This is a genomic window from Bradyrhizobium zhengyangense (genome assembly GCF_022012435.1).
Classification (GTDB): domain Bacteria; phylum Pseudomonadota; class Alphaproteobacteria; order Rhizobiales; family Xanthobacteraceae; genus Bradyrhizobium; species Bradyrhizobium zhengyangense.
In genome coordinates this window covers 56,554-111,906 of record NZ_JAKLUA010000017.1, presented here as the reverse complement: position 1 = coordinate 111,906, position 55,353 = coordinate 56,554, and the positions used below count along the sequence as shown (strand labels likewise).

At 64.1% G+C, this 55,353-nt stretch carries 56 protein-coding genes and 2 pseudogenes (1 of these 58 only partly in view); 26 read left to right on the top strand and 32 right to left on the bottom strand.

Annotated elements, in window-relative coordinates; translation table 11 throughout:
* Positions 1-19 precede the first annotated feature (19 nt).
* Positions 20-562 (bottom strand): hypothetical protein, encoded by a 543-nt coding sequence (locus tag L6637_RS34150; protein WP_237873388.1) that lies wholly within the window; start codon positions 560-562, stop codon positions 20-22.
* Between the two features lie 210 nt (positions 563-772).
* Between L6637_RS34150 and L6637_RS34145 the strand changes: the two genes are divergently transcribed.
* The 3 genes from L6637_RS34145 (at position 773) to L6637_RS34135 (ending at position 4,457) form a co-directional block, all read left to right on the top strand.
* Positions 773-2,098, top strand: a complete 1,326-nt coding sequence (locus L6637_RS34145; protein ID WP_237873386.1) for an LLM class flavin-dependent oxidoreductase — start codon at positions 773-775, stop codon at positions 2,096-2,098.
* A 124-nt stretch (positions 2,099-2,222) separates the two neighbouring features.
* Positions 2,223-2,390 (top strand): 50S ribosomal protein L33, encoded by a 168-nt coding sequence (gene rpmG / locus L6637_RS34140; RefSeq protein WP_057756569.1) that lies wholly within the window; start codon positions 2,223-2,225, stop codon positions 2,388-2,390.
* 222 nt (positions 2,391-2,612) lie between these two features.
* Positions 2,613-4,457 carry a tetratricopeptide repeat protein gene (locus L6637_RS34135; RefSeq protein WP_237873385.1) on the top strand — a complete coding sequence of 615 codons (1,845 nt, stop codon included), beginning with the start codon at positions 2,613-2,615 and terminating at the stop codon, positions 4,455-4,457.
* Between the two features lie 161 nt (positions 4,458-4,618).
* Here L6637_RS34135 and L6637_RS34130 read toward each other — a convergent pair whose 3' ends face one another.
* The gene (locus tag L6637_RS34130; RefSeq protein WP_237873384.1) at positions 4,619-5,857 is read right to left on the bottom strand and encodes an MFS transporter; all 1,239 of its coding nucleotides are present in this window, start codon (positions 5,855-5,857) and stop codon (positions 4,619-4,621) included.
* Positions 5,858-5,987: 130 nt separating this feature from the next.
* Here L6637_RS34130 and L6637_RS34125 point away from each other — a divergent pair, with 130 nt between their 5' ends.
* Positions 5,988-6,593, top strand: coding sequence for a TetR/AcrR family transcriptional regulator (locus L6637_RS34125; RefSeq protein ID WP_237873382.1), 606 nt, complete (start codon positions 5,988-5,990; stop codon positions 6,591-6,593).
* Between the two features lie 159 nt (positions 6,594-6,752).
* Here the strand turns inward: L6637_RS34125 and L6637_RS34120 are convergent, their stop codons facing one another.
* Both L6637_RS34120 and L6637_RS34115 read right to left on the bottom strand, forming a co-directional pair.
* On the bottom strand, positions 6,753-8,126 hold the full coding sequence (locus tag L6637_RS34120) for a PleD family two-component system response regulator (RefSeq protein ID WP_237861628.1): 1,374 nt from the start codon (positions 8,124-8,126) through the stop codon (positions 6,753-6,755).
* Positions 8,127-8,140: 14 nt separating this feature from the next.
* Entirely contained in the window at positions 8,141-8,506 is a 366-nt protein-coding gene (locus L6637_RS34115; RefSeq protein ID WP_007603272.1) for a response regulator, read from the bottom strand.
* A 250-nt stretch (positions 8,507-8,756) separates the two neighbouring features.
* Here L6637_RS34115 and L6637_RS34110 point away from each other — a divergent pair, with 250 nt between their 5' ends.
* The 3 genes from L6637_RS34110 to L6637_RS34100 all read left to right on the top strand — a co-directional run bounded on the left by L6637_RS34110 (position 8,757) and on the right by L6637_RS34100 (position 10,977).
* Positions 8,757-9,068 carry a DUF3572 domain-containing protein gene (locus L6637_RS34110; RefSeq protein WP_128951365.1) on the top strand — a complete coding sequence of 104 codons (312 nt, stop codon included), beginning with the start codon at positions 8,757-8,759 and terminating at the stop codon, positions 9,066-9,068.
* The gene (locus L6637_RS34105) at positions 9,065-10,354 is read left to right on the top strand and encodes a DNA polymerase IV (protein WP_237873380.1); all 1,290 of its coding nucleotides are present in this window, start codon (positions 9,065-9,067) and stop codon (positions 10,352-10,354) included. The genes L6637_RS34110 and L6637_RS34105 overlap by 4 nt, the downstream gene beginning before the upstream one ends.
* Positions 10,355-10,551: 197 nt before the next feature.
* A complete protein-coding gene (locus L6637_RS34100; protein WP_237873377.1) occupies positions 10,552-10,977 on the top strand; it encodes an ACT domain-containing protein in 426 nt (141 codons plus the stop codon).
* A 139-nt stretch (positions 10,978-11,116) separates the two neighbouring features.
* On the opposite strand, the gene L6637_RS34095 is transcribed toward L6637_RS34100, so the two are convergent.
* Positions 11,117-11,518: a RidA family protein gene (locus L6637_RS34095; RefSeq protein ID WP_128951360.1), complete on the bottom strand. Its 402-nt coding sequence runs from the start codon at positions 11,516-11,518 to the stop codon at positions 11,117-11,119.
* An 88-nt stretch (positions 11,519-11,606) separates the two neighbouring features.
* A complete protein-coding gene (locus L6637_RS34090; protein ID WP_237873374.1) occupies positions 11,607-12,452 on the bottom strand; it encodes a cell envelope integrity EipB family protein in 846 nt (281 codons plus the stop codon).
* 254 nt (positions 12,453-12,706) lie between these two features.
* Here L6637_RS34090 and L6637_RS34085 point away from each other — a divergent pair, with 254 nt between their 5' ends.
* From L6637_RS34085 to L6637_RS34070, 4 genes are read left to right on the top strand one after another with little or no spacing between them, the layout of a single operon-like run.
* A complete protein-coding gene (locus L6637_RS34085) occupies positions 12,707-13,174 on the top strand; it encodes a RidA family protein (protein WP_237861623.1) in 468 nt (155 codons plus the stop codon).
* A 10-nt stretch (positions 13,175-13,184) separates the two neighbouring features.
* Positions 13,185-13,931, top strand: a complete 747-nt coding sequence (locus L6637_RS34080) for a glycerophosphodiester phosphodiesterase (protein WP_237873372.1) — start codon at positions 13,185-13,187, stop codon at positions 13,929-13,931.
* 54 nt (positions 13,932-13,985) lie between these two features.
* Entirely contained in the window at positions 13,986-15,242 is a 1,257-nt protein-coding gene (locus L6637_RS34075) for a GNAT family N-acetyltransferase (protein WP_237873370.1), read from the top strand.
* A gap of 52 nt (positions 15,243-15,294) precedes the next feature.
* A complete protein-coding gene (locus L6637_RS34070) occupies positions 15,295-15,720 on the top strand; it encodes an HIT family protein (RefSeq protein ID WP_237861620.1) in 426 nt (141 codons plus the stop codon).
* A 3-nt stretch (positions 15,721-15,723) separates the two neighbouring features.
* On the opposite strand, the gene tsaA is transcribed toward L6637_RS34070, so the two are convergent.
* From tsaA to L6637_RS34050, 4 genes are all read right to left on the bottom strand, one after another.
* Positions 15,724-16,215, bottom strand: a complete 492-nt coding sequence (gene tsaA / locus L6637_RS34065; protein ID WP_237861618.1) for a tRNA (N6-threonylcarbamoyladenosine(37)-N6)-methyltransferase TrmO — start codon at positions 16,213-16,215, stop codon at positions 15,724-15,726.
* 32 nt (positions 16,216-16,247) lie between these two features.
* Entirely contained in the window at positions 16,248-16,598 is a 351-nt protein-coding gene (locus tag L6637_RS34060; RefSeq protein WP_237861617.1) for an AzlD domain-containing protein, read from the bottom strand.
* Positions 16,595-17,335 carry an AzlC family ABC transporter permease gene (locus L6637_RS34055; protein ID WP_237873369.1) on the bottom strand — a complete coding sequence of 247 codons (741 nt, stop codon included), beginning with the start codon at positions 17,333-17,335 and terminating at the stop codon, positions 16,595-16,597. The genes L6637_RS34060 and L6637_RS34055 overlap by 4 nt, the downstream gene beginning before the upstream one ends.
* Positions 17,336-17,435: 100 nt before the next feature.
* On the bottom strand, positions 17,436-18,398 hold the full coding sequence (locus L6637_RS34050) for a lytic transglycosylase domain-containing protein (protein ID WP_237873368.1): 963 nt from the start codon (positions 18,396-18,398) through the stop codon (positions 17,436-17,438).
* An 82-nt stretch (positions 18,399-18,480) separates the two neighbouring features.
* Here L6637_RS34050 and L6637_RS34045 point away from each other — a divergent pair, with 82 nt between their 5' ends.
* Positions 18,481-19,119 (top strand): HAD family hydrolase, encoded by a 639-nt coding sequence (locus L6637_RS34045; protein WP_237873366.1) that lies wholly within the window; start codon positions 18,481-18,483, stop codon positions 19,117-19,119.
* On the opposite strand, the gene L6637_RS34040 is transcribed toward L6637_RS34045, so the two are convergent.
* Both L6637_RS34040 and L6637_RS34035 read right to left on the bottom strand, forming a co-directional pair.
* Positions 19,116-20,156, bottom strand: a complete 1,041-nt coding sequence (locus tag L6637_RS34040) for a phenylacetaldoxime dehydratase family protein (protein ID WP_237861614.1) — start codon at positions 20,154-20,156, stop codon at positions 19,116-19,118. The two genes, L6637_RS34045 and L6637_RS34040, sit on opposite strands and share 4 nt — an antisense overlap.
* A 30-nt stretch (positions 20,157-20,186) precedes the next feature.
* Positions 20,187-21,203, bottom strand: a complete 1,017-nt coding sequence (locus L6637_RS34035; RefSeq protein ID WP_237873365.1) for a carbon-nitrogen hydrolase family protein — start codon at positions 21,201-21,203, stop codon at positions 20,187-20,189.
* A gap of 206 nt (positions 21,204-21,409) precedes the next feature.
* Here L6637_RS34035 and L6637_RS34030 point away from each other — a divergent pair, with 206 nt between their 5' ends.
* The 6 genes from L6637_RS34030 (at position 21,410) to L6637_RS34005 (ending at position 27,469) form a co-directional block, all read left to right on the top strand.
* Complete coding sequence (locus tag L6637_RS34030; protein WP_237861612.1) at positions 21,410-22,366, top strand: AraC-like ligand-binding domain-containing protein; 957 nt, start codon at positions 21,410-21,412, stop codon at positions 22,364-22,366.
* A gap of 99 nt (positions 22,367-22,465) precedes the next feature.
* Entirely contained in the window at positions 22,466-23,860 is a 1,395-nt protein-coding gene (locus L6637_RS34025) for a methyl-accepting chemotaxis protein (protein WP_237873363.1), read from the top strand.
* 168 nt (positions 23,861-24,028) lie between these two features.
* A complete protein-coding gene (locus tag L6637_RS34020; RefSeq protein WP_237873359.1) occupies positions 24,029-25,054 on the top strand; it encodes an aldo/keto reductase in 1,026 nt (341 codons plus the stop codon).
* 91 nt (positions 25,055-25,145) lie between these two features.
* On the top strand, positions 25,146-25,307 hold the full coding sequence (locus tag L6637_RS34015) for a hypothetical protein (RefSeq protein WP_237861608.1): 162 nt from the start codon (positions 25,146-25,148) through the stop codon (positions 25,305-25,307).
* A 148-nt stretch (positions 25,308-25,455) separates the two neighbouring features.
* The gene (locus tag L6637_RS34010; RefSeq protein ID WP_237873357.1) at positions 25,456-26,877 is read left to right on the top strand and encodes an MFS transporter; all 1,422 of its coding nucleotides are present in this window, start codon (positions 25,456-25,458) and stop codon (positions 26,875-26,877) included.
* A gap of 130 nt (positions 26,878-27,007) precedes the next feature.
* Positions 27,008-27,469: a peptidase associated/transthyretin-like domain-containing protein gene (locus L6637_RS34005; protein ID WP_237873355.1), complete on the top strand. Its 462-nt coding sequence runs from the start codon at positions 27,008-27,010 to the stop codon at positions 27,467-27,469.
* A 69-nt stretch (positions 27,470-27,538) separates the two neighbouring features.
* Here the strand turns inward: L6637_RS34005 and clpA are convergent, their stop codons facing one another.
* Positions 27,539-29,947, bottom strand: a complete 2,409-nt coding sequence (clpA, locus tag L6637_RS34000; protein ID WP_237873354.1) for an ATP-dependent Clp protease ATP-binding subunit ClpA — start codon at positions 29,945-29,947, stop codon at positions 27,539-27,541.
* Between the two features lie 292 nt (positions 29,948-30,239).
* Positions 30,240-30,572: an ATP-dependent Clp protease adapter ClpS gene (gene clpS, locus L6637_RS33995; RefSeq protein ID WP_027530069.1), complete on the bottom strand. Its 333-nt coding sequence runs from the start codon at positions 30,570-30,572 to the stop codon at positions 30,240-30,242.
* Positions 30,573-31,119: 547 nt separating this feature from the next.
* Here clpS and L6637_RS33990 point away from each other — a divergent pair.
* The gene (locus L6637_RS33990) at positions 31,120-32,397 is read left to right on the top strand and encodes a pilus assembly protein TadG-related protein (RefSeq protein ID WP_237873353.1); all 1,278 of its coding nucleotides are present in this window, start codon (positions 31,120-31,122) and stop codon (positions 32,395-32,397) included.
* A 71-nt stretch (positions 32,398-32,468) separates the two neighbouring features.
* On the opposite strand, the gene L6637_RS33985 is transcribed toward L6637_RS33990, so the two are convergent.
* A complete protein-coding gene (locus tag L6637_RS33985) occupies positions 32,469-32,807 on the bottom strand; it encodes a phasin family protein (protein ID WP_237861604.1) in 339 nt (112 codons plus the stop codon).
* Between the two features lie 387 nt (positions 32,808-33,194).
* Here L6637_RS33985 and L6637_RS33980 point away from each other — a divergent pair, with 387 nt between their 5' ends.
* Positions 33,195-34,991, top strand: coding sequence for a serine hydrolase (locus L6637_RS33980; RefSeq protein ID WP_237873352.1), 1,797 nt, complete (start codon positions 33,195-33,197; stop codon positions 34,989-34,991).
* 226 nt (positions 34,992-35,217) lie between these two features.
* Here the strand turns inward: L6637_RS33980 and L6637_RS33975 are convergent, their stop codons facing one another.
* Positions 35,218-35,943: a DnaJ domain-containing protein gene (locus tag L6637_RS33975; RefSeq protein WP_237873351.1), complete on the bottom strand. Its 726-nt coding sequence runs from the start codon at positions 35,941-35,943 to the stop codon at positions 35,218-35,220.
* 180 nt (positions 35,944-36,123) lie between these two features.
* Here L6637_RS33975 and tehA point away from each other — a divergent pair, with 180 nt between their 5' ends.
* On the top strand, positions 36,124-37,116 hold the full coding sequence (tehA, locus tag L6637_RS33970) for a dicarboxylate transporter/tellurite-resistance protein TehA (protein ID WP_237873349.1): 993 nt from the start codon (positions 36,124-36,126) through the stop codon (positions 37,114-37,116).
* 4 nt (positions 37,117-37,120) lie between these two features.
* Here the strand turns inward: tehA and L6637_RS33965 are convergent, their stop codons facing one another.
* The 3 genes from L6637_RS33965 to L6637_RS33955 all read right to left on the bottom strand — a co-directional run bounded on the left by L6637_RS33965 (position 37,121) and on the right by L6637_RS33955 (position 40,127).
* Positions 37,121-37,876, bottom strand: a complete 756-nt coding sequence (locus L6637_RS33965; protein WP_237873347.1) for a VWA domain-containing protein — start codon at positions 37,874-37,876, stop codon at positions 37,121-37,123.
* Positions 37,877-38,001: 125 nt separating this feature from the next.
* Positions 38,002-38,862, bottom strand: coding sequence for an alpha/beta fold hydrolase (locus L6637_RS33960; protein WP_237861599.1), 861 nt, complete (start codon positions 38,860-38,862; stop codon positions 38,002-38,004).
* A gap of 341 nt (positions 38,863-39,203) precedes the next feature.
* Positions 39,204-40,127 carry a division plane positioning ATPase MipZ gene (locus L6637_RS33955; protein WP_237861598.1) on the bottom strand — a complete coding sequence of 308 codons (924 nt, stop codon included), beginning with the start codon at positions 40,125-40,127 and terminating at the stop codon, positions 39,204-39,206.
* A 273-nt stretch (positions 40,128-40,400) separates the two neighbouring features.
* On the opposite strand from L6637_RS33955, the gene panC reads away from it, so the two are divergent.
* Positions 40,401-41,252: a pantoate--beta-alanine ligase gene (gene panC / locus L6637_RS33950; RefSeq protein ID WP_237873346.1), complete on the top strand. Its 852-nt coding sequence runs from the start codon at positions 40,401-40,403 to the stop codon at positions 41,250-41,252.
* Positions 41,253-41,335: 83 nt separating this feature from the next.
* Here panC and L6637_RS33945 read toward each other — a convergent pair whose 3' ends face one another.
* The 5 genes and pseudogenes from L6637_RS33945 to L6637_RS33925 form a co-directional block, all read right to left on the bottom strand.
* Positions 41,336-41,776, bottom strand: a complete 441-nt coding sequence (locus L6637_RS33945; RefSeq protein ID WP_237861595.1) for a DUF1489 family protein — start codon at positions 41,774-41,776, stop codon at positions 41,336-41,338.
* Between the two features lie 42 nt (positions 41,777-41,818).
* Positions 41,819-42,817 (bottom strand): hypothetical protein, encoded by a 999-nt coding sequence (locus L6637_RS33940; RefSeq protein WP_237873345.1) that lies wholly within the window; start codon positions 42,815-42,817, stop codon positions 41,819-41,821.
* Between the two features lie 157 nt (positions 42,818-42,974).
* Entirely contained in the window at positions 42,975-43,166 is a 192-nt protein-coding gene (locus tag L6637_RS33935; RefSeq protein ID WP_027548146.1) for a hypothetical protein, read from the bottom strand.
* Positions 43,167-43,369: 203 nt separating this feature from the next.
* Positions 43,370-43,737: pseudogene (locus tag L6637_RS33930) on the bottom strand (YidB family protein).
* A gap of 82 nt (positions 43,738-43,819) precedes the next feature.
* Positions 43,820-44,482 carry a glutathione S-transferase family protein gene (locus L6637_RS33925; protein WP_237861592.1) on the bottom strand — a complete coding sequence of 221 codons (663 nt, stop codon included), beginning with the start codon at positions 44,480-44,482 and terminating at the stop codon, positions 43,820-43,822.
* 121 nt (positions 44,483-44,603) lie between these two features.
* On the opposite strand from L6637_RS33925, the gene L6637_RS33920 reads away from it, so the two are divergent.
* Entirely contained in the window at positions 44,604-45,323 is a 720-nt protein-coding gene (locus tag L6637_RS33920) for a DUF599 domain-containing protein (RefSeq protein ID WP_237861591.1), read from the top strand.
* Here the strand turns inward: L6637_RS33920 and L6637_RS33915 are convergent.
* The 4 genes from L6637_RS33915 to mgtE form a co-directional block, all read right to left on the bottom strand.
* The gene (locus L6637_RS33915; protein WP_237873344.1) at positions 45,298-46,221 is read right to left on the bottom strand and encodes a hypothetical protein; all 924 of its coding nucleotides are present in this window, start codon (positions 46,219-46,221) and stop codon (positions 45,298-45,300) included. The two genes, L6637_RS33920 and L6637_RS33915, sit on opposite strands and share 26 nt — an antisense overlap.
* Positions 46,222-46,270: 49 nt before the next feature.
* Positions 46,271-47,089 carry an aldo/keto reductase gene (locus L6637_RS33910; protein WP_237873342.1) on the bottom strand — a complete coding sequence of 273 codons (819 nt, stop codon included), beginning with the start codon at positions 47,087-47,089 and terminating at the stop codon, positions 46,271-46,273.
* A 122-nt stretch (positions 47,090-47,211) separates the two neighbouring features.
* The gene (locus tag L6637_RS33905; protein WP_237861588.1) at positions 47,212-47,538 is read right to left on the bottom strand and encodes a helix-turn-helix domain-containing protein; all 327 of its coding nucleotides are present in this window, start codon (positions 47,536-47,538) and stop codon (positions 47,212-47,214) included.
* An 88-nt stretch (positions 47,539-47,626) separates the two neighbouring features.
* Complete coding sequence (gene mgtE / locus L6637_RS33900) at positions 47,627-49,048, bottom strand: magnesium transporter (protein ID WP_237861586.1); 1,422 nt, start codon at positions 49,046-49,048, stop codon at positions 47,627-47,629.
* A 77-nt stretch (positions 49,049-49,125) separates the two neighbouring features.
* Here mgtE and L6637_RS33895 point away from each other — a divergent pair, with 77 nt between their 5' ends.
* Both L6637_RS33895 and L6637_RS33890 read left to right on the top strand, forming a co-directional pair.
* Positions 49,126-49,932, top strand: coding sequence for a polysaccharide deacetylase family protein (locus L6637_RS33895; RefSeq protein ID WP_237873339.1), 807 nt, complete (start codon positions 49,126-49,128; stop codon positions 49,930-49,932).
* A 183-nt stretch (positions 49,933-50,115) separates the two neighbouring features.
* A complete protein-coding gene (locus L6637_RS33890) occupies positions 50,116-51,357 on the top strand; it encodes a polysaccharide deacetylase family protein (protein ID WP_237873337.1) in 1,242 nt (413 codons plus the stop codon).
* Positions 51,358-51,368: 11 nt separating this feature from the next.
* On the opposite strand, the gene L6637_RS33885 is transcribed toward L6637_RS33890, so the two are convergent.
* Positions 51,369-51,743: a hypothetical protein gene (locus tag L6637_RS33885; protein ID WP_237861582.1), complete on the bottom strand. Its 375-nt coding sequence runs from the start codon at positions 51,741-51,743 to the stop codon at positions 51,369-51,371.
* Positions 51,744-51,970: 227 nt separating this feature from the next.
* On the opposite strand from L6637_RS33885, the gene L6637_RS33880 reads away from it, so the two are divergent.
* Entirely contained in the window at positions 51,971-52,228 is a 258-nt protein-coding gene (locus tag L6637_RS33880) for a hypothetical protein (protein WP_237861581.1), read from the top strand.
* 185 nt (positions 52,229-52,413) lie between these two features.
* Here L6637_RS33880 and L6637_RS33875 read toward each other — a convergent pair.
* The 3 genes and pseudogenes from L6637_RS33875 to L6637_RS33865 all read right to left on the bottom strand — a co-directional run.
* Positions 52,414-54,420, bottom strand: a pseudogene (locus L6637_RS33875) (alpha-glucosidase); the annotation flags it as partial.
* Positions 54,421-54,439: 19 nt separating this feature from the next.
* Positions 54,440-55,294: a carbohydrate ABC transporter permease gene (locus L6637_RS33870; protein ID WP_237861580.1), complete on the bottom strand. Its 855-nt coding sequence runs from the start codon at positions 55,292-55,294 to the stop codon at positions 54,440-54,442.
* A protein-coding gene (locus L6637_RS33865; protein ID WP_237861579.1) for a carbohydrate ABC transporter permease crosses the window boundary here: on the bottom strand, positions 55,291-55,353 show its 3' end. It continues 885 nt past the right edge of the window; only the last 63 of its 948 coding nucleotides appear in the window; its start codon lies off the right edge, out of view; its stop codon occupies positions 55,291-55,293. Before L6637_RS33865 ends, L6637_RS33870 begins: the two co-directional genes overlap by 4 nt.

The following is a 55,353-nucleotide window of genomic DNA, read 5'->3' as shown; positions in this document are numbered from 1 at the left end:
ACGCGTCAAAACAAGACTTTCAATCCGCGTCCGGCTCCGTGCCGACATAATCGCGCGCCGGCAAATTCAGGGCACGCCCGAGCTCCTGAGCAAGCTGGTTGGCGTCCTCGCGTTTGGTGAAGCTCATCAGCGAAATCGCTTCGGTGCCCTTGTTGCCGCAGAGATTGACGTCGTAGGTGGTCAGTTGAGGATCATAGTCGTCGGTGATGCTGATGAAGTGATAATCGGCGAGATCACGGGACTTTCGAAAATTCAGCGGGCCGAACTGCCTGGTGACGACGATCTGGCGCAGCGCCTCGTTGAGCACGACGAAGGTGCGGAAGGTCAGCAGGATCAGGCCGGGAATGCCGACGAGCAGCCCGAGACCCGAAAACACCAGCACCGGCACGAGATCGTCGGCCAACCGGCCGAAGCCGGAGAAATCCTGGCGCAGCCCGAGCGCGACATTCCAGAGCAGATAGCCGCTGGCCGCCAGCAGCGGCAGCGAGAGCAGCCGGCCGAACCACGGCATCGGCCGGTCGATCCGGACGATGCTGCCGTCTACGGTCATTGCGCTGGCCATGTCATGCTTTCCTGCGGTTCATGGCTTGGTCGGATCGACCGGCCGATTGGTTCGAGAGCCGCCCCGCTCTCGTCCCCTCATGGCCCTCAATGACGCGATTGTGCTGAGCGTGTCGCGAAAAACAAAAAATTCTTCTTAGCCATCCCAATGGCGGAGTTCCCCGGCGTGCCTATGTGTTTGCGAACGACATCAAGAACGGACCAGGGCGCGATGGCACAACGGCAACTCAAGCTTGGCGCGTTCATGCGCCCGATCAGCATCCACACCGGCGCCTGGCGCTATCCCGGGGCCTGGCCCGACGCTAACTTCAACTTCGGTCACATCAAGCAGCTGATCCAGAAGCTCGAGGCCGGCAAGTTCGACGCCTTCTTCATGGCCGATCATTTGGCCGTGCTGAACATGCCGGTCAATGCGCTCAAGCGCAGCCACACCGTCACCTCGTTCGAGCCGTTCACGCTGCTCTCGGCGCTCTCCGCCGTCACCGAGCGCATCGGCCTGATCGCGACCGGCTCGACCACCTTCGACGAGCCCTATCACGTCGCCCGCCGCTTCGCCTCGCTCGACCATCTCAGCGGCGGCCGCGCCGGCTGGAACATCGTCACCACCTCCAACCCGGATGCGGCGCTGAATTTCGGCCTCGACGACCACATGGAGCACGCCGAGCGCTACAAGCGCGCCCGCGAGTTCTACGACGTCGTCACGGGCCTCTGGGATTCCTTCGCCGACGACGCCTTCGTGCGCGACGTCGAGAGCGGGCTGTTCTTCGATCCCGCAAAGATGCACGTGCTCGACCACCAGGGCAAATATCTGAAGGTGCGCGGCCCGCTCAACATCGCCCGTCCCGTGCAGGGCTGGCCGCTGATCGTGCAGGCCGGCGCCTCCGAAGACGGCAAGCAGCTCGCGGCCGAGACCGCGGAGGCGGTGTTCACCGGCGGCGGCAGCCTCGCCGACGGACAGAAGCTCTATGCCGACATCAAGGGCCGCATGGAGAAGATCGGCCGCGACCCCGAACACCTGAAGATTCTCCCCGGCGCCTTCGTGGTGGTCGGAGACAGCGTCGACGAGGCGAAGGAGAAGCGCGCGCTGCTCGACAGCCGCGTGCACTACGACAGCGCCATCGCGTCGCTCTCCGTCATCCTCGGCACCGATGCCTCCGGCTTCGATCCTGATGGACAGCTGCCCGACATCCCCGAGACCAACGCCAGCAAGAGCGGCCGCCAGCGCATGGTCGACCTCGCCCGGCGCGACAAGCTCACCGTGCGCCAGCTCGCCCAGCGCGTCGGCGGTTACGGCGGGCTGTCCTTCGTGGGCACGGCGAAAACCATCGCCGACCAGATGGAGGAATGGCTGGTCGGACGCGGCTCCGACGGCTTCAACATCATGTTCCCGTTCCTGCCCGCCGGCCTCGACGATTTCGTCGACAAGGTCGTCCCGGAGCTGCAGAAGCGCGGGATTTTCCGCAAAGAGTATGAAGGCGCCACTTTGAGGGAGAATCTGGGCCTTCCGCGGCCGAAAAACCGCTTCTTCGAGGCCTAATGGGCCCGATTTGAGTGGTTTTCCAGCCCTAAAACCTTGACATCAGGCGGTTTCTGGCTAGGTTGCCGGCCAACGCGGGCCGTTTGGCCGGCTCCAGATTCCCCAATTTTCTGAGGTTCAGAACATGGCCAAAGCGGTCACCATCAAGGTCAAGCTCGTGTCCTCGGCCGACACCGGCTTCTACTACGTCGCCAAGAAGAATTCGCGCACCATGACCGACAAGCTGGTCAAGAAGAAGTACGATCCCGTCGCGCGCAAGCACGTCGAGTTCAAGGAAGCCAAGATCAAGTAAGATCGGCGATAGCGATGAGTTTTGCGGGGCCCTTTCGGGCCCCGTTTTCGTTCGGGGCCCAATCTCTCCACACGTCATTGCGAGCATGGAGTGGCAGCACGCGCCCCTCTCCTGTCCCGGACGCGCAGCACGCCGCCAGCCTCGCGAAATCCCGGTATGGTTAGAAGGAGTAGCCTCGCGGCCTTCCATTGCGGGGTGGATACTCCTCCACTCTAACCGTCCATGAATCGCAGAGAGCGCCGAGCCACCGCGGCCAAACATTCCGGAAAGGTCACGCCGGCCGCACTCTGCGAGGCCGGCTTTGCGCATCTCCAATCGGGATGCATTGCCGAAGCCGAGCTGTCCTGCCAGCAGGCGCTGACGCTCGACGAGCAGCATCCGGATGCTCTTCACCTGCTCGGGGCGCTCTGCTTTCACGCGCAACAGCCTGATGCCGCCGTGGAATGGATTGGCCGCGCCGTCCAACAGGCGCCGAAGGCAGAATATCTCCTCAGCCTTGCCACGGTGCTGGAACGACAGGGCCGGCTCGAGGACGCTCGCCAGCATTTCAGCAAGGCCTCGAGTCTCAAACCCGATGATGCCAGCCTCTGGAATCACATCGGCAATCTGCTCTGGCAACTCGGGCACAAGGACGAAGCCGCAAAGCATTTGCAGCAGGCCTTGAAGCTCAATCCGAATTACTGGGAAGCCGCGCACAATGGCGGCATGCTGCTTCTTGAACTCGGCCGGCATGCGGAAGCCGTCGAATGCTTTGATGTCACCGAGAAACTGAATCGAACTTCCGCAGCCCTGCATCAGATGCGCGCCGTTTGTCTCTCCGCGCTCAACCGCTTCGACGAAGCGGAGGCCGACTACGAAAAGTCCATCGCGCTCGATCCGAACCTCGCGGAGACGCACAACAATCTCGGCCTCTTGCATTGGCGCTTTGGCCGGCTGGAACAGGCCTTTGCCTGCTTCGATCGGGCGCTGGCGCTTCGCCCGGATTCCCATGCCGTGCTCAACAACAAGGCCGTGGTGTTGCTGCACCTGCAAATGCTGGACGAGGCTTTCGCGACCCTGCACAGATCGCTCGCGGCCGCCCCCGACGATGCGCAGACGCTGTTCTATCTGGCGACGCTTCAGCTCCTCACCGGCGATTTCGAGCGCGGCTGGCCCGCTCGCGAGGCGCGCTGGAGATTGCCGTCAGTCGGCCTGGTCGATCGCGGCTTTTCAAAACCGCTCTGGCGCGGCGAGCGGCCGCTCGAAGGCAAGACCATCCTGCTGCACTCCGACGAGGGGCTAGGCGATGCGATCCAGTTCGCCCGCTATGTGCCGATGGTGGCGGCATCAGGCGCGCGCGTCATCCTGGAGGTCGAGCCTCCGATCCAGCAGCTTCTGGGCGGCATCGAAGGAGTCGCAGAATGTGTCGGCCGATCGTCGACGCCAGCCTTCGACCTGCACTGCCCCTTGGGAACGCTGCCGCTGGCATTCGGGACGCGGTTCGATACGATCCCGCTCGCGCAAGGCTATATCCCTGCCCCGCCGGCAGCGCGCGTAAAGGCATGGCAAGACCGGCTTGGCCCCCACGATCGCTTTCGCGTCGGCCTGGTCTGGGCGGGCAACCCTGATCACAAGAACGATCACAACAGATCGATGGCGCTGCGCACGCTCGCGCCGCTACTTGATTGCGACGTCCAGTTCGTCTCCCTGCAAAAAGGCGTACGCGATCAGGACCGTGCCTTCCTCGCCGAACGCCGTGACATCGTCGACCTCACGGAGCAGCTCACCGATTTCAGCGAAACAGCGGCGCTGATCTCCTGTCTCGATCTCGTGATCTCCGTCGACACCAGCGTCGCCCACCTCGCCGGCGCGCTTCGAGCCCCCGTCTGGACGCTGGTGCCCTTCAATCCTGATTGGCGCTGGCTGCTCGAGCGCGATGACAGCCCGTGGTATCAGTCGATGCGGCTGTTCAGGCAAACCCAGCGAGGCGACTGGACTGGCGTCGTGGAGAACGTTCGCGACGAATTGGAGGGCCGGGTTTCAGCGTGGCGGTCAAAGCAGGATCAGGCTTTGCTCCTGCCGGTGTGATCAAGTCACCACCGCTCGTGTCCCGGACTCGCTGCAGCCTAGGCGATGCGCGACATCGTCCGGCAACGCTGCTACGCGGGGCCGAATTTTCTGATCCGTCATCCTGAGGTGCGAGCCACGCGGCGCAGTTGCGCGGAGGTGACGATGAAATACCAAGTGACTCAGGCCGTCCGCATCACCGGCGCCGGCGGCTGCGACGGCCTGATCAGCGCGAACGCGACCTGGATGACGCCGCCGGCAAGGCCGAGCGCGACGCCGATGCGCCAGGCCATGCTGTAGGAGCCGAGCGCGTCGTAGATCAGCCCTCCTCCGTAGGCGCCGAGGAAGCTGCCGATCTGATGGCTCATGAAGGCGAGGCCCTGGATCATGGCCTGCCAGCGCAGGCCGAACATCTCGGCGACGGCTCCCGCAACCAGCGGGCCGACGCCCATCCACAGAAAGCCCATGATGGCGCCGAACAGCAGCGTCGAGAACGGCGTCGCCGGCAGCATGAAGTACCAGGCGAGCGCCAGCGAGCGCAGGACGTAGATCGCCCCTAACAGCGCGAGCTTGTTCCAGCGCTGGCCGGCCCAACCGAAGAACAGCGAGCCCAGCACGTTGAAGCCGCCGATCATGCCGAGCGTCTGCGCGCTGAGCATCGGATCTAGGCCGCAGATCGCCAGATACGACGGCAGATGCGTGGTGAGGAACACGAGCTGCATGCCGCAGACGAGATAGGCGCAAGTCATCACCACGAAGGCGGCATTGCCGAACGCGGCCTTCGCCACGGATGCTGCCGTGGCATCGCCGAGGTCGTCAGCGGATGGCTTCGGCAGCGGAATGGCATCGACGCGACCGGCATACCACGCAGCGGGGATCATCAGCACCGACATGACGACGAAGCCGGCAAGGCCGATACGCCAGCCAAAACCTTCATTGAGCACCTGCCCGATCGGGGCCGACAGCAGCGCGCCGAGCGAGCCGGCGCCGGAGACGATGCCGAGCACGGTCGAGCGCACTGTTGCAGGGACCGCGCGCGCCGCCACCGACATCGCGATCGCCGCAGCCGTGCAGGCCAGCGAGGTGCCGATCAGCACGCCGGCACCGATCATGATGCTGACGAGACCGTTGGCGGTCGCCATCAGGATGAGGCCGACAATGTACATCAGCGCGCCCACGATCATGATCGGGCGGAAGCCGAAGCGCACCGTCATCGCGCCGGCGAGCGGCTGGAGGAAGCCCCAGGCGAGGTTTTGAACCGCAAGCGCCAGCGTGAAGTCCGATACCGAGAGGTGGATGTCGTGCGTCAGCGGCTGCATGAAGATGCCGAGCGATTGCCGCAGCCCCATGCTCAGCGTCAGCATGATCGAGGCGCCGATCAGGATCGGCAATGTCGGACGCAGGACCTGCAACAGGGGCATTTTTGTTCTCCCTCATGGGCGCTTCAGGCGCGCCGGCATCCGCATTTCGCGTTGATTTTGATTACACAGACCTGTGTAATTAGTCTATAAGAGGCCGGCGCTGTCAAGCCAACAGGACGCATCACGACGCATGGCTCCCCCGCCCGCCCCACAGACGATGAAAGAGCGGATCCTTCAGACCGCCGACAAGCTGTTCTATCTGCAGGGCATTCGCGCCATCGGCGTCGACACCATCGCAGCCGAGATCGGCATCTCCAAGCGCACGCTCTACAACCACTTCCCGTCCAAGGATGCGCTGATCGCGGCCTATCTGGAGCGCCGCTTCGTCAGCGCCCGCCCCTCCGACAGGCCGCCGGTCGAGCAGATTCTCGGCACCTTCGATTCGCTGGAGCGGCGTTTCTCAGCCAAGGATTTTCGCGGCTGCCCGTTCGTGAATGCGGTCGCCGAGCTCGGCCCCACGGACCGCGCCGTGAAGAAGATCGCCATCGCCTTCAAGGAAAGCCGCCGCGTCTGGTTTCGCGAACGGCTGAACGAGCTAGGGGTTGCGGAAGCAGATGCGCTCGCAACGCAACTCGTGCTGCTGGTCGACGGCTCGATCGCGCAGGATTTGGTGCGCGACGATCCAGCGATGGCGCGGGCAGCCAAGGAAGCGGCGAAGGTGTTGTTGCGGAATGCGGGGGTGGATGTGGGGGGTGATGCGAAGCCGGCCGTGAAGGGCAAGCGCGCGCCGCAATAACCGCTGTCGCAGCATGCCCAGATGTCATCACCCGCGAAAGCGGGTGATCCAGTATTCCAGAGGCAGTTGTGATTGAACGAGAGGCTGCGGCGTACTGGATTCCCCGCCTGCGCGGGGAATGACAGCGGAGGGTGTGGCGCTAGCGACTGCACACGACTATCACGCCGCCTGCGACACCACCCGATTGCGCCCATCGTGCTTGGCACGATACAGCGCCATATCAGCACGCTTGAGGACGTCGGCGACCGCCTCGCCCTTCTGCTCCAGCGTGGTCAGGCCGATCGAGATCGTGACCTCGACCCGCTTGGTGCCCTTGTGGATGGCGAAGGGCTCGCCGGCAATCGAGCGGCGCAGGCGCTCGGCGACCATGCCGGCGACGTGGAGATCGGTCTCCGGCATCACGATGACGAACTCCTCGCCGCCGTAGCGGCAGGCCAGATCGATGCCGCGGATCGACTTGCGCACGCGCACCGCGAACTCGCGCAGCACGTCGTCGCCGCCGTCGTGGCCGAAATTGTCGTTGATCGACTTGAAAAAGTCGATGTCCAAAATCATCAGCGCCAGCGGCTTGCCGCGCGTGGATGCCTGCTCGGCGAGCGTTGCCAGATGGCTTTCCATGTAGCGGCGATTGTGCAGGCCGGTGAGCGCGTCGGTGATCGCCATCTCGATCGAGTTCTGCACGTTGTCGCGCAAATGATCGGTGTAGCGGCGGCGGCGAATTTGGGTGCGGGCGCGCGCCAGGAGCTCGGTCTTGTCGATCGGGCGCAGCAGATAGTCGTTGACGCCGATCTCCAGGCCACGCAGCAGCCGCGTGGAGTTCTCGGCTTCCGCAATCGCCAGGATCGGCACGTGACGCGTGCGCTCCAGCGAGCGCGCCTGGCTGCACAGCCTGAGGCCATCGAAATTGTTGAGGTCGAGCGAGACGATCAGGAGATCGTAGTTGCCCTCGGCCGCGTGGAACAACGCTTCGGTCGGATTGGGCTCGACGTCGACGGTGTGCTCGGCGGCGAGGATCGTCGCCAGCCGCTCGTAGGACGACGCGCGATCGTCGACCAAGAGGATGCGACCGCCCTTGCCGGTGTCGGCCACGGCACTGCGCTCGGGCGCCTGCATGCCGATCTCGAGCGAGGTGATGGCGCGCATGCGCAGCTCGTCCGTCATCATCTTCAGTCGCGTCAGCGAGCGCACGCGCGCGATCAATACGACGTCGGAGACGGGTTTTGTCAGGAAATCGTCGGCACCGGCCTCGAGACCGCGATTGCGGTCGGCGGGGCTGTCGAGCGCGGTGACCATCACGACGGGAATGTGGTGCGTGGCCGGATCGGTCTTGAGGCGGCGGCAGACCTCAAAGCCGTCCATGTCGGGCATCATCACGTCGAGCAGGATGATGTCGCATTCGGCGCGGCGGGCCAGGGCCAGCGCTTCGGTGCCGTTCGAGGCGGTCATCACGTCGAAATATTCGGCCGAGAGACGGGCTTCGAGGAGTTTGACGTTGGCGGGAACGTCATCGACGACAAGGATACGCGCGGACACTTTGAACTCACTTCCTATCCGATAAAACGCCGGACCGTCTCAATGAATTTGCCGACCGAGATCGGCTTGGACAAATAGGCTTCGCAGCCGCCCTCGCGGATGCGCTCTTCGTCGCCCTTCATCGCGAAGGCCGTGACCGCGACGACGGGAATGGAACGCAGCTCCGGATCGTCCTTGATCCAGCGCGTCACCTCGAGGCCGGAGACCTGAGGCAATTGGATATCCATCAGCACGAGGTCGGGCCGCATCTTGCGGACGAGGTCGAGCGCCTCGTAGCCGTTGCTGGTGCCGGTGGTCTGGTAGCCGTGCGCCTCCAACAGGTCGCGGAAGAGCTTCATGTTGAGCTCGTTGTCTTCCACGATCAGGACGGTCTTAGCCATCCCGCCCTCCTGTTTGGTCCAAAGACCGATGCATGTGACGCCTCAGGCGCCGCTTTCCGGCGCTTCGAAAACTGGATTCAAACTAGCCTCAGATTCGCTTGAGTTTCGTTAAACCCGAGGGGCCACTTTCTGCGATGTGGTTTCCAGTTGCTTGTTTGGGCCAGCAGGATTCGAGGCCGAGACTCAGTCCCTAGACTCGGGCATATTCCAAAGTAGACACCGAAAGTTAACGGAAAGGCAAACCGGGCCCTTGAAAAAGCCTGTTCACAACCCCCGCGAAGTCGCTGAAATCGTTGCGATTCAGGCTCTGTCCTTTGTCGCCGGCGAGCCTGAAAGGCTGGGCCTGTTCCTGGCCGAGACAGGGGTCGGTCCGGAGACGCTCCGGAATGCCGCCTCGGACCCGAATTTCCTGCTCAGCGTGCTCGATTTCGTGCTGCGCGATGACGACACCGTGAAGGCCTTTGCCAAGGCCTCGGAGCTGCATCCGACCAACGTTGCCGCCGCGCGGCAGGTGCTGGGCGATGCGCTCGGCGACCGGACCTGGGAGCGCGACGTGCCGTGACCGCCCCCGATGCGGCCGGACCCCGCTGCTTCTGCCGGGATTGTCTGGCCGATCTGGATATGGGCGGACGGCGCTGTTCCGCCTGTGGCTCCCCTCGCCTCGTCCGTCACCGCGCGCTTGCGGGGCTCACCATCGCCCATGTCGACTGCGACGCCTTCTATGCGACGGTCGAGAAGCGCGACAATCCTGACATCGCCGACAAGCCGGTCATCATCGGCGGGGGCAAACGCGGCGTGGTCTCGGCCGCCTGCTACATCGCGCGGACCTATGGCGTCCGCTCGGCGATGCCGATGTTCAAGGCGTTGGAGGCCTGCCCGCATGCGACCGTGATTCCGCCTGACATGGCGAAGTATGTCCGCGTCGGCCGCGAGGTGCGCCAGGCCATGCAGGCGCTGACCCCGTTGGTCGAGCCGCTGTCGATCGACGAGGCCTTTCTCGATCTCTCCGGCACCGAGCGTGTGCACGGCATGATCCCCGCAAAGGTGCTGGCGCGCTTTGCCCGCGAGGTCGAGCGCGACGTCGGCATCACCGTTTCGGTCGGCCTGTCCTGCAACAAGTTCCTGGCCAAGATCGCCTCCGACCTCGACAAGCCGCGCGGCTTCGCCGCGCTCGACCAGGAGGAAGCGCGGACCATGCTGGCGGAAAAGCCGGTCGGCTTCATTTTTGGCGTTGGCCCGGCAACGCAAGAACGTCTCATGCAGCGCGGCTTCCGCATCATCGCCGATCTCCAGAAGGCCGACGAGATCGAGTTGATGCGACAATTTCCGAGCGAGGGCCGCCGGCTGTGGCGGCTGGCGCGCGGCATCGACGATCGCCGCGTCGAGGCCGACCGCGGCGCCAAGACGATTTCCAGCGAAACCACGTTCGAGACCGACATCCGCGATTTCGCGACGCTGGAGAAGATCCTGTGGCGGCTGTGCGAGAAGACGTCGTCGCGCCTCAAGAGCAGCGAGCTTGCCGGCTCGACCGTCACGCTGAAGCTGAAGACGGCTGACTTCCGCCAGCGCACGCGCTCGCAGTCGATTGCAGCCCCGACGCAGCTTGCCGCAAAGATCTTCTCGATCTGCCGGGAGATGCTGGCGAAGGAGATCGACGGCACCGCCTTCCGCCTGATGGGCGCCGGCGTCAGCGCCCTACGCGACGGCTCCCCCGCCGACGACACCGACATGCTCGACCGCCGCGCCGCCCATGCCGAGCGGGCGGTCGACAGTCTGCGCAAGAAGTTCGGAAATGCCGCAGTCATTCGCGGCCTTGCTTATGACGGGCCGGAGAAGGTGCAGGAGTGATCTCGCGGCGACGGAGGTGTCGATCCCGTCATCCTGAGGTGCGAAACACGTGGCGCAACGCGCCGGGTGGAGAGCCTCGAAGGATAGACGGCCGAGACACAGCCGGGCCGTTCACCCTTCGAGGCCTCCGCTGCGCTCCGGCACCTCAGGATGATGGGGATAGATTCTTACCTCCGACTGCGATGACAGGAATAATCGTGACAGCTGAACGCGATCTCACCGCGCTACTGCAAAACATGAAGCCGGAGCTGCGGCTGGGCATCTTCGTGTTCTGCACGATTCCGCCAACCGCGAGCATTCCAGGGACAGTCACACCGCTGCTGACGTTTCGCGAGCAGGAAGGAACGACGCTGGTCATCCCACTTGAAGAAGCCGAAGCTGCAGGACTAAACCATGCATTTGCTTCGCGCCTCATCACGTTGACAGTCCATTCCGCACTTGACGCCGTGGGGTTCCTTGCGGCAATCACGGCGCCCCTGGCCGAAGCCGGCATCAGCGTCAACGCCGTGTCAGCGTTTCATCACGACCACCTCTTCGTGCCCGCAGACCGGGCTGACGAAGCGATGGCGTTGCTGGTGGGGCTACCACCCTTGCCCCTTTCGAAAAAGGCCAGCATGGCATAATGCCACTGTTTTGCCCGACGCGTCAAACAAAATTCGTAAAATACGAATTAGCGGCATCCGTTCCAAACGCGCTTCTACTGTGCATGGGGTTGTTTTCCACTTCTTGCCGGCACGGCTCGGCAAGGAGGGAACACCGCACTCAATCCGCGACCGCGATCGCCTCGATCTCGATCAGCCACTCCGGCGCGGCCAGCGCAGAGACGCCGACGAGCGTCGAGGCTGGCGGCTCCATGCCTTCGAAGAAGGCCGAGCGGGCCTTGCCGATGATCGGGCGCAGCTCCGGCTTGTAGCCGACGACGAAGGTCGTGATCTTGACGATGTTGGCGTAAGTGGCGCCGGCCGCCTTCAAGGCGTGACCGAGATTCTGCATCACCTGCGTGGTCTGCGCGGCGATATCGCCCTCGCCGACGATCCGCCCCTCCTCATCGGTCGACACCTGACCGGAGATGTAGATCGTTCGCGCCCCGGAGGCGGTGACGACGTGGGAATAAGCGGGATTGTGATGCAGGCCGCTGGGGCGGAGATGATCGAGCTTGGGCATGGGCTGGCTCCCGACGTTTATGATTGGAAGCGAGCGTAACCGGAGATGGCGTTGAGGGCTAGTGTCGCCGCTCAATTGCAGGGCTTCTTCAATTACAGGGCTTGCTGTCCTTGACGTCGAACTTGCCCATCGCGCCGGAGATCACAAAATCGTTGTAATCGAGCACGAGCTGGCGGGAGACGCCGTTCTCGTAAAGCTCGAACGACATCGCGTAGACGGGCGTCTGCTCGCCTTCCTTCTGCTGGGCTTCGCGATCGAAATAGCTGACCGTCACCGGCCAGCGCGTCAGCGATTTCATGTGCTCGTCCGCTGTCGACGGATCTGGCGAGGCGGTGCGGTCGGCGGGGATCGGCTGACCGATCACGGTCAAGGTGTTGTAGACCTTCTGGCCATCGTCGGAGCCGTCATAGACGGAGAGCTCGAGCAGCGATTTGCCGTCCTTGGCGGCGGCGATGATGCGCTGGATCTGTTCGGTCGGGAACACGATCTTGCCGTCGAGGGTGAAGTTCTTCGGCGTCGGCAATTTCAGCTTGACGTTGATGTGGTCGCCGTCGCGCTCCGCTGAGCCGTCGACGAGGCCGGCCTCGGCCTCGTTCATCCGTGTCTCTATCTTGAAGCGATAGCTTTTTCCGCCGGCATCCTCCCAGGAATTGGAGCGGAGGTCGCTGAGCGTGATCTTGCCCTCGCCGCTGTCGAGCTCGGAGACCTGGCGGAATTCGGACGTATATCCCTCGCAAGCGCTGCCTGCGAAATTGTAGAGAATGCGGCCGCGCGCGCTGTTGATCGAATTCGAGCGCGATTTGACCAGGCTCAGATCATAGAGCGCCTGGTGCGCGAGGAACGGACCGTTCGCGGCATGCGCGCTGCTGCCGGCGCCGAGTGCGGCCGCCGCGAGCGCCATCACACCGAGTGAAGTCCGGAAAAGGTGCACCATATCTGTTCCCTGGGGACGCGCAGATTCGACACTTTAATGACCGTTCCATTGCGTCGCAACTGCGGCGGTTTCACGTAAAGTTGCGCCTCTCGGTCGAACCTTCTGACCTGCCTCAAGAAAATGCAGTCCGCCCCGGCCCTCGCGCAGACAAATCCGCTTGCTTGCATGTGGCGGCACGATGGGCGAAACAGGGCGCACCCGGCGGCTACCCAAACGCACCGGACGGACGAGTTTTCAGACATCGAGGTCGAGACATGGCAGGCACGGTCGAGCAGAAACTGGCGGAACAGGGCATCAAGCTGCACCAGGCCCCATCTCCCGTCGCCAATTACGTCCCGTTCGTACGGACCGGCAATTTGCTGTTCGTCTCCGGTCAGGTCTGCTTCGACCCCGCCGGCAAGCTGATCGCCAAGGGCAAGCTGGGCGCCGGCGTCTCGATCGAGGACGGTGCCGCAGCCGCGCGCGGCTGTGCCGTCAATCTGCTCGCGCAGGTCAAGGCTGCGCTCGGCGATCTCGACAAGGTCGTGCGCGTGGTGCGCCTCGGCGGCTTCATCAACTCGGCGCCGGACTTCGTGGACGGACCGAAGGTGCTGAACGGCGCCTCCGATTTGATGGTCGCCGCCTTCGGTGACAAGGGCCGCCACGCCCGCACCACGGTCGGCGTCGCCTCGCTGCCCGCGGATGCGGCGGTCGAGGTCGAAGGCGTGTTCGAGGTCGCCTGAGGTCAGCATCGTGCGTGCTCCGGATTGGCTGACAGCGCGGCCGGTCGCCCATCGCGGTCTGCATGACATCTCTCGCGGCATCGTCGAGAACATGCCGGGCGCGGTGCAGGCCGCGATCGCAGGCAATTTTGCGATCGAGGTCGACATTCAGCTCTCCGCTGACGGCGAGGCCATGGTGCATCACGACCATGCGCTCGGCCGCCTCACCGACGCCACTGGCCCGGTCGTCGCCAAGACCGCGGCCGAGCTCAAGGCCATCACGTTCAAGGACACCCCCGAGCGGATGATGTCGCTCAGTGACCTCTGCGCCATGGTCGCCGGCCGCGTTCCGCTGGTGATCGAGGTGAAGAGCCATTTTGACGGCGACCGCAAGCTGGTGAAGAGGATGGCCGAGGTGCTGGCGTCCTATCAGGGCCATGCGGTCGGCATGTCCTTCGACCCCGACCAGGTGCTGGCGCTGCGCGAGCTGCTGCCCTCCCGCCCGCGCGGTATCGTCGCGCAGCGGAGCTATGAGGACGAATACTGGACCTATCTCACTCAGGAACAGCGCGACAGCATGCTGTACCTGCGCCATGGCTTTCAGACCCAGCCGCATTTCGTCGCCTTCAAGGTCGATCACCTGCCGGCGCCCGCCCCCTGGGTCGCCCGCAACGTCTTCGGCTGCGCCCTGCTCGGCTGGACCACCCGTACACCGGAGCAGCGGACTCGGGTTGCGCAATATGCCGATCAGATGATTTTCGAGGGCTTCCTGCCGTAGGCTTGATGTTCGCGACCCTTGAAGTCGCTGCTGCAATGCACGATCTTGGGCGCAATGGCATCATCCGAAATCACCTTGGAGGCGGTCCCGTCCATTGGCGAAGTCTCGCCGGAGGATTGGGACGCCTGCGCCAATCCTGGCAGGGCTCTTAATGAGAATTCCTGCAATGAGCACGGCTTGGGAATCTCATCCGGGCTTCCAGGCAACTCGCTCGGCCTGTTAAAGTCCGCCTATAACCCGTTCGTCTCGCACGCCTTTCTTTCTGCCGTTGAGAAATCAGGTTCGGCCACGATCCGCACCGGCTGGGGACCGAGGCACCTTGTGGCCAAGATCGACGGCCGCGTCGCCGGAATCGTGCCCTGCTATCTGAAATCACACAGCCAGGGCGAATACGTTTTCGACCGCGGCTGGGCGGACGCCTATGAGCGCGCCGGCGGCCGCTATTACCCCAAGCTTCAGGTCTCCGTTCCCTTCACGCCGGCCACCGGGCCGCGGCTCCTGGTGCGTGACGGCGTCGATCGCGAGCGCATCACCGAGGCGCTGGCGAGCGGCCTGGTGGCGCTGTGCGGCGTCAGCAAGGCGTCCTCGGTGCACGTCACCTTCGCGCGCGAGGCCGAGTGGAAGCTGCTTGCCCAGCACGGCTTCCTCCAGCGCACCGACCAGCAGTTCCACTGGCACAACGAGGGCTTTACGACCTTTGACGATTTCCTGGCGACACTGAACTCACGCCACCGAAAATCGATCAAGCGCGAGCGGCGCGATGCGCTTGCCGCGGGGATCACCATCCACTGGCTCACCGGCAAGGACATCACCGAGGATGCCTGGGACGCCTTCTTCGATTTCTACATGGAGACCGGCTCGCGCAAATGGGGCCGGCCCTACCTCACGCGCGAATTCTTCTCGCTGGTCGGCGAGACCATGAGCCAGGACGTGCTGCTGGTGATGGCTCGCCGCAACAACCGATGGATCGCAGGTGCGATCAACTTCATCGGCTCGGACACGCTGTTCGGCCGCAACTGGGGCGCGGTCGAGCATCACCCCTTCCTGCATTTCGAGGTCTGCTACTACCAGGCGATCGATTTTGCGATCAAGCGTGGTCTCACGCATGTCGAGGCCGGTGCGCAAGGCGAGCACAAGATCGCGCGCGGCTACCTGCCGCGAACGACCCATTCCGCCCACTTCATCGCCGATCCGGGCCTGCGCCGCGCTATCGACGATTATCTCAAGCGCGAGCGCGCCTATGTCGCGGAGGCTGGGCGGGAGCTGGCCGAACTCGGCCCGTTCCGGAAAGGCATCGACGAGGCGCCTTGACGGTTTGCCGTCGCTGGTGACAGTAGGCGCAGAGTTCTTGGGAGCCGCTGCCATGACCGCCTATGACCCGAACAACATCTTCGCAAAAATCCTGCGCGGCGAATTTTCCTGCCACAAGGTCTACGAAGACGAGCATGTCTTCGCCTTCCTCGACATCATGCCGCGCGTGCCTGGCCACACGCTGGTGATCCCGAAGGCTCCTGCCCGCAACATCCTCGACATCAAGGCGGACGACTACGCCCATGTCGCCCGTGGCGCTCACAAGATTGCTGCGGCCGCGATGAAGGCATTCAACGCCGACGGCATCACTGTGCAGCAGTTCAACGAGCCCGCCGGCGGACAGGTAGTGTTTCACCTGCACATGCACGTCATGCCGCGCCATGACGGCGTCGCCATGCTGCCGCCCGCGAGCCGCAAGGAAGACGTCAAGGTGCTGGAAGAGAACGCGGCCAAGCTGATCGCGGCGCTGAAGAGCTGATCGTCACTCCGTCTGGAAATCTCCCGGCTGCGGCGCGGCCAGCGGCGTGAACTCGCAACGATCCGGCTTGATGTCGATCAGCGGCGTATTGTCGATGCAGTCGAGCCCGCGCACCAAAATTGCATTTCCTTCGATGCCGACGAGCTTGACGATCGAGGTGCCGATCGGATTGGGCCGCACCGGCGAGCGCAGCGAAAAGGTGCCGCGGGTCTTCTCGTTGTTCTTCGGGCTTTGCAGCACGATGTCACGGCGCGACTGGTCGAGCCAGTAGAGCACTTCGAGATTGCTGTAGAAATCGACGCCCTTGATCGCCGGCACGAACGGCTCGAAGATCTCGAGGCGACAGATCGGGCCGTCCTGGCGCCCCTGCCGCGGCGTCTCCAGCCGCGAGGTCCAGGGCGTGCGGATGCGGCCGATGAAGACGAGGCCGGCATCTTCCGTGGACGGCAGCTCGATGGCGACCTCGCCCTCGCGGAGCTCGTTTTCGCGAACCATATTTCCTGTTCCTTGGCTGTTCGGAGGCGGTTTTAGCCTAACCACCACTTGCCGGCCAGCATGAAGACTTCACCGGCGACGACGCCCGCGAAGATCGAACGGCGGGTCAGCAGAAACACGACGAGGCCGGCGGCCACCGCACCATAGCGCAGAGCATCCGGCACGCTGGCGAGCGCACCGGGCGGCTCGACCACGATCTGGGCGATGACGCCGGCGAGGATCGCGGTCGCGACCGCCCTCACCCAAACCAGCAGTTCCGAACCCTCATCGATACCGCCGCCGAACCACAGGCCGAGCATGCGCCAGATCTGGTTGGGCACGACCCCGGCGACGAACAGCACAACCAGCGCCTGCCAATCGCCGATCAGTTGCGCGGCGCTCATGCGCGCACCTCCCGCCACCAGTGCACGCCATAGGCGATCGTGCCGGCCGCCACGCCGCTGACGAGGATGTCGAGACCGGAGTTCATCCTCGCGGCCAGCGGATAGAGCAAAATTCCAAGCGTCAGCGCGACCACGTCTGCGACCTCGCGGCTATTGCGTGCGGTCGAGAACAGGAACGACAGCGGCGTCAGCAGCAGGATCGCAGCGCCCAATGTCTGCGTGAGATTGGCGGCGAGGAAATAGCCGAGCGTGTTCGCGGTCAGGCACACCGAGACCAAGCCGAAGCCGAGCCCGTTGACGAAGGCGATGCGTCGTTCGCGCGGCACAAGCGGCAGGAAGCGATGGCATTCCACCCACAGCGTCACCGCCGTCAGATGTGCCGCGAAAAACAGCTCGCGCCGCTTGGTCGTCGGCGTGCGCATCAACGGCAGCACCGAGACTACCATCGGAAACAGCCTGATCGCACTGACGGTGACCGCGATCGCCGACTGGATGATGGTGGCGCCCGAGCCGAGCGTCGTGATCAGGATGATCTGCGCGGGCCCCGCCCAGACGAACAGCGTCGAGCAGAGCGCCCAGAGCAAGCTGAATTGGGTGTCATGAGCCAGCGCGCCGATGCCAAGATAGGTCGCGAACAGGACGAGCGTGAGGATCGTCTGCGTGATCGAGCGCACACCCCAGGCGAAGGCGCGCCACGGGCTTTGCCATTGCGGGGAATCGAGCGAAGGAAGCGCCACGGGAGACTGGCCGACCGGAGAGGAATCGTGCCTGCATAACGGGCAATGCAAGCACCCGCGTCAAGGAAGCCTGCGGCGGGGCTGGCATGCACGGTGCTCCCTACCCGCTGACGCCGCGGTTCTTCAGCACGAAACACGCCCCGCCCGCTTTGCGGATACGGTTACAGAGATCGTCCGCCTCACTTCGCGTGTCAGCGCCGATGCGCACCTGATAGAAGGCGTGCGAGCCGCGACTGCGGACCACCGAGGAGAGCAGGCTGGGATCATGGTCGCCGATGACGGCAGTGAGGCGCGTTACGGCGCGGGAATACATCGCCAGCGCCTTGTTGCGGTCGAAGCCGGCCGCGAGCTGAACGCCCCAGATCTTCGCGGCAGCGAGCTCGACATGCTGCTCGAGCTCGGCGACGAACGGGTTCGGCGCACGCTTGAGCAGCGCCATCAGGTCGCGGCAGCTCGTCGGCGGCGAGCTCGGCGGTTCCTTGCCCGTGCTGCCGGCCTTGGCCCATGCGTCGACCGTCGCGCCAGTGATGGCGTAGACGTAGTTGCGCGTCTGCTCGGGCATGCCGCCGGTGCCGGCGAGCCACTCCTGCACCCGTCGCGGCCCGGCATTGTAGGCGGCGGCAGCGAGGCCAAGATTGCCGAACTGGTTGCGCAGCTCGTTCAAAAACTCGGCCGACTTCGGCAGCGCCTGCACCGGATTGAAGGGATTGAGCAGTCCGCGCTCGCTCGCCGTTCCCGGCATGAACTGCGCAATCCCCTGCGCCTGCTCGCCGCTGCGCGTCACAGGCCCCACTGCATCGGCCTGGAATCGGCTCTCCTGCCAGATCACGCGGGCGAAGAATTCGAGCGGCAGGTTGGCATCGCGCGCGGCCGCCTCCACGATCAGACAGATCGACTCCCGCGTGTCGCTCTCGCGCGCTGGCTCGTTCCCCGCCTGTTTTGCCGGCGCCTCGGGGCCAAGCTGCGTCGGAGGGACCGGGGCATCCTCGGCAAGCACCGGCGTGCAAACGAACGCCGCCGCGAGCAGCCAACAGATCAGCTTCTGAGCCCCGGCGAACGCCATGTCGCTCCCAATATAGGCCCTTGAATTCGGACCCCAAGGCAACTAGCAACGGCAGGAATTAGCAACGCCGAGCCCGGCCAGGATGCAGACAATCTATTTTGATCTCGACGGCACGCTGACCGATCCAAAGCCCGGGATCACCGGTTCGATCCAGTATGCCTTGAAAAAACTTGGCATGGCGGTCCCGAGCCAGGACGAATTGACCTGGTGCATCGGGCCGCCGCTGCATGCGAGCCTGAAGGCGCTGACCGGAACCGAGGCGCTGGCCGACCAGGCGCTCCTGCTCTACCGCGAACGGTTCTCCGAGGTCGGGCTGTTCGAGAACACACCCTATCCCGGCATCCACGACACGCTGGCGGCGGTGGCCGCGACCGGCACGCGCATGTTTGTGGCAACAAGCAAGCCTGCGGTCTACGCCACCCGCATCATCGATCATTTCGGCCTGAAGTCGTATTTCGAGCGCGTGTTCGGCTCCGAGCTCGATGGCACCCGCGTCGACAAACGGGATCTGCTTCGCTACGCGCTCGACGAGGCAAGAGTCGATGCGGGCAGCGCCGTCATGATCGGCGACCGCAGTCATGACGTCGTCGGCGCCCGAACCAACGGCATGACGGCGATCGGCGTGCTCTATGGCTATGGCAGCGAGGCCGAGCTCCGGGATGCCGGCGCGCATCACATCTGCGCCGCGCATCCGGAGCTGCTCGGCCACTGCGTCGGCTAAGCGGTCACCGTCTCGACCGCCGCAAGCATTCCCGTCTTCGGATGGCAGTTCAGATATTCGAAGAACTGCTCATCGGCAGCCGCCACAGTGACCTCGTGATAGAGCCGCAGCTTCGCTGACGGCCCCAGCGTCGAGAGATATTTCATCGCCGCGCCGAATATCTTCACGTGAGTCGGATGCGATTCCGCCCAGCGTTCCAGTGCAGCGAGACTCTTCCACCAGCTCTGGCCGTAGGATTTTTCAGTCGCCTTGCCGTCAACCGAGAGCACCTGCATGTAGCGGTTGGCATAGCAACCGATCCCGAGCCCATCGTCGCGCAGGAAATCCATGCCCTCACGCAGCACCGGCTCGACGTCGTCGAGATAGAGCTTTCGCTCCGACGCCTCCGTATCGCTCCAGTCCTGCCCGGAGCGGATCAGGCAAAGATTGTCGTGCGCCTTCACGCGCAAGCGTGCACCGTCACGGATCAGCTCAGGATTACCGCCCGGCGACATCGGGTCGGTCTGCGACAGCGGAATGCGGTCGCGCATGCCGCCCCAATAGGCGTGCTCCTGGACCTCGCCGCTCATGCTGTCGGCGATCGCTGCGACCCCTTCGGGCCTGCCGAGCGAGGAGAACAGCGTTTCATGCCGCGCCACGGTGGGGCGCAGCACCTCAATGAAGGTGCCGATGCCGTCGCGCGGCTTTCCGGTCCACGCCTGATGCGCTGGCGCAAACCAGGTGTCGAAGCGTGCGATGTCATCCCAATAGGCCACCGTGACGATGTTGGTATGTCCGGCCTGATCGACATAGTGCGCGCGGTCCCAATGCGTGGGACCGCCCTCGCCGGCAAACAGCCCGGCGATTTCAGCGAGCGCGCCCATCGCAGCCGCCGACGCCGCCCCGCGATGCTGCACGCCGAAATAAGCCATCACCACGCGGCTCACACCGGGCTTGTAGCGCGCCACGAAGGATGGATATGGCGGCTGATAATCATCGGGCACGCGCTTGTGGCGCGTGCGCTGGGTTTCAAGATGCGCGGGAATTGCAGATTCCATGCTGGTACCTCCTCCCTTCGATCCCGGTGATCAGCTCGCCGCCGCGGCAATGTCCGCGGGGTCGATGGTGTCGACCGGCAGCGCGAACTGCTCGACGCGCTTGTAGGGCTTCTTGTTGAGCAGCAGCCGCGTGACGTCCGGCCGCGAATAATGCCCGGCAGGATCGGCGGCGTTCTTGGCAACGCCGATGGCGCCGAGATCGATCTCGGCGATCAGCAGTCCCTCCTGGTCCGGTGCGAGCTTGTCGCCGATCTGGCTGCCATCGGGGCCGTAGATCGCGGCAAAACCGCCGCCGACATGCAACAGCGCATTCTTGTCCGGCCGGTCGCAGAGTTCGTCGATCATGGCCTGCGACACCGTTGCGCAAGGCGCCAGCACGAAGCACGAGCCCTCCACGGCATAGACGCGCGAGGCAGCGTTGTTGACCTCGGCGCCGAGCGCCGGCGCGAAGGGATCGTAGAGCGAGAAGCTCGGCCAGGCCGCGACATGCACCTGCTCGTTCTGGGCGTACATCGCGTATTTCGACAGTGGCTGGAGATGCTCCCAGCAGCACAGCGCACCGAGGCGGCCGATATCAGCGCGCGCATGGACCGCGAGATCGCTGCCGTCGCCCTCGCCATAGACGGTGCGCTCGGCATGGGTCGGCCGCAATTTGCGGCGTTTTGCGATGGTCTCGCCGTTGGGGCCGATCAGCCATTGCGCGAGGTAAAGGCTGCCGCCGTCGCGCTCGGACAGGCCGATCACCGCGGTCAGCTTCGCCTTGCGCACGGCGTCACGCAGACGCTCGGCCTGCGGACTGTCATAGGATAGCGAATTATCGAAATAGCGCTGCACGAAGCCGCGGCCGATCGCCCAGGCTGGCGAGTCCATCCAGATATGCCAGGGGTAGCCGGGGATGAACGCCTCCGGAAACGCGATCAGCTTGGCGCCCTTCTCGGCCGCCTCCCTGATCAGCGCGACCGATTTGTCGATTGAGGCGTCGAGGTCGAGCCAGGCCGGCGCCGCCTGCACCACCGCGACCTTGTATTTCGGATGTTCGATGCCCATTGCCGCCTCCCTTGCCGGTTGATCCCAAACCACGTCCGATGCAGTCTATTGGGCCAAGCCGGGCGACCGCGCGCTCGACCACGGCGGAACAAAAACTCGACTGGCAAAGACACTGGTAGGGATCGCGCCCCGGTACGGAACTTGCCTGCAATCAGGCGGATCTGCGCCACCATGCGGTTTGCTGGACGTGAAAGGGAGGCCTGACGATGACAATCCAGTTCACGACAGACGGCAGCCCCGGTTACCGGCGGCTCGCCCTCTGGCAGGACATCGTCTGCGACGTGTTCGTCGGGCTCGACTGCAAGTCCGACCTCGGCAGCGCTTTTCACGGCTCGGTCACCCAGGCCCCGCTTGGCAAAGCCGTCTGCTCCGAGGTCTGCTCCGAGCGCCAACACGTCTTCCGCACGCCCTCGCGCATCGCGCGCTCGGATCAGGACTATGTCCTCGTTGCACTTGGCAATCGCGGCGATGGTGGTGTGACACAGGACGGCCGCGAAACCGTGATCCATCCCGGCGAGTTCGCACTCTACGATACCACGCGTCCCTATGAGCTGAAGTTCAGGGACACGTTCTCCCAGAGCATCTTCAAGGTGCCACGCGAGATGTTGCAGCGGCGGCTCGGCGGCACCGAGACGCTCACCGCGATCACGTTCGCGGCCGACGCGCCGCTCGAGCGGCTCGCCTATGATTTCATCTTCCGCCTTTGCCAGAGCGCGGATCGGCTTGCGCCGAGCAGCGCAACTGCGCTGTCCGAGCAGGCGGTCGACTTGCTGGCGATGGCGCTGAGCGAACGGCTCGGCGCCACATCGCTGCCATCTTCGACGCATCGCTCCGCATTGCTCTACAGGCTCAAGGCGCATATCCGCGCGCGCCTCGCCGATCCCGACCTCTCGCTAGCCGACACGTCCGCCGCGCTCGGCATCTCCGCGCGCTATGTCAACGATCTCCTCGCCGACGAGGACACCTCGTTCCAGCGCCATGTGCTTGCAGAGCGTCTGGCACAATGCCGGCGCGACCTCGCCTCGCCCCTGCTCGCCCATCGCCACATCAGTGAGATCGCGTTTGCCTGGGGCTTCAACGACGTCTCGCATTTCGGCCGCGTCTTCCGCGAGCATTTCGGGATGTCACCGCGCGACTACAGGCAAAGCCAGCTGCGGCACTGAGAGGCCCGCTGCCAAATTCCGATAGGCGAATTCACGGGATCTTCAGCAGAGGCGGCGTAGAAATGCCACCCGTCCACTAGAGCCGTCTCGGATCGCCACATGTCCATTCTCGCTGTGATCAGCCGCAAGAGTCCGACGCAATTCCCTGACGATGATCTTGCGGCGCCGGAACGACCGTCGACCACGGCGAATCGCGATGAGACACTGGCCGTGTGGATCGAGGCCTTGATTGAGGGCAACTTCCTTGCGCCCGGCCACCTGGGCAGCGACCGTCTCTCCAATGCCGTCTCTAAGCTCGCAGCCAAGCTGGCTGACGATGCCTCGAAGAGGCTCGATGGCATCGTGGATCTCAATGTTCAAAGCAATGAAACCGCGATTTCCGCGGCCCGGATGCTCACGGCTTGTCGAGACGTCGACCAGAGGACCCAGGCGCTCGCAGCAGCAAGCGAGGAGATGGTCGCCTCGGTCGGCCAGATCAGGGCCAACGCAGAAGATGCGGCCGGCAGCGCGGCCAGAATGAAATCGAGCGCCGACCAAGGCATGACGACCGTCCGGCAGGCGTCCAAGGCGATGGAGCGTGTCGAAGCGACGGCCAACGAAGCCTCCGACAAGATCGTGGCACTCAGCGCCGCCTCCGAAGAAATTGGCGCCATCGTCTCGTCGATCGACGCGATCGCAAGGCAGACGAATCTCCTGGCGCTGAATGCGACGATTGAAGCAGCGCGCGCCGGCGAAGCCGGGCGTGGCTTTGCCGTTGTCGCTTCAGAGGTCAAGGCGCTTTCGCAGCAGACTGGCAAGGCAACCGAAGACATTCGTGACCGAATCCAACGATTGAGAAACGAGGTCGAGCTAATCGTGGCCGCGATGTCGGACTGCAGGTCTGCGGCCGTCGAGAGCAAGAACGTCGTCACACAGCTGGGCGAGGAGATGTCGGGCGTGGAAAGCCAGACGACCATACTCACTCACGGAATGCATGAGATCGCCAATATCCTCAATCAGCAGACCGATGCATCTCGCGAGGTAGCCGAAGGTATCTCCGCGATCGCGCGAATGACCCAAGCCAATGTCGAGCAGATCAAGAGCATATCCTCGCAGCTCGACGTCGGCCAGGATATCGCCGGCCGACAACTCCAGGATCTTGCCAGCCTGTCGTTCGACAACAAGATTCCGCGATTAGCCAAGGCGGATCACGTCATCTGGAAGAAGCGCCTCGCCGATATGGCAGTCGGACGAACGACGTTGAAGGTCGACGAGCTCGCCGATCATCATTCCTGCCGGCTCGGCAAATGGTACTACGGCGAAGGCTCCCTCGCGATGCGCAATCACCGGTCCTTTGGGCTGCTCGAAAGACCGCATGCGGAGGTTCACGAACATGGCAAGCGCGCCGCCAAGCTGTTCGCAGACGGTGATCTCGCCGGCGCTCTCAAGGAGATTTCCATGGTTGAAGAAGCCTCTGTCGAAGTGCTCAGGCTCCTCGACGATCTGGCGCACTAAGCCCCTGCTTGTGCGCGACGCGGACCGCTGATCACAACAGCGTCACGAGCTTGTAGCTCCCTCAAGCAGAGCCGCCATGTGTGCATGTGATGGCCCGACACGTAGACCTGCACTACCATTCGCTTCCAAGGCCGCGCCGATCAACTGGCGGCCACGAGGAGCAGTTCGATGGAATACCGACGCTTGGGCCGGTCCGGCCTCATGGTGCCCGCTTTGAGCCTTGGCACGGGCACGTTCGGTGGCGTCGGCCGCCTCGCGGCATGGGGGACGACCGACGCGACGGAAGCGCGGCGCCTTCTGGACATCTGCCTCGAGGCCGGCGTGTCGATGTTCGACACCGCCGACGTCTATTCGCTCGGTGAATCCGAACGCGTGCTCGGCGAAGCCATCAAGGGCCGGCGCGACAAGGTTCTGGTCTCGACCAAGGCGACGTTCCGCTTTGGTGACGGCCCCAACGACATCGGCTCGTCACGGCAGCATCTGCTCGCGGCCATCGATGGCTCACTGAACCGTCTCGGCACCGACTATATCGATCTGTTCCAACTCCATGGCTTTGATGCCATGACGCCGCCTGAGGAGGTGCTTGCGACCCTCGATGTGCTCGTGCGCGCCGGCAAGATCCGCTATGTCGGCGTCTCGAATTTCTCAGGCTGGCACCTGATGAAGTCGCTCTCCGTTGCCGACAAGCACGGCTTCCCGCGCTACGTCGCCAACCAGACCTACTATTCGTTGGTCGGGCGCGACTATGAATGGGAGCTCATGCCGCTCGGACTGGACCAGGGGTTAGGTGCCGTGGTCTGGTCACCGCTCGGATGGGGGCGCCTCACCGGAAAAATCCGCCGCGGTCAGCCGAAGCCCGAAGTGAGCCGCCTGCCCCAGACTGCCGATTTCGGGCCGCCCGTACCGGACGAACACGTCTATCGCGTCGTCGAGGCGATCGACGAGGTCGCCAAGGAGACCGGCAAGAGCGTTTCGCAGATCGCGCTGAACTGGTTGCTGCAGCGCCCGACCGTGTCGACGCTGATCATCGGCGCCCGCAACGAGGCGCAATTGCGCGAGAATCTCGGCGCGGTCGGCTGGTCCCTGACCAAGGACCAGATCGCAAAGCTCGATGCCGCGAGCAAGGTGACGCTGCCCTACCCGTATTGGCACCAGCGCGGGACCTTCTCCGACCGCAATCCGCCGCCGGTGTAATTGGCTACCCGCCAAGAGCCGGCTTGATTTGAGCTGCGTCAAGCCGGCCCATGCGGATCATGGCATCCTACTGTCCCTACGAGGCAGCCCGATGCGCCGATTTGCCATGAAGGCCCTGTTCACAGCCCTCAATCTCGGCCGTGCAGAGCGGACGCGGATCGACTGGGATCGCCGCGTCGTAGTTTTCTCTACGGCCGTCACGATTGGGCTGATAGCACTCTACATCTACGGCAAGGCGACCTCGCGCTGGTGAGTGTGCGAACCGCGCGCCGATCCATGTTCCCAGCGCCACCAGGCCTGCTTCCGGCGCAGGAACCGTCCGTGTCGTGCCGGGTTGCGATGGACGGCGCAATTTCCTAATCGAGGGGACACTCACGGCTCGAATCAAGCACGCTTCCACCATGTCGTCTGTCCCGATCGAGCATGCCGACGGCCTGCCGCAACCCCAGCGCAACCAGGCGGTGCTGACGATTGCGCTTGGCATCACCATGGCCGTGGTCGACAGCGCCATCGCCAATGTCGCGCTGCCGACGATCGCAACCGACCTGAACGCAAGCCCGGCCTTCTCGATCTGGATCGTCAACGGCTATCAGCTTGCGATCACAATCTCGCTGCTGCCGCTGGCATCGCTCGGCGAGATCGTCGGTTATCGCCGCGTCTATCTGGTCGGCCTTGTGCTGTTCACGCTTGCGTCAGCCTTCTGCGCGCTGGCGCATACGCTGCCGCTGCTCACGATCGCGCGCATCATCCAGGGGTTCGGCGCGGCCGGCATCATGAGCGTCAACTCGGCGCTGGTCCGCTTCACCTATCCGCGCAGCCTGCTCGGGCGCGGCATCGGGCTCAACGCGCTGGTGGTCGCCTTCTCCGCGGCGGTCGGGCCGACGCTCGCCGCCGGCATCCTCGCGGTCGGCAGCTGGCCCTGGCTGTTCGCCATCAATGTGCCGCTCGGCGTGGTCACGCTGGTGCTCGGCCTGCGTAGCCTGCCGCACACGATCCAGGCGAGCCATTCCTTCGACTGGCAGAGCGCGGGGCTCTCGGCCATCACCTTCGGCGTCGGCATCGCCGCGATCGACAGCGTCGGCCATGGCGAGGCGACAATCACATGCCTCATCCAGTTCGCGATTGCGATCGTCGCCGGCGCGTCGCTCATCTATCGCGAGACGCACATGAAGTCGCCGCTGCTGCCGCTCGACCTGTTGCGCATCCCGGTGTTCGGGCTGTCGATCGCGACCTCGATCGCCTCGTTCTGCGGGCAGATGCTGGCCTTCGTCGCGATCCCCTTCTACCTCCAAAGCCGCTTTGGCTATTCGGCCGTTCATATGGGTCTGTTGATCACGCCATGGCCGATCGCAGTGGCGTGCGCGGCTCCCCTCGCCGGTCGCCTGGTCGAACGTTATCCGGCCGGCCTGCTCGGCGGCATCGGCCTGACGCTGTTTGCCTGCGGCCTTGGCGGGCTCGCTTTCCTGCCGGCAAGTCCGACACCGCTCGACGTGGTCTGGCGGATGGCGCTGGCGGGCGCCGGCTTTGGTCTGTTCCAGACGCCCAACAACCGCACCATGATCGCAGCCGCGCCACGCGAGCGCGCCGGCGGCGCCAGCGGCATGCTGGGCACCGCGCGCCTGCTCGGCCAGACCACCGGCGCTGCGCTGGTTGCGCTGTTCCTCGGACGCTATCCGGACGACGGGACCCGGATCGCGCTTCTCGCCGGCGTCGGATTTGCCCTCTGCGGCGCCATGCTGAGCATGTTGCGGCTATCGCCGGCCGGCGCACGCGGCGCCGAACACGTCCGCGTGCAGGACGATCAGCGCATGCGCGGCGAATAATCGGCTCCCAAGCACAGGTCTCCGCGGCCCCCTCGCGCAACCTGTGCGTCACTAAACCATCTGGACCAATGGCCTATTGCCATCACTCTCAGGTTGCGCATGATTGCACATGGGGTTGGGGACTTATTTGATGCGTTTATTTGGAATTATGGCGCTCAGCGTCATGCTGGGCGGCTGCGCGTCTGTCACGCGCGGCACCACCGAGAACATCAGCATTTCATCCACACCGTCAGGCGTTGAAGCTGTGGTCAGCGGGTTGGAGGTTCCGACCACCTGCATGACACCTTGCTCCGTGGTCGTGAAGCGGAACGCCGACGTCTCGATCACCTTCCAGAAGGAAGGCTATGAGCCGCAGATCGTACCGCTCAGCCGGGACATCCAGACCGGAGGGGCCGCAGGCTTTGCCGGCAATCTCCTGCTCGGCGGTGCCATCGGCATGGGCGTCGATGCCGCAACGGGCGCAGCAACTGATCACAAGCCGAACCCGGTCATCGTAACGATGCAGCCAGTGGCCGCTCCTCCCCGCGCGCGGCCGCCCGCGCCAAAGAAACCGCGGCCGCCAGCGGCCGCCGCGCCTGAAGCCGGCACCTAGACCCCGGCATCGCGCTCCAAGCAAAAAGGCCGGCTCTGCAGCCGGCCTTTTCGATTCATGATACGCCGATCAAGCCTTGACCAGCGGACCCTTCGAGGTCGGTCCCTTGGAGCCGCCGGGGCCGCCCGGCTTGTTGGGCTTGCCCGGCGGACGCTTGCGGGCGGGCAGTTTTTCCTGCTTCGGGGTGACCGGCCCCTCGACGAACTCGAAGCCGATCTTTTCCTTGGTCTCGTCGGCCTCGTCCTTCACCAGGACGACGCGAACGTGGCCACCGCCCTTGAGCTTGCCGAACAGCACCTCGTCGGCCAGCGGCTTCTTGATGTGCTCCTGGATGACGCGAGCCATCGGCCGCGCACCCATCTGCTCGTCATAGCCGTGCTGGACCAGCCAGGTCTTGGCGGGCTCGGACAGCTCGATGGTGACGTCGCGGTCGCCGAGCTGCGCCTCGAGCTGAAGCACGAACTTCTCGACCACGGTGCCGATCACCTCGACGCTGAGATGGCCGAACGAGACGATGGCATCGAGACGGTTGCGGAATTCCGGCGCGAACTGCCGGTTGATCGCCTCGTGATCGTCGCCTTCCCGCTTCGAGCGCGTGAAGCCGAAGGCCTGCTTGGCGAGATCCGAAGCGCCCGCGTTCGTTGTCATGATCAGGATCACGTTACGGAAGTTGACCTGCTTGCCGTTGTGGTCGGTGAGCCGGCCGTGATCCATGATCTGGAGCAGCACGTTGTAGAGGTCGGGATGCGCCTTCTCGATTTCGTCGAGCAGCACCACGCAATGCGGATGCTGGTCGACGCCGTCGGTCAGCAGACCGCCCTGGTCGAAACCGACATAGCCGGGAGGCGCGCCGATCAGACGCGACACAGTATGCCGCTCCATGTATTCGGACATGTCGAAGCGCAACAGCTCGACGCCAAGCGACGCCGCGAGTTGCTTGGCAACTTCGGTCTTGCCGACGCCGGTCGGACCCGAGAACAGGTAGCAGCCGATCGGCTTCTCCGGCTCGCGCAGGCCCGCGCGTGCGAGCTTGATCGAGGCGGCGAGCGACTCGATCGCCTTGTCCTGGCCGAACACGGTGCGCTTCAGCGTCTGCTCGAGATGCTTGAGCACCTCGGCATCGTCCTTCGACACGCTCTTCGGCGGGATCCGCGCCATCGAGGCGATCGTGGTTTCGATCTCCTTGATGCCGATGGTCTTCTTGCGCTTGTTCTCGGCGACCAGCATCTGCGCCGCACCGGACTCGTCGATCACGTCGATCGCCTTGTCGGGCAGCTTGCGGTCGTGGATGTAGCGCGAGGACAGCTGCACCGCAGCCTCGATCGCCTCATTGGTGTACTTCAGCCGATGGTAGTCCTCGAAATACGGCTTGAGGCCCTTGAGGATTGCGATGGCGTCCTCGACGGTCGGCTCGTTGATGTCGATCTTCTGAAAGCGCCGCACCAGCGCGCGGTCCTTCTCAAAGTGCTGGCGGTATTCCTTGTAGGTGGTCGAGCCCATGCAGCGGATCGTGCCCGAGGCAAGCGCCGGCTTGAGCAGGTTTGAAGCGTCCATGGCCCCGCCCGACGTCGCGCCCGCACCGATCACGGTGTGGATCTCGTCGATGAACAGGATGGCGTTGGGATGCGCCTCGAGCTCCTTCAGGACCTGCTTCAGGCGCTCCTCGAAGTCACCACGATACCGCGTGCCCGCGAGCAGCGTGCCCATGTCGAGCGAGAACACGGTCGCAGCGGCCAGAACCTCCGGCACCTCGCTGTCGACGATGCGCTTGGCGAGGCCCTCCGCGATCGCGGTCTTGCCGACGCCGGCCTCGCCCACGAACAGCGGATTGTTCTTCTGCCGGCGGCACAGCACCTGGATCGCGCGGTTGATCTCGGAATTGCGTCCAATCACCGGGTCGATCTTGCCGTCGCGCGCCTTCTTGTTGAGGTTGACGCAATAGGTCTCGAGCGCCTCGCCCTTCTTCTTGGCGTCCTCGCTGCCCTTGGTCTCGGTCTCCTCGTCGACGCCGCGCACGGGCCGCGCCTCGGAGACGCCCGGCCGCTTGGCAATGCCGTGACTGATGTAGTTGACGGCGTCGTAGCGCGTCATGTCCTGCTCCTGCAGGAAGTACGCGGCATGGCTCTCGCGCTCGGCGAAGATCGCGATCAGCACATTCGCACCGGTCACCTCTTCGCGACCGGAGGACTGCACATGGATCACCGCACGCTGGATCACGCGCTGGAAGCCGGCGGTCGGCTTGGCATCGTCGGCGCCATCCGTCACCAGATTCTCGAATTCGGTCTCAAGATAATTGACAAGGCTCGTGCGCAACTTGTCGAGATCAACGCTGCAGGCCCGCATGACTGCGGCCGCGTCGGAATCATCGATCAGGGAAAGCAGGAGATGTTCGAGCGTCGCGTATTGGTGATGACGCTCGTTGGCGATCGCCAGTGCACGATGCAGGGATTGTTCAAGGCTTTGGGAAAAAGTCGGCATTCGCGTCCTCTATGGCCCCCACCATCATGATCGCCATCGCCCGGTCAGGCAACAACAACCTTTGTCACATATAGTTATACAAGATCGCGGCAAAAGACCGGTTCCGCGACTCTACGGGCATTACGCACCCACCGCATTCTCGATGCAAAACCCGTTCCGATTTGGGCAAAACTACCCATTTGGGCAGGACAGGCGCCGGCGCTGAGTCGGCCGGATCACGCCGCAGCATGCGCTGACGTCACACACCGCACGAACAGAACCGATCTAAAGAACACTGGATTCGAACGCGCGGTTACTTCTTTTCCATCACGCATTGCAGGGGATGCTGGTGCTTGCGGGCGAAATCCATCACCTGCGTGACCTTGGTCTCGGCAATCTCGTAGGTAAACACACCGCACTCGCCGATCCCGTGATGATGGACATGCAGCATGATCTTGGTCGCGGCCTCGACGTCCTTCTGGAAGAACTTCTCCAACACATGGACCACGAATTCCATCGGCGTGTAATCGTCGTTCAGGATCAGCACACGATAGAGGTTCGGCCGCTTGGTCTTGGGCTTGACCTTGGTAATGACAGACGTGTTCGGACCCGCCGGGCCACCGGAACGGTTCTCGTCGTTGCTCATCCGGGGAGCATGGGCGGCGGCAGCCGCGGACAGGTCGAGTCTGGAAGTCAATTGCAGCATGGCTCAGGCGTTCAAATTCCCCACGGAAGCGTCTGACGGTCCGCCGCGCCGCCCACACGCGTGGGTCTCGCGCCGGCGCGCCGCCTTGTCGGATCGCCGCTTCCAACCGGTCCGGTCGAGCCGGATCGATTGCAGGCAATATGGGCCCGCCCCCGGCTCGCCGCAAGCATGCAACGGCTCGGCCGATGCGACCGCGGCGCCCCGATTCCCGGTCCGGGCGATCCTGCGCAAGGTTAGTCAATCCGGACCGGTTTGACAAAAACTTCCGGCCGGCCTGCTCAGAACATGCTGATCAGGAACCTGACCGCGACGCTTTGGCACGGCCATTCCTCCGGGTTTCTACGGTCTGATTTACCCCTCGTTCAACGCTGTGGCGCGAAATCCGGCAAACCACACATGTCGGGGTTGTCATGTTGCGCCGGCCCGTTGTCAGCCGCCTTGGACGGCAGCTCGCCCGTTTCGCCCGGGCTGAGCAAGCAATTATGCCGTGATCTTTGCCATAGCGCTCGTTCCGGTCCTGAGCTTCGTCGGTGCGGCGGTCGACTATAGCCGCGCGGTCAAAGCCCGCACCTCGACGCAGGCAGCGCTCGACTCTGCCGCCCTCATGCTCTCCAAGGACCTGTCGTCCGGCGCCATCGCCACATCGCAGATCAGCACGAAGGCCACGACCTATTTCAACGCGCTGTTCACCGACAAGTCCGCGCTGCCGAGCGTCACGGTCACCGCGACCTATACCGCGAGCACATCCGCGGGTTCGACCATCCAGCTCACTGGTGACGGCGATTTCACGACCACCTTCATGAAGATCGCCGGCTTCCCGAAGCTTGGCATCAATGCCTCATTGACCAGCGCCTGGGGAACGGTGCGGATGCGCGTGGCGATGGTGCTCGACAATACGGGATCCATGGCCGACGCCGGCAAGATGCCGGCAATGCAGACCGCCGCGAAGAACCTGATCGATCAGCTCAGCGCGCTCGCCAAGGCCGACGGCGACATCTACATCTCGATCGTCCCGTTCGCCAAGGACGTCAATGTCGGCGCCGGCAATTACAGCAAGCACTGGATAGATTTCACCGACTGGGATGCCGCGAACGGGAGCTGCAGCAGCTCGCGCTATACGAACCAATCTTCATGCGTGAACAACAGCAAGACCTGGACACCGGCCAATCACAATACGTGGACCGGGTGCGTGGTGGACCGCGACCAGGACTATGACATCAAGAACACGACGCCGACGAACGGCAATTCCGCGACGCTCTTTCCGGCCGACCAATATTCCTATTGCACCACGGGCAGCTCAGCCTATCTGCAGCCGATCGTGCCGCTGAGCTACAACTGGTCCTCGCTCAAGACGGTGATCGACAACATGAAGCCGACCGGCAACACCAACCAGGGCATTGGTCTCGCCTGGGGCTGGACGACATTGTCCACGGGCGATCCCACGAATGCGCCCGCCAAGGATTCGAACTATACCTACAAGGACGCCATCGTCCTGCTGTACGACGGGCTCAACACGCAGAACCGCTGGTACAGCAACGCCTCGCAGATCGACGCGCGGCAGATGAAGCTGTGCGACAATGCCAAGGCCGCGAACATCACGATCTACACGGTGCAGGTCAATACCGGCGGCGATCCGACCTCAGGCGTGCTGCAATATTGCGCCAGCAGCACCGACAAGTTTTACCTGGTCCGCTCGGCAAGCCAGACCGTCTCGGTGTTCCAGAGCATCGGCACGTCGCTGTCGAAGCTGCGCGTGGCACGCTGACCAGAGCCTTGCGCAAACGAAAAAGGCCCGGCTGATGCAGCCGGGCTTTGTGATTTCATCAGTTCAGAAACTTACTGGGCCGCCGGGGTGAACTTCGACACGACCGTCTCAACCGGCTTGAACGCCTGCTTGGCGAGGTCGCTGTAGAGGCCGGCGATCTTCTGCGATTCCGCGACGAAGGTCTCGTAGGCGGAACGGGCGAAATCGGTCTGGGCTTCGAGCGCCTTGTCCAGCGACTTCACGCCGGAAAGCTTCTCGACGAACGACTTGGTGTCTTCGAACGACTTCTTGGTGTAGTCGCCATACGCGCTGGCGATCGCCTGGAGGCCGTGCTGCACCGAGCTCGCGGAGGCAACGCAGGTCTCGAAATGCTCTTTCCCGTAGTTCTGAAAGTCTTCAACCTTGAACATCTTGGAATCCTTTTCCCTGGCTCGCGTCCGGAAGCCCCGGCTCCCTGACTCTGCCCACAAATAGTGCAACGCACAAAAAAGTCAAGAATCTTGTGCGACGCACAAAATTCGGCGCAAGTTGCGGAAATTCCCGGGCTTTCCCGCAAGGTTTTCTTAAGCTTTTGGAAACCGCGGCACCCTACCCTGATTCCCTGGACGTGTTCACTTCCGCAGGCGGCCAAAAGCCGTTTGAGAACATCACCTTAGCCAGAACAGCGGCTCAGGCCCAACGTCCCCCGCAGTGAACACCAGCGGAGGGACAGCCTGAGCAGGTAATGATCCCGGGTCCGCAGGGCACAATTTCGCCTCACGAGCCGGTGATCAAGTCACAAACGGGGACGGGGTTCCATGCTTCGTAGCAACTGGTCTTCCTCGCGCTTGGCGCGGGTTGGCGTTTTCGGGCTTCTCACGGTCACCACAGCCGTCATCTTCACGACCGATGCAGCCGACGCACGGCGCTACCGGCGGCACTATGCGCACCACCGGGTGCATCACGAGGCCTCCGAGAGCTACAGTCCGCAATTCGCGTCGATCATCGTCGACGGGAATTCCGGTGCGGTGCTGCAATCGACCAGCCCCGATGGCATTCGCCATCCGGCTTCGCTCACCAAGATCATGACGCTCTATCTGCTGTTCGAGCGTCTGGAGTCCGGCAAGATGAAGCTCGACACCGAGATGCCGGTGTCGCAGCACGCCGCCGACCAGGATCCGACCAAGCTGAACCTGCGTGCCGGCCAGACCATCCGCGTCGAGGACGCGATCAAGGGCCTCGTCACCCGCTCGGCCAATGACGCCGCTGTCGTGATCGCTGAAGCGATCGGCGGCGACGAGGACGATTTCGCCGCGATGATGACGCGCAAGGCGCGCGCACTCGGCATGTCCAGGACGGTTTACCGCAACGCCAATGGCCTACCCAACGACGAGCAGGTGACCACTGCGCGCGACCAGGCGACGCTCGGCCGCGCCATCCAGGAGCGCTTCCCGCGCTACTATCGCTACTTCTCGACCACCTCGTTCACCTGGCGTGGCGAGCAGATCCGCAACCACAATCACCTGCTCGGCAGCGTCGAGGGCGTCGACGGCATCAAGACCGGTTACACCCGCGCCTCCGGCTTCAATCTCGTGACCTCGATGCGCCGTGGCAACCGCCACCTCATCGGCGTGGTGCTCGGCGGCCGCAGCGGCGGCTCGCGCGACGCCATCATGCGCAATCTGCTCGCCGAGAACCTCGAGAAGGGCGCAACCACCCACACGGTTGCCGCAGTGACCGAGCGCAACGGTGCCGATGCCAGCAGCGACGTCGCCGATGCATCGGAGACCCCGGCTCGGCCCGTTCCGCCGGTCCAGGTCGCAGCCGCTCCTGCTCCCGAGGCCCCCGCGCCGCGTCCGGCCTCCCGCCTCGCCACGCTTGCAGCCGCGACCGCAGCGATGCCGCCGGCTCAACCCAAGCCTGAAGCCAGGCCCACCGAGTCCAAGATCGAGCCCGCACCTCTCACCAATGGCGTGATCTCAAGCCAGCCGCTTGCCCTCATTCCGGGTTCGTCCGAGCCGATGAAGCCGGTCCGGGTGAAGACGGTTCAAGTCAAGGCCGGCGCAGTCAAGGTCGCCTCCGCCGCCCCGACACAGGTCGCCCCGCAGGTCACCAACACGATTCCGGCCCGCGGTGAGATCGCCGAGACGTCCGGCGCCGTCGTCGCCAGGGCCGACATGGTCAACAAGCCGGAGCCCGCCCGAGCCGAACTGCCGCAGCAACCTGCTGGCTTCGGCACCGGCAACGGCGTTCTCGGCGTGCTGCCGGCCGCCACCGCTGCGGCGCCCGCACCGGTTGCCAAGCTTGCCTCCGCCGATCCGTCCCCGCAGCCGATCCAGATGAGCGCCACCAAGCCGGCCATCACCCATAGCGGCTGGATCGTGCAGGTCGGCGCGCTCGAGAGCGAGAGCGAGGCCCAGCAGCGCATCGAAGCCGCTCGCAGCTCGGCCCGCGGTCTACTCAGCAGGGCCGATCCGTTCACCGAGCCGGTCGTCGCGAGGGACAATCGCAAGCTCTACCGCGCCCGCTTTGCCGGGCTCGAGCGGGATCAGGCCGAGGCGGTGTGCAAGACGCTGAAGCGCGCCGACATCTCCTGCATGACCGTCCGCAACTGATCTCTCAGATACTTCCAAGCCAAAATGCCCGCGCCTTGCGCGGGCATTTTTGTTTTTGAGGACGCGGTGGCGCTGCAGGCTGTTCCGCGACAACCTCTCGTCAAGAATTTACGGTTAAAACTTTGCTCAAGGGATCGACCACGCCGACAATGGCGGGCATCGGGGCGACGGCAAACAGAGCAATCGGAACTCACGCGGTACGGGCGTTTGTGGCGTGGTGCCGGAGTTAGCCGTTATGCGTACGAAGCAGAGTATCCTTGGCCTCGTTTACCCGGGCAGCGAGGTACGTCGAGCCCCCCTGGTCGGGATGCAGTTTCTTCATGAGGGATTTGTGCGCCCGGCTGATGTCGTCGCGCCCCGCTCCCGGCTGCAAGCCAAGGATCTGATAGGCTTCCTCCGCCGTCATTTTGCCGCTCGCCGCCGCGCGGCGCTGCCCCCCTGCCGCGTCGCCCTGCGCGTTCTGACGCCAGGCGGGAAACCGGCGGTCCAGATAGCTTTCAAGTAAGGCCACGCTCTCGGCATCGAACGCCGGGACCATCGCCAGCAAACTTGCAAGATCGAACTCTTCAAGACCGCGCCCGGCGTGAGGCCCGGCGACGATCTGGCCCGAGAGCTCGCCGGAATCATGATCGAGCCGCATATCCAGGAATTGTGATCGCACGCGCGAGGTCTGACCGGATGAGCGCGATGCGCCACCCCTGAACAGGCCCCGGACATTGCCAAAGCCTGCATTCGCGAGCGGCGTCCAGCCGAGCAAACCAGCCCCGAATAGTCCGAGCGGGATCGCCACCGCCAGTTCGCCCCGCAGGCCGGTGAAGGCGGCCACTGCGAGCGCCACCACGCCGCCCCCGACCTTGATGGCGCGCGCAAGCACGGCCGGATTGGCGGCGCGGAACATCTGGAGCAGCAGATAGAGCGTGATAACAGCGACGAGGCCGGCGATCAGAGTCATGGTGGGAATATAGTCGCCCTCTTGTCAAAAAGCATGATGTCCTTCCCTCCGTCCACGTTCGGACGGTGACAAAAGCTGTTCTGTTGCCATAAGCAGTTGCCCCCATCATTCCGGCGCACTCGGAAGCAGCGAAGGTCGCATCACCACCCAGGAAATGATGAGGGGGCTTTGGGGAAGACGATGAGCGAGGGATTCAAGCCACCGATCGTGCCGGCCGCCTTCTTCGGTATCGTCCTGGGCCTTGCGGGTCTCGGCAATGCATGGCGTGCCGCACACCAGGTTTGGCAGTTGCCGGCGATCATCGGCGAAATCATTCTCGCCGTCGCCTCGATCGTCTGGGCGGTTCTGATTGGGCTGTTCGTGCTGCGCTGGATTTTTGCACGCGCCGAGTCGGTCAGTGAAGCGCATCACCCGGTCCAGTGCTGCTTCATCGGCCTCGCCGGCGTCTCCACCATGCTGATCGCGCTCGCTGCTGCGCCCTATTCGCACCATGCCGCCATGATCCTGTTCGGGCTCGGCGGAGCGTTTACGCTCGGTTTCGCACTGTGGCGGACGGGACTGCTGTGGCGCGGCAACCGCGATCACACCGCGACAACGCCGGTCCTCTATTTGCCAACCGTTGCGGGCGGCTTCGTCACCGCCGGCGTCTCAGCGGCGCTCGGCTACCCCGACTGGGGGCAGCTCGCCTTCGGCGTGGCGCTGTTCTCCTGGTTCGCAATCGAATCCGTGCTGCTGCACCGTCTCTATACCGTCGAGACGCTTCCCGTCGCGCTGCGTCCGACGCTCGGCATTCAACTTGCGCCGCCCGTGGTCGGCGCGGTCGCCTATCTCGCAATCAATGGCGGTGTCCCGGACATGTTCGCGCATATCCTCATCGGCTATGGGCTGATGATGGCGCTCCTGCTGCTTCGATTGTTGCCCTGGATCATGGAGCAACCGTTCTCGGTGTCCTATTGGAGCTTCACCTTCGGCGCCACCGCGCTTGCGATCGCGCCAATCCGCGTGGTCGGGCACGGCGACACCGGCGCGATCGCTCTGCTCGCGCCTTATCTGTTCGCGGCCGCCAACCTCGTGGTCGGACTAATCATGCTCGGCACGCTGCGCCTGATCGTGCAGGGACGCCTGCTGCCGCCCGTTGCGGCTTCGTCTCCGACGCAGGCCGCGCCGGCGTGAGGCGTTACTTCATTTGTCCGATCAGTTGCGCGGCGCCACTCGCCGTCTTAGCCAGTCTCAGCAATGCCTCGCGGCCTCCAGCTGCGTAGGCCGCAGCGGCCCTCAACAGCTCGCGCAGCTGTGCCGCCGCGCCCGGATCGAACCGGCACCAGGCACCGCCGGTCAGACGCGCAATCTCGCGAAACGCCTGTTCGGCGACTGCATCATGGCCTTCCTGAAACAGGAACACCGGCACCTTCAGCATGCCGAGCTCGCCGGCCTTGGCGCAGAGCGCGTCGACCTTCTCCTCCATTGCGTCGCCGACGAAGACGACAGCACGCACACCTGATGTAACCGCCTCGCGCCGCGCGTCGGTCAGCACTCTGCCGATCTGGGTGTCGCCGCCGCGACAATCGATCTTGCTCATCAGCGTCGCCAGCTTGCTGCTGTCGGAAATCCAGCCCGTCGCGCGGCATTCATTGTAGCCGCGATAGTAGACCAGTCGGATGTCGAGGCTGCCAAGCGCAGCAGCCTCGCGAAACATGTCGGCCTGAAGCGCGCAGGCCATGTCCCAGGTCGGCTGCCGGCTCATCGTCGCATCCAGTGCGAAGATCAAGCGGCCCTTCGCACCCGGTGCATGCGGAGACAATGCCCGCGCCTTGGCAACGAAGGCGGCGACATCCTCGGAGGTCGAGCTCTTTGCCTGCGGCAGCACGCCGTCGCTCTCGGCTCGCGCCGACACGGCATCGCTCTGGCGGGGTTTGGTGGGGTCGTCGGGCATCCATCGTCACATCGGGTCTCAGGCCACCAATGTGGATGGCGTGCCCTGCCCGGTCAATGTGCAAAGCCTCCGCAGGCGGGAGCCGGCGGAGGCTTTGAGACTTGCTTCGATCAGCTCTTCTCGGATTAGCTCTTGGCGGGCGCCATCAGAGCCACCGGACCCGGCTCCAGGATCTTGGGCGGAGCCGAACGGGTGTCGACCGGCGCAATTGCGCTGTCGGTGTCGCTCAAGAATTTATCAAGCATGCCCTGGATCGAGTTCTTGGCGTCGTCCGGACCTGTGTCGCGCATGTCGTTGTGCTGGAAGTCGGTCTTCACGACCTGGATACCGGCCTTCTCGCACTCCTCGTCGGTCGGGAGCACGCCCGGATCAGTCTTGAACTGCGGATCGTGAGAGCGGAACGAAAGAATCTTGAATTTACCAGCGGTGACGAAGGGCACGCGGAGATTGTCCAGCGTCACGACCTTCTTGACCTCGTCCGGATATTGCTTGGCGAAATACATAGTGATGTCGCCGCCCATGGAATGGCCAACCATCGTCACCCTGGTGTAGTCAGCGTTGGGCTGAACCTTCTTCATCTCCTGCATCGCCAGATGGATATTGGCGACGCCGCGCAGAATCTGCGGCAGGCGGCCGACATAGAGCTCGCCAGGCTTGGTCACCATCGGCGGATCGGTCGGCAAATCATGCTGCGGGCTTACGACCAGGTAGCCACGCGCAGCGAAGATGTTGGCGAGAAAGCCGTACTCGGTGTTCTTGACGGTGTTGCCGTGATTGATCACCGCAACCGGAAGCGTGATCATGCCGGCATTAGCCTGCATTTCCTTGTCGCGACGGATCGCGATGTCGACAGGCACGGGACGATTATCGCGCGAAGGGTCGTAGAAGGTGATGGTCTCGTGCTTGATGGCCCACTTGCTCGCCGTGAAATAGGCGACACTGAAGAGGGCTCCCACACAAACCAGAACGGCAATTCCACGCTTCATTTTCGTCCTCAGCCTCAGGCCGTGCGACCTGATCCCTGTTGAAAATCGTGTTTCTTCCGGAGCTCTTCGGCCCCTGGTCGCCTATTCCCCAATATATGTCACAGGCGCGTGACAGGAAGGCCAAATATTGTGAACTGACAGCCCTTTCATTGTGCGATGCACACGTTTGGTGGGCACCGCGTTCTGATACCGCTACCTCCGGGTACAGATGATCATCCGACGCAACCCGTCACGATCGGGTTCAATTTCACGGTGAATGCCCGGTGAAAACAACTGCAGGCGAGATCTGTTCCGGCGGGAACCGATGTCATGATCGACCGGGAAGTAACAGCGTACCGTGCCTAGGCGCCGAGGATGTCGTGGACCTCGAGCGGCTTGTCCACCTGGCTGAACCACTCGGCGCGATTTGCCGCACGGCGGCGGCCGCGCTCGTCGAGCGGCAGCTTGAGCTGGCGCAGCAGGCTCGTCACCTCCTCCCGCGCGGTGAGATGGCCAAGATTGGGCCGCATCCCGAGCGTGGCCTCGTCGATCTCGTCGAGTGCCGTGAGGCCACGCGGGAAGAACTCGCGATAGACGACACGTTCGGCGAAGCCATCGACGTAGCGGAAGCCGAGCCGCAGCGATAAGTCCTTCAGCCCATCGGCGACGAGCTGCTTGTTGCGAGAGCCGAGCATCGACAGGCGATTGCGCACCACGATCCAGTCGGTGGTCGAGCCGTCGAGTTGACGACGCTTGCGCCTGACATCGCGCACCATTTCGGCGTAATGGCTTTCTCCCGTTACCGCGTAATTGGTGGGATCGACGGTACCGAGCACGTCGAAATCGAGGAAGCTGTCGTTGATCGGCGTGACCAGCGTGTCCGCCATCGAATGGGCCAGCCGCATCAAATAGCTGTCGGTGCCGGGCGTATCGATGACGATGAAGTCGAAACTGCTCTCGACCGCCGAGACCGCCTCCATGAACTGCTGGAACTCGGAATTCTCGTTCTCGGCGATCAGCATGGTTTCGCCGAGCTTGATGCAGCGATGCACCGGCAACTCGAGGTCGAGCTTGGTGCGGCGCGCCCAGGCAGAACGGTTGTTGATGTAGCGGGTGAAGCTTTGCTGGCGGCAGTCGAGGTCGATGGTGGCGACGCGCTGACCAGCCTTCAGGAGCGCAACCGCGATGTGCAGGGCGGTGGTCGATTTGCCGGAGCCGCCCTTCTCATTGCCGAGCACAACGACGTGCGCCGAGCCGGATTGGCTTTGGCTAGCCTGCACAAGCATGGCGATCCTCAACACCCCTTAAACAATATCTTCGAGTTGGCCGCGTCTGCGGTCAAGTGAAATGCGTGACAGGATAACGAAATCACAGTGCGATGATGGTCATCATGAATCGCGTCGCGGCCTTTCGTCTGTGATCCAGCCCACAACGACGCGACATCCTCGCTGCAGGGAATGCTGTGCCCGATGTCGATGCATGGCGTCCACGACCGGCGCTTGTTAAGGTTAGCCGGCTGCGCGGCTGGCGGCGCCCACCCCCAACCATTCCGAGTTCTGATGTCACCAAGCCCCCTGATCACCCGCACGGTGCCCGCCCTGCGACGCGCCGTCGACAATCTTCGCAAGCGAAAGGCCACGGTCGCGCTGGTGCCGACCATGGGGGCGCTCCATGACGGGCATGTGTCGCTGGTGCGCCTCGCCAAGCGGCGCGCGAGCCGCGTCGTCGTGTCGATCTTCGTGAACCCGACCCAGTTTTCGCCATCAGAGGATTTCGGCGCCTATCCGCGGACCTGGAAATCCGACATCGCCAAGCTTGCGGCCGAGGATGTCGACATCGTCTGGCACCCCGGCGTCGAGGCGATGTATCCGGAGGGCTTTGCGACGCGTATCGTCCCGGAGGGGCCGGCACTGGCCGGGCTCGAAGACCGCTTCCGCCCGCACTTCTTCGGCGGCGTCGCCACCGTCGTCGGCAAGCTGTTCACACAATGCCGGCCTGACGTCGCGATCTTCGGCGAGAAGGACTTTCAACAATTGCGCGTGGTGACGCAGATGACGCGCGACCTCGACCTCGGCGTGAAGGTGATCGGCTCCCGTACCGTCCGAGAGCGCGACGGGCTCGCGATGTCCTCCCGCAACGTCTATCTCTCGCCTACGGAACGCCAGACCGCCACCGTGCTCTATCGGGCCATGACCGACAGCGCCGGACGGATCCGGGCCGGCGAAGCCATCGCGAGCGCGATGGCGCGCGGCGCCGAGATGGTCGCGACGGCCGGCTTTGCGCTCGACTATTTCGAGCTCCGCCATGCCGAGACGCTGGCGCCCGTCACCTCGCGCAAGGACGGGCCGCTGCGGATCCTGGTCGCCGCCAGGCTCGGCACGACGCGGTTGATCGACAATATCGCGGTTTGAAGCGCGATGACGGCATCGCGCTTCAGGTTATTGTTGGAGCATGATCTTTCCGGAAAACCGCCGCGCACTTTTCCGGACCATGCTCAGAGCAATCCGAGATCGCGCAGTTCGCGCCGCATCGGCTCAGGCATCGCCGCGATGGTGCCTGCGGCCGACTTGCCGAGATCGGGCGGCACGGAATCGTCGGTGAGATAACGCCAGCCCTGGAACGGGCGCATCGGTCGCGGCGACACCGAGACCACCTTCGGCTGCATCACGATCCGGCAGCGTCCGATGCCGTCCTTGTCGCGGAATGGCTCGATGCCGATGATCTTTTCACGCGCGGCGATCTCGCCCTTGATGACCCAATAGAGCGATCCGCCGGCGAGAATTTCGGCGTCGCGCTTCGGCACCATGCGGGTGATATGGATGTGGTGTTGCGGCAGGCCCTTTTTCTTGGCCGTCTGCATCCGTTCGGCGACCCACCCCTTCAATTCCTTGACGGAGTCGCAGCCGACGGCAAGCTTGATCAGATGGAGTGGCATAACCCAGCATTAGCGGGCCATGCCCGGGTTTTCAAAGCCGAACTAGTCGTTATCCGCAGCCGCGGGAGCCGCGCCCGGCGGCGGTGCGAGCGGAACCGGTGCGGCGGCCGGTGCTCGCGCGGCCTTCGGCGCGGACGGCCTCCTCGCGGCCGGTGCCGCGGGCGCGGCCGCCTGGGCCGAGGCCGCAGCCGGAGCACGTTGGGCCGCAGCCGGTGTTGCCGCCGCATTGGCGGGCGGCGGCTGGCGCGTGGCCGCCGTCGGCGGCTCCGGACTCATGATGCTCACCGGCGGGGTCGACGAGGCGCTCGGGAACTCGGCATTGGTCGGCTTGCCCGTGGGCATCGATGGCGGCAGCGCCGCGATCGGGTTGGGCGGCAGCGCTCCGGGCGCTGCTGCGGGCGAATTCCAAGTCGGCGCGTAGCGCGCGACCATCTGATCGTAAAGATGGGAATCCATGTTGGCAGCGACCTGCTGCTGGTCCGTCAGCGAGCGGAACGCGGCGCAATCGAACTGGGTGCAGCCGTCGCGCGCGACCAGCACCTGCGCCACGAGGCCGAAGCGATCACGCTCCAGCGCCTTGCGCAGCACCTTCGTGTCGAGCGTCAGGCTTTTGTCGGCGGTCGGGGCATCGCCGAGCGCGGTCAGCCGATCGATCCGGGCCGCCGTATAGGCGACGGCGGCGGCCGCCGTGTCAGGCGCGCCGAACAGCGCCTTCTCACAGCCGGTGGCCACGGCATCGCCGGCGAGGTCGTCGAGGCAGGCCAGCGCCGGGAGGGTCGCGGTCACCGTGGCTTGCGTGCGGGCTTCGGTCGGCGCCGCCTGCCCCACTGGCCCATAGATGCGCATAGTGGCGGCCACCGCGATACCGATCGAGAGCAGCGTGATGACAGTCAGCGCGCCGTTGGCGACCGATTTCTCGGCGCGCAACAGCGTGATCAGCATGATCAACCCGAAGAAGCCGGCGGCTGCCAGGGTCATCCACATCGGGAAGGATGGCGAGCGCCAGATTTGGTCGAGCGACGAGGCCCATGCCCAGTTCATGCGCGATGTCCCCTCACGCGAGCAAAGAGCTGATGGTCAAGCGAGCACCGCGAGTCGGCAACTGCCCCCGGCCCACCTTGCCGAGGCGAAGCGGGCCTTTTGACGGCGAGCGGCGCAAATTCGTCCGCGATGTCAATGCGTGGCGAGCGCCAGCGCATTACGAGAGCGCGAGCTGGCTTTCCTTGGCGACCCGTTCGAAAGCCTCAGTGGAGCTCTTGATCCGATACTGGCAGTCGTCGCCTTCCGTCGGCAGCAGGCGAATGATCTCGTAGGAACCACTCGCAGCCGGGCGCGCGACGTTGCTAGCAGTGAACAATACGCGCGTTCCCACGGGGAATTTATGCTTCAACGCCCATCTCCATCACTCAAACAGCGCCGGCCGTGCCCAAGGTCCCACTGCGACGGACCGGCTGAAAACCCGGTGTGACCTATAGCACGCGCTGCGGCGTTTTGGCCAGCAGTATGCCGGCATGGCAAATACGCCAAACCCGCAGTGTTTTCAAGATGATAGCCGGCGAACGGCGGCCGATGATACCGCCGGAAGCGGTCCTCTCAGGCGCCGTGGGGCAGATGGCCGTTCGGGCTTGCCTGGTCCACGGCCTTGGGCAGCTCCTGGGCCAGGATCTCGCCGAGCTCGTCGACCGGGATGTTGTAGCGCGCCGCGAGCTGGCGGACGGTGTCGTTGCCGAGCACGGCGCGGAGCTGGTCGGCCGAGATCGACATGTTCTGGCCATTGCCGAGCCAGGACTTCACCTGGTCACCGAGGCCCGCCTGCTGGAGCTTGGCGACGATCGCGCCCAAGCCGCCCTGGTTGTTGCTGCCCATCACCTCGCTCAGCACGGCCGGCAGGACGGCGGCGCCGAGCTGGCCAAGCGCGCTGCGCAGTGCGGGATTGTTTCCAGCGAGTCCAGAATTCCCATGGCCGTCCCCTCTTTCGTTGTTCCCTATGATTGAGCGCCGCCGATCGGCACGCCGTCAAGCGGCGCCCATTCACATTCTCGGCTACACGTTCTCGAACTTTTCGATGACAAGTGTTTCGGCGAGACCGTCGCGGGTCCATTCCTGGAACGCCGGCATCGCCATCATCGTATCCATATAGGCCTTGGTCTCCGGCGTGACTTCGATGGCGTAGGTGCGGAAGCGATGCACCACCGGGGCGTACATCGCGTCGGCCGCGCCGAAGCGGCCGAACAGGAACGGCCCGCCGGCGCCGTAGCGGGTCAGACATGTGCGCCAGATCTCCTGCACGCGCGCGACATTGGCCTTGGCGTCCGCCGACAGCGTCACGGGCCGCACCGGACGGTGCAGGTTCATGCCGCATTCGCTGCGCAGGGCCATGAAGCCGGAATGCATCTCGGCGCACACCGAACGGGCAAACGCGCGCGCGGCAACGTCGTCGGGCCACAGCTTCTTCTCCGGATAGCGCTCGGCGATGTACTCGATGATCGCCAGCGAATCCCACACCGTGATGTCGCCGTCGACCAGCACCGGTACCTTGCCGGCGCGGCTAAAGGACAGAATCTGCTCCTTGTCCGCGGGATCGTCGGTGTAGAGCGGGATCACGGTCTCCACGAACGGGATGTCGTTGGCGCGCAGCGCAAGCCAGGGCCGCATCGACCATGACGAGTAGTTCTTGTTACCGATTGCGAGCTTGAGCGCTGCCATGTCCGTGGTCCTTCCATAAGTCCGTCTGTGCGGCTGCTTTTAACGCCATCGTCCGCCGCCAATCAATCGTTGCCGCCCCCCACCATGCATGGCAATCGTGATGGCTCGCGAGGAGAGTGACATGAGCAGGCATTGGGTCGACATCACCGCCGTCGGCTTCTTCATTATCGAGTGGCTGGTCTATGCCGTAACTCTCGAGCATTCCGCCTATGGCAGCGACAGCCTGTCGGCCCGGATGAATCGCTACCGCGAGGTCTGGGTGCGCCGCCTGCTCGACCGCGAGGCCCGCATGGTCGACATGCAGATCATGGCCTCGCTCCAGAACGGCACCGCCTTCTTCGCCTCCACCAGCCTGTTCGCGCTCGGCGGCACGCTCGCGCTGCTGCACGCCACCAACGATGCCATCACGATCCTGGGCAAGCTGCCGATCGATCTCAGCACCTCGCCGGCAATGTGGGAGCTGAAATGCGTCGGCCTCGTGCTGATCTGCGTCTACGCCTTCTTCAAATTCGCCTGGGCCTATCGGCTGTTCAACTATGTCGCCATCCTCTACGGCGGCATGCCGCCGGCCTCGCAGCGCGACACGCCGGAGGCCGAGGCCCATGTCGTGCGCACCACACGCGTGTTCGAATCCGCCGGCCGCCATTTCAACCGCGGCCAGCGCGCCTTCTTCTTCGCACTCGGCTATCTCGGCTGGTTCGTCAGTCCCTGGGTGCTGTTCGTGACCACGGCCGCGGTAGTGGTCGTGACATGGCGGCGGCAGTTCGCGTCCAGTGCATGGGCCGCAATGGCGCCGGAGGTGCCGCACGCGACGACTACGAGCCGAAATCCCGCGGCGTGAACGAAAGGTCCATCACCTTCCATTCCTCGTACTTGTCGACGGGCAACATCTTGTAGGGCTGGCAGGCTTGCGTCGCGCTTATCGCTGATTTCACGATGGCCACGCCCTTCGCCGACGGCGGCGCCTCAATCAGGATCGGCTCGCGCGCCAGCGTGCCGTCGGTGGCCATCACCACGCGCAGCCTGATGCGAACGGCATCGGTCGGCGCGACGCCCGCGGGCAGTTTCGAACAGCTTCTGAGGTGACGCCGAAGCTCGGCAACGACCTCCGGCGGCAGCTTGGCGGCGATCGAATCCTTGGCATCGCCGCCATCATCCTTTGGGGCGTCTTTCGGCGCGGGCGGCAGTTCGGGCGGCAAGCCCAGCATCACGCCATACTTGATGGTGACATCGGGCTCGGGTGGCTGATAGGCCGGAGGGGCGGCCTGCGGCTGCGACATTGCGGGCGGCGGCTGCTGCATCTGAGATTGCTGAGGTTGCGGCTGCGCATAGGCCTCTTCCTGCTTTGCCGCCTGCGACGGCGGAGGCTGTGGTTGCTTCTGTTGCGTCTCGCGCGAGGCCTGCTTCTGCTGAGGCGGCGCCTTCTCCTTGGCCGCAGGCTTATGCGATGTGTCCGGCTTGTCCTTATCGGTGAAGTCGAGCTTCGGCAGCTTCAGGTCAGGGAGCGGCTCGGGCGGCTTCTCCTTGGCCTTTTCCTCGGCCTTTTCCTCGGCCTTTTCCTCCGCCTTGGCCTCTTCCTGCTTCACCTGCTCCGGCGTGACGATGTCGACCGCAACGGTCTCGGGCGGCGCGGAATGAAATGGATGGACCTCGCTGATCACGATGATCAGCGCGACCAGCGTCAGATGCGCGATCGCCGACGCCGCAATGTCCGTCCGGATGATCTTCCGCAGTTCCATCGCCCGATCTTGGGTTGCCGCCCTGCTCCTAGCATACCCAACTTCCCCCTCAATCCCATTTCGGCGCGAAGCCGAAATCGGTCAGGCGCCCCCTGGGACTGGCCAGTGCGGCGATCGCCGCCATCTCGTCATCCGAGAGCTCGAAATCGAAGATCTCGATGTTTTCCGACAGACGTTCGACACGCGAGGTTCTGGGAATGGCAGCGACATTCTGTTGCACGAGCCAGCGCAGGCAGATCTGCGCCGGCGTCTTGCGATGGGCGTGGCCGATGTCCACGAGCGTCTGGTCGGACTTGATGCGGCCCTTGGCGATCGGGCTGTAGGCAACGAGCGCCATCCCGTGCCGGTCGCAGGCCGCCCTCACCTTCGCCTGGTCGAGATAGGGATGATATTCGACCTGGTTGCAGACCAGCGGCTCGCTTGACAGGGCGACCGCCTGCTCGATCAACGCCACCGTGAAATTGGAGACGCCGATGTGGCGCGTGAGGCCCATGCGCTTGGCATGCGCCAGTGCGCCCATCGTCTCCTCAAGCGGTACGTGCGGATTCGGCCAGTGCAACAGTACGAGGTCGACCTGGGGAAGCCTCAAGTGCACCAGGCTCTCCTTGATCGACCGTTCGAGATCGTGGGGCGCGAAATGGTTGGTCCAGACCTTGGTGGTGACAAAGACGTCGTCGCGGCGCACGCCGGAGGCGCGCAATCCGTCGCCGACCTCGCGCTCATTGTCATAGACCTGGGCGGTATCGATATGACGGTAGCCGAGCCGCAGCGCCTGCTCGACCACGCGGGCGCAGGTCCGGCCGCTCAGCTCCCAGGTCCCGAGCCCGATCGCCGGGATTTTCGCGCCATTGGCCTCGACGAACAGCATGAGGAATCCTCTCTGTTGCGGCAGCCCCGGGAGTCGTCAACGCCGTCATTATGGACCTGGTCCGCCAGAGTGCAACGGACGAGACTGGCTGTGGATGCGTATCTTCAGCCGCAATGCTGACGTCAGGCTTTGGCGAGCGCCTGGAAGACCGTGTCAGGCGCATGCGCGATCACGGCCAGCAGCGCGCGGGCGGGTCCGCGCGGAGCGCGCTTGCCCTGCTCCCAATTGCGGATGGTCTCGACGGGCACGCCAAGCTTGGCGGCAAACTCCATCTGGGTCAGACAGGCGCGCCGGCGCAAATCGCGCACCCCGAGTGCGCCGGCTTCCGCCGGCGGAGTCTCGACCGCAGACTGGACCGGCTGGACGGAAAACGGCTGAACTGGAAGCTCCTGCCCATCCCGCAACTCAACGACCCGTCCGTCCGCCTTCAGCCGCAACCGCATGCTCATTCCCCCAAGCGCGAGGGAATCATGCGGGAGGTCGCTTAAGGTCGAATTAAAGACGCGAGTCGGTAGCCAGCAGCCCGGCAGACAAGACCTACTTCAACCCGAACCACAGCGTTGCGATGCCGAGGAAGGAGAAGAAGCCGACCACGTCAGTCACCGTCGTCACGAACGTGCCCGAGGCCACGGCCGGATCGGCCCTGACGCGTTCAAGCGCCATCGGGATCAGGATGCCGCCGAGCGCACCGGCGACGAGGTTCACGATGATCGCAAGCCCGATGACGATTCCGAGGCCCGGGATCTTGAACCAGGCTACCGCGGCGATGCCCGTGATCACGGCGAAGCCAATGCCGTTGACGAGACCGACCAGCGTCTCGCGGATCACCACGCGCCAGGCGTTGGAGGAGCCGAGCTCGCGGGTGGCGAGCGCGCGCACTGCGACCGTCATGGTCTGGGTCGCGGCATTGCCGCCCTGGCTCGCGACAATCGGCGCCAGCACGGCGAGCGCCACCATCTTCTCGAGCTGGCCCTCGAACAGGCCGAGCACAGACGACGCCAGGAAGGCGGTGGCGAGGTTGATCAGCAGCCAGTTGAAGCGGCCGCGCGCAATGGTGAGAAACGTGTCCGACAGCTCTTCGTCGCTGGTGACGCCGCCGAGCGCCTTGAGGTCCTCGTCCGCCTCCTCCTCGATGACGTCGACGACATCGTCGACGGTGATGACGCCGACGAGGCGGTCCTGGGTGTCGAGCACGGGAGCCGCGACCAGATTGTACTTGCCGAACATGCGAGCCACCTCCTCCTGGTCCTCCAGGACGGAGACGCGGCGGCGATCCTCGTCGGTCAACTCGGTCAGCGGCACCGGGCGGCGTGCGCGCAGGAGCACGTCGAGCGGAACCGCGCCCTGCCAGTGCTGGTCCTTGTCGACGACATAGATCTCGTAGAAGCGGTCCGGCAGATCGGGCGTGTCGCGCATGTAGTCGATCGCCTGCCCGACGGTGAAATCCTGCGGCACGGCGATGAACTCGGTCTGCATGCGCCGGCCGGCGGAGTTTTCCGGATACAGCAGGCTGCGCTCGAGCGCGACACGCTCCTTGAGCGGCAGCTTCTCGAGGATCTCCTCCTGCTCCTGCTCGTCGAGAGTTTCGAGCAGCTCGACTGCATCGTCGGACTCGAGCTCGCGGACACCCTCGGCTACCGTTTCCGCCGGCAATTCGTCGAGGATTTCCTCGCGAACGGCCTCGTCGACCTCGTTCAGCGCGGAAAAGTCGAAGTCGGCGCCGGTCAGCTCGACCAGGCGGACCCGGTTGTCGGGCGCGAGCGCCGCGATGAGATCACCGAGGTCGGCCTCGTGCAGATCGGCGATGCAGGCACGTAGCGTAGCGCTATCGCCGGCCTCGATCGCGTGGGCAATTTCCTCGACGAATTCATGCCTGATTTCGCCGTCTTCATTGCGCATGGGGACGTGGTCGAGTACCAATGTCTCGGCGGAAGCAGCGCCATCGATCTGTTCATCCATGGGAACGCCTCGCCGTTTGACAGGTTGATGGTTGGGGCTGACGGTCCCGCAATACCCACAAGACAATCGCAAGCGCAATGGCAAATATGTACCGGCCGAAATGGATCTCGATCGCGACGAGCCTGGCTCTCGCCGGCCTCACCGTGATCGGCTCGGCCCGGGCGGCTGATTGCCCCCGAAGCGATGCGCTCGGCACCTCGCGGGTCCTGAGCGTCGATGCCAAGTCGACGCCACGCGTCGGCTTGAAGAGCTTTCCGCAGACGCTGCCGCTTGAAGATCACGAGGTGGTGCTGACCTTTGACGACGGTCCGCGTCCGCCCTCGACCAACAAGGTGCTGGCGGCGCTGGCGCAGGAATGCGTGCGCGCGACCTTCTTCCTGGTCGGTCGGAGCGCCACCGAATTCCCTGATCTCGTCAAGCGTATCGCGCGCGAGGGGCACACCATCGGTCACCACACCTGGTCGCATCCGTACATGGCGCGGATCCCGGCCGATACGGCGAAGTACGAGATCGACCACGGCATCGCCTCCGACGAGAAGGCGTTGCACGGGGTCTCGACCACGACACCGTCGACGCCGTTCTTCCGCTTCCCCTATTTCGAGTCCACGCCGGCCCAGCTCGACATGCTCGAGCAGCGGGGCATCGTCGTGTTCGGCGCCGATTTCTGGGCCAGCGACTGGAACGACATGACGCCGGAGCAGGAACTCAAGCTGATCACCGACCGCGTAACCGCCGCCCGCAAGGGTATCATCCTGTTCCACGATGCCCAGGCGCGCACGGCGGCCATGATGCCGGACTTCCTGCGGTGGTTGCGGGAGAACGGCTATCGCGTGGTCCACATCGTGCCGGCGGGCACGTCACAGAAGAACGCCGACGCACATTGATGCCGGAATGTCACGGCTGACCAAAATGGGGTGATTTGAGCCCTATTAACACTCTGTTCATGCTACGCCATGCAATGATTGAGGGGCACCTCGGGCGGAAAAGGTCTTTGCGCCTGAACCGTTTTCTGATGTCTCCGACCTACCGATATCGTAGCCAACGCAGATGAGGGCAGACGGGGTTTCATGATCGGAAGTAGCGTTGTTTTTCGGGCGCGATCGTGGACCGTCCTGCTGCTGGGCTTGCTGACCACCGCATCTCCGGCTGCCTTGGCGGCCGAGTGCTCCGGACATCCCGATGCGCTCGGTACCTCGCGCACGCTCGTCGTCGACCCGCGCGAACATCCGCGCATTGGCACCATGCAGTACCGCGAGACGCTGCCGTTGAAGGACCACGAAGTGGTGCTGACCTTCGACGACGGTCCGCTGCCGAAATATTCCAACCAGGTGCTCCAGATCCTCGCCAACGAATGCATCAAGGCGACCTTTTTCATCATCGGCGAGCAGGCCAAGGCGAACCCGGAAGGCGTGCGCAAACTGGTCGCGGCGGGTCATACCGTCGGCACGCACAGCATGACCCATCCGCTGACGATGAACAGGATGCCAATCGAGAAGGCCGAGGCCGAGATCAACGGTGGCATCGAGTGGACCTCGGCGGCAATGACGGACCCATCCAAGCTGGCGCCGTTCTTCCGCATTCCCGGCCTGATGCGCGCCGATGGCGTTGAGAATTATCTGATCTCACGCGGCATCCAGGTATGGAGCGCCGACTTCCCGGCCGACGACTGGCGCCACGTCTCGCCCGATCGCGTCTACCAGCTCGCGATCCAGCGGCTGGAGGCCAAGGGCAAGGGCATCCTGCTGCTGCACGACATCCAGGCGCGCACCGTGGCGGCGCTGCCCAAGATCATCCGCGACCTCAAGGCGCGCGGCTATCGCATCGTGCATGTGGTGCCCGCAACCGCCGACCAGCCGGCGACACCGACCACGGCAGTGGAATGGCTGCTGCATCCACCGACGGAGACCACGCCGATCGCGCGCTGGCCTCAAGTGCCGAATTTCGTATTCGCGCAGACCGCGACGCTGCCGGCGCCGGGCTTAGCCGATCTCGGCGCCGAGACCGCGCGCCAGCCACAGGTGCTACCGCGCAAAACCATGGCGCAGGCCGATATCGCCTCCACCCTGCCCGCACCCGGCCGCGATCTCTTCGCGATCCCCGAGGGCTCAATCGAGGTGCTGCTGTCGACGACCTTGTCGCGGCGCGCCGCCACGCGGCTCGCGATGGCGGCCGAGGCGCCGCGCGCAGGAAAGGACAAGGCTGGCAAGATCCGGGGGCAGCGAACGGCGCGTGGTGCACACCCCGCGGCGAGGCACGCCACGGCGCCCCGCCCGACCCGCGTCGCCACCAGCGTGAAGAAGCGCGCCTGAGTGAAGCGCAGTTACTGCCGCATGATGTTGGCGACGCAGAGCAGCACGATCAGCGCCAGGAAGAACAGGTCCATATAGGACTTGAGCTCGCCGTCACGGCGCAGCCGCGCAACGTCAGCCACGACCTGCTTACGCGTGTTGGTCCCCCCCGAGCCGTCATTGATCGGCGCCTGAAGGCGCTTGGTCTCGGTCTCCAGCTTCTCGATCTTCTGGAAGAAATAAAACGCCCGCAGCGTCGAGGCCGCGCGCATGCCGCTATAGACCAGCACCAGGATCGCGAGGATCGCTCGGTTCTGGTACTTTTCCATGAAGTTCAGGCTGAAATAGACCAGCGCCATGAACGCAAAGTTGGTCAGGAAGCGGTAGACGAAGCTTAGAAAGACCATGCTGGCTCCAGCCGAGAGAGGTCGCGCGAGGCCCGTCTACGCCAATATTGTTTCAACATGGATACTGTCGCCCGCGCGCCGCCGCCTTTTAGCCACGTGCCGCCATAATGCAAGCGAGAGCACAGATTGGCCGGTCCTGTTCCACGCGCCACGCCCATTGCTGCTCGATGGAGATTCGAGGAAAGCTACGGTAGACTGCTGCCGCCGCTGACGCGTGAGGTCTGCCGATGCCGAAGAAGGGAATCACGGGCCACGACGAGTGGGTTCTGACCGAGGCGCTCGCAACCGCCCTGGTCGCGCTGGAGCAACTCGAGGCGAAGCACCAGCCAAGCGCGCATATGGACGACATCCGCAAGATGCTGTCGAGCGGTAAGGAGCCGGCGGCGGTGAGCCTGCACTTGGCCCAGGCGAAATGCCGTCTCTTCCCCGACCTCGACCCGCTCGAGATCTACCGGGAATACGGGATCGGCGAGGAATATGGCTGAGAGGCCCCGTGCGGGCCGCTGGCCTCCAAAATGAGATATGAAGGCGATGCGCTCGGGAGAGCGTTCGCATCTACTGTGTTTTCAACGGCTTACCGCGATGGCCGGATCGAAAGATTCCCTCCGAAAGGAGACCTTTCGACGCCCCGTTTTGCAAGCGGCTGAGATCGGGTCGAGCCCAAGCGGCCCTACACCTGGCGCAATCCCGCAAACAGCGCCTCGAATTCGCTGTCCGCCCGGTAGAACGCCGGTGGTCGCCCCAACGGTGCGGCGACCGATATCTCCTGTCCGCCGGCAAATGACTTGCCGGTCCAGACATGAATCCAGTCGGTCCCTGACGGAAGATAGAGGCTCCGCTGATCCTGGGCAGCCTGCCAGACGGGCGCGACGAGCAGATCGCGGCCATAAAGATAGCAATCCTGAATGCCGTAGGTTCGCCTGTCATCTTCGTGATGAAGAAACAGCGGACGTTGGATTGGAAGACCCCGGCGCGCAGCTTCCAGCGACAACGTCCGGAGATAAGGCGAGAGGTGAACGTAGATCGCCGTCATCCTGGCAAAATGCTCGAGCACCGCCGGATCGCCGTCGAGCTGAAGATTGTCACGAGGCCTGTTGCCTTCGTGGCTGCGCATGACAGGCGTGAAGGCCGCCATCTCGCTCCAACGCATCATCAGCTCGGGCGTGCGCAAATTGCCAAACAGGCTTGTGTAGCCGCCGATGTCGGAGTGGTGATACGCGTTGCCGAGCAATCCCGACGACAGGGCGGCGCAGATGACCGTGACAAGCCCGTCATGCCGGGAAAAGTCGACCGATTGATCGCCGGCCCAGAGCCACGGGCACCACTTCTGCACGCCCGTGAAGCCGGACCGCATGAAGAACACGGCCTCGCCGGTGCGGCCGCGGCTCGCCACCGCCTTCGCGTTCACTTCGGCCCACAGCGTTGGCCAGAGGTTGTGCGCAAGCCTTGCATCGATGCCGCTGGCGAGACGCACGTCGACCGGCAGATACTCGCCGAAATCTGCCATCCAGCCGGACAGGCCGTAATCGAGCATCCTCTTGCCGATGATTTCCTCGGAGAACCACGCTGCGGCGTCCGGATTGGTGAAATCGACGGTGCCGCAGTGGAACTCACCGAAATCGATCAGGGCCGTTTGTCCCGAGGCATCCTTGACGAAGTATCCGGCATTCTCGGCCTCCTCGAAGAGGACGCCGTCGTTGCAGAGATACGGGTTCACGTAACCAAGAAAGCGGATGCCCTGGTCGTTCAATTCGGCGATGCGCTGCCGCAGGCCCGGATAGCGCGTCTCGTTGGCCTTCCAGTCCCAGAACAGTCGCGCGCCAAAGGCGGTCGGCCGAATCCCGACCCAATCCTCGCACCAGAGACCGGAAACCTTGACGCCGGCCGCGCGCATTGTCGCGAGGCGGGCGAACGAGTTCGCGCCGTCCTTCAGGCCGATGATCGCGCCGTTGTAAATCCACTCCGGAAGCGGCGGCTGACGGCCGAAGCGCGCAGACAACGTCTCCACCAGAGCCACGAACGACGGCGCGGCAAACAGCTCGATGCTCTCAGGGACGGACCAGACCTCGATCTCGTGAAACTCACCCTCGCGAAAATCCAACACGCTGTAGGCTGACGTCTCGACGTGAAGAGCATAGCGCGCCGAGGAGATGTAGGTCGGTTGCGGATAGTTGGTGTGATAGTAGTCGCCGCCGGCCTGGCCGGCGGCGTCCGCCTTGAAGGTGATCTCGGTGGTCTTGTCGCGCCCGACGCCCGGCTCCGAACTCCACAACGGAAACCGTCGTCCACGCAGATCGAAATAGGAGAATTGCTCGCCGCCGCCCCAGACATGCTCGTCACGGTCCGCCATGACGCGCAGCCAAAACCGGTTCACGGAGGAATCGAGCGACCGCAGCTCCAGCGCTTTGCCCTCAAGCGTCACCGCGAGGCGCGGAGGCTGCCCCTTGGCCGCGGACAGCATGATCGTGTCACCGTCGATCTTGGCATGCGCGAGCGGACAACGTTCGGCCAGGCGACCCTCGATTGCAAAGCGGCCACGGTGCATTTCGATGCTGTCGTTGCCCTGCCCGACGAAGAAACACGGCGCCGCAGCACTGTGGGCGAGAATCTGGCGGCCTGAAATCGATAGCGCAAAGCCAGACGGGGTCGTGTCGAGTTTCAAGTCCATTCCACTTGGCCTTTCCTTGGCCTTTCCGTCAGCCCTTGACGCCGCCTGTGGTCAGCCCCGAGACGACGCGCTCCTGGAAGATCACGATCAGGATCGCGACGGGCACGATGCCGACAACGAGCGCGGCCGAGATCACCGGCCAGGGAAACGCAAACTCACCCTGATAGAGCTGTATGCCGACCGGCAGCGTCCGCAGTCCCGGATTGGAGTTAAACGACAGGGCCAGCAAGAATTCGTCCCAGGCGTTGACGAAGGCGAGGATGCCGGCGGTGAAGACGCCCGGCGCCGACAGCGGCACCACCACCCTGAACAGTGCACCAAACCGTGTGCAGCCATCGATCATGGCGGCGTTCTCTAGATCGCGCGGAATGCCTTCGAAGAAGGATGTCAGCACCAGGGTGCATACGGGCAGGCTCAGCACGGTGTAAGGCAGGATCAGCGCCGTCCACGAGTTCAGCAAATTGAGCGCGCGCATGGTCTCGAACAGGGGCACCAGCAGCGTCACCAGCGGAAAGGTCGAGACCGCGATGATGACGGACATGATCAGCCCCCTGAACCGCAAGTTCAGCCGCGCGAGCGCATAGGCCGCGAGCACAGAGACCAGCAGTGTGAGCGCGGTCGAGAGCAGCGCGACCATGAAGCTGTTGAACAGGAAGGTGAGCAGCGGCTGATCGGAGAACGCCTGGATATAGTTTCGCAGCGTCGCTGCGTGCGGCAGCCAGGTGATCGGTTTTTGCGTGAGCTCGGCCTCGGTCTTGAACGAGGTCAGCAGGATCCACAGAGCCGGAAACAGGCCGTTGACGACGAGAATGAACGCAGCGATAGCCCGCAGCGGCTTGCCTGATAGAGCCGAGTCGAGTGTGGAGGCGACAGCCGTGCTCATGATGCAGCCCCGCTGCCGCGGATCATACGCAGGTAAAGCGCTGTGACCAGCATCGACAG

Excerpts from the sequence above, each read along its gene's own strand:
- L6637_RS34150 (WP_237873388.1), bottom strand. The coding sequence starts at position 562 with ATGGCCAGCGCAATGACCGTAGACGGCAGCATCGTCCGGATCGACCGG.
- L6637_RS34145 (WP_237873386.1), top strand. The coding sequence starts at position 773 with ATGGCACAACGGCAACTCAAGCTTGGCGCGTTCATGCGCCCGATCAGC.
- rpmG (WP_057756569.1), top strand. The coding sequence starts at position 2,223 with ATGGCCAAAGCGGTCACCATCAAGGTCAAGCTCGTGTCCTCGGCCGAC.
- L6637_RS34135 (WP_237873385.1), top strand. The coding sequence starts at position 2,613 with ATGAATCGCAGAGAGCGCCGAGCCACCGCGGCCAAACATTCCGGAAAG.
- L6637_RS34130 (WP_237873384.1), bottom strand. The coding sequence starts at position 5,857 with ATGCCCCTGTTGCAGGTCCTGCGTCCGACATTGCCGATCCTGATCGGC.
- L6637_RS34125 (WP_237873382.1), top strand. The coding sequence starts at position 5,988 with ATGGCTCCCCCGCCCGCCCCACAGACGATGAAAGAGCGGATCCTTCAG.
- L6637_RS34115 (WP_007603272.1), bottom strand. The coding sequence starts at position 8,506 with ATGGCTAAGACCGTCCTGATCGTGGAAGACAACGAGCTCAACATGAAG.
- L6637_RS34095 (WP_128951360.1), bottom strand. The coding sequence starts at position 11,518 with ATGCCCAAGCTCGATCATCTCCGCCCCAGCGGCCTGCATCACAATCCC.
- L6637_RS34090 (WP_237873374.1), bottom strand. The coding sequence starts at position 12,452 with ATGGTGCACCTTTTCCGGACTTCACTCGGTGTGATGGCGCTCGCGGCG.
- L6637_RS34085 (WP_237861623.1), top strand. The coding sequence starts at position 12,707 with ATGGCAGGCACGGTCGAGCAGAAACTGGCGGAACAGGGCATCAAGCTG.
- L6637_RS34075 (WP_237873370.1), top strand. The coding sequence starts at position 13,986 with ATGGCATCATCCGAAATCACCTTGGAGGCGGTCCCGTCCATTGGCGAA.
- L6637_RS34070 (WP_237861620.1), top strand. The coding sequence starts at position 15,295 with ATGACCGCCTATGACCCGAACAACATCTTCGCAAAAATCCTGCGCGGC.
- tsaA (WP_237861618.1), bottom strand. The coding sequence starts at position 16,215 with ATGGTTCGCGAAAACGAGCTCCGCGAGGGCGAGGTCGCCATCGAGCTG.
- L6637_RS34060 (WP_237861617.1), bottom strand. The coding sequence starts at position 16,598 with ATGAGCGCCGCGCAACTGATCGGCGATTGGCAGGCGCTGGTTGTGCTG.
- L6637_RS34050 (WP_237873368.1), bottom strand. The coding sequence starts at position 18,398 with ATGGCGTTCGCCGGGGCTCAGAAGCTGATCTGTTGGCTGCTCGCGGCG.
- L6637_RS34045 (WP_237873366.1), top strand. The coding sequence starts at position 18,481 with ATGCAGACAATCTATTTTGATCTCGACGGCACGCTGACCGATCCAAAG.
- L6637_RS34040 (WP_237861614.1), bottom strand. The coding sequence starts at position 20,156 with ATGGAATCTGCAATTCCCGCGCATCTTGAAACCCAGCGCACGCGCCAC.
- L6637_RS34035 (WP_237873365.1), bottom strand. The coding sequence starts at position 21,203 with ATGGGCATCGAACATCCGAAATACAAGGTCGCGGTGGTGCAGGCGGCG.
- L6637_RS34030 (WP_237861612.1), top strand. The coding sequence starts at position 21,410 with ATGACAATCCAGTTCACGACAGACGGCAGCCCCGGTTACCGGCGGCTC.
- L6637_RS34025 (WP_237873363.1), top strand. The coding sequence starts at position 22,466 with ATGTCCATTCTCGCTGTGATCAGCCGCAAGAGTCCGACGCAATTCCCT.
- L6637_RS34020 (WP_237873359.1), top strand. The coding sequence starts at position 24,029 with ATGGAATACCGACGCTTGGGCCGGTCCGGCCTCATGGTGCCCGCTTTG.
- L6637_RS34015 (WP_237861608.1), top strand. The coding sequence starts at position 25,146 with ATGCGCCGATTTGCCATGAAGGCCCTGTTCACAGCCCTCAATCTCGGC.
- L6637_RS34010 (WP_237873357.1), top strand. The coding sequence starts at position 25,456 with ATGTCGTCTGTCCCGATCGAGCATGCCGACGGCCTGCCGCAACCCCAG.
- L6637_RS34005 (WP_237873355.1), top strand. The coding sequence starts at position 27,008 with ATGCGTTTATTTGGAATTATGGCGCTCAGCGTCATGCTGGGCGGCTGC.
- clpA (WP_237873354.1), bottom strand. The coding sequence starts at position 29,947 with ATGCCGACTTTTTCCCAAAGCCTTGAACAATCCCTGCATCGTGCACTG.
- clpS (WP_027530069.1), bottom strand. The coding sequence starts at position 30,572 with ATGAGCAACGACGAGAACCGTTCCGGTGGCCCGGCGGGTCCGAACACG.
- L6637_RS33985 (WP_237861604.1), bottom strand. The coding sequence starts at position 32,807 with ATGTTCAAGGTTGAAGACTTTCAGAACTACGGGAAAGAGCATTTCGAG.
- L6637_RS33980 (WP_237873352.1), top strand. The coding sequence starts at position 33,195 with ATGCTTCGTAGCAACTGGTCTTCCTCGCGCTTGGCGCGGGTTGGCGTT.
- L6637_RS33975 (WP_237873351.1), bottom strand. The coding sequence starts at position 35,943 with ATGACTCTGATCGCCGGCCTCGTCGCTGTTATCACGCTCTATCTGCTG.
- tehA (WP_237873349.1), top strand. The coding sequence starts at position 36,124 with ATGAGCGAGGGATTCAAGCCACCGATCGTGCCGGCCGCCTTCTTCGGT.
- L6637_RS33965 (WP_237873347.1), bottom strand. The coding sequence starts at position 37,876 with ATGCCCGACGACCCCACCAAACCCCGCCAGAGCGATGCCGTGTCGGCG.
- L6637_RS33960 (WP_237861599.1), bottom strand. The coding sequence starts at position 38,862 with ATGAAGCGTGGAATTGCCGTTCTGGTTTGTGTGGGAGCCCTCTTCAGT.
- L6637_RS33955 (WP_237861598.1), bottom strand. The coding sequence starts at position 40,127 with ATGCTTGTGCAGGCTAGCCAAAGCCAATCCGGCTCGGCGCACGTCGTT.
- panC (WP_237873346.1), top strand. The coding sequence starts at position 40,401 with ATGTCACCAAGCCCCCTGATCACCCGCACGGTGCCCGCCCTGCGACGC.
- L6637_RS33945 (WP_237861595.1), bottom strand. The coding sequence starts at position 41,776 with ATGCCACTCCATCTGATCAAGCTTGCCGTCGGCTGCGACTCCGTCAAG.
- L6637_RS33940 (WP_237873345.1), bottom strand. The coding sequence starts at position 42,817 with ATGAACTGGGCATGGGCCTCGTCGCTCGACCAAATCTGGCGCTCGCCA.
- L6637_RS33925 (WP_237861592.1), bottom strand. The coding sequence starts at position 44,482 with ATGGCAGCGCTCAAGCTCGCAATCGGTAACAAGAACTACTCGTCATGG.
- L6637_RS33920 (WP_237861591.1), top strand. The coding sequence starts at position 44,604 with ATGAGCAGGCATTGGGTCGACATCACCGCCGTCGGCTTCTTCATTATC.
- L6637_RS33915 (WP_237873344.1), bottom strand. The coding sequence starts at position 46,221 with ATGGAACTGCGGAAGATCATCCGGACGGACATTGCGGCGTCGGCGATC.
- L6637_RS33910 (WP_237873342.1), bottom strand. The coding sequence starts at position 47,089 with ATGCTGTTCGTCGAGGCCAATGGCGCGAAAATCCCGGCGATCGGGCTC.
- L6637_RS33905 (WP_237861588.1), bottom strand. The coding sequence starts at position 47,538 with ATGAGCATGCGGTTGCGGCTGAAGGCGGACGGACGGGTCGTTGAGTTG.
- mgtE (WP_237861586.1), bottom strand. The coding sequence starts at position 49,048 with ATGGATGAACAGATCGATGGCGCTGCTTCCGCCGAGACATTGGTACTC.
- L6637_RS33895 (WP_237873339.1), top strand. The coding sequence starts at position 49,126 with ATGGCAAATATGTACCGGCCGAAATGGATCTCGATCGCGACGAGCCTG.
- L6637_RS33890 (WP_237873337.1), top strand. The coding sequence starts at position 50,116 with ATGATCGGAAGTAGCGTTGTTTTTCGGGCGCGATCGTGGACCGTCCTG.
- L6637_RS33885 (WP_237861582.1), bottom strand. The coding sequence starts at position 51,743 with ATGGTCTTTCTAAGCTTCGTCTACCGCTTCCTGACCAACTTTGCGTTC.
- L6637_RS33880 (WP_237861581.1), top strand. The coding sequence starts at position 51,971 with ATGCCGAAGAAGGGAATCACGGGCCACGACGAGTGGGTTCTGACCGAG.
- L6637_RS33870 (WP_237861580.1), bottom strand. The coding sequence starts at position 55,294 with ATGAGCACGGCTGTCGCCTCCACACTCGACTCGGCTCTATCAGGCAAG.